General features: G+C 71.8%; 52 protein-coding genes (2 of these 52 cut by a window edge). 17 read left to right on the top strand and 35 right to left on the bottom strand.

Annotation, left to right across the window (positions count from 1 at the left end; all coding sequences use genetic code 11):
- Positions 1-156: the 5' portion of a ferredoxin gene (locus tag OG570_RS46610; protein WP_326947530.1), read on the bottom strand. Its footprint begins 36 nt before the window's first position; 156 of the gene's 192 nt are visible here — the first part of the coding sequence; the start codon lies at positions 154-156; its stop codon lies beyond the left edge, outside the window.
- A gap of 70 nt (positions 157-226) precedes the next feature.
- On the opposite strand from OG570_RS46610, the gene OG570_RS46615 reads away from it, so the two are divergent.
- Together OG570_RS46615 and OG570_RS46620 are read left to right on the top strand one after the other, a co-directional pair.
- Positions 227-1,390 (top strand): acyl-CoA dehydrogenase family protein, encoded by a 1,164-nt coding sequence (locus OG570_RS46615; protein WP_326954933.1) that lies wholly within the window; start codon positions 227-229, stop codon positions 1,388-1,390.
- 9 nt (positions 1,391-1,399) lie between these two features.
- Positions 1,400-2,437: an acyl-CoA dehydrogenase family protein gene (locus tag OG570_RS46620; protein ID WP_326954934.1), complete on the top strand. Its 1,038-nt coding sequence runs from the start codon at positions 1,400-1,402 to the stop codon at positions 2,435-2,437.
- A gap of 64 nt (positions 2,438-2,501) precedes the next feature.
- Here OG570_RS46620 and OG570_RS46625 read toward each other — a convergent pair whose 3' ends face one another.
- The 4 genes from OG570_RS46625 to OG570_RS46640 all read right to left on the bottom strand — a co-directional run bounded on the left by OG570_RS46625 (position 2,502) and on the right by OG570_RS46640 (position 8,869).
- A complete protein-coding gene (locus tag OG570_RS46625) occupies positions 2,502-3,635 on the bottom strand; it encodes a serine hydrolase domain-containing protein (protein ID WP_326960357.1) in 1,134 nt (377 codons plus the stop codon).
- Positions 3,632-6,313 (bottom strand): bifunctional acetate--CoA ligase family protein/GNAT family N-acetyltransferase, encoded by a 2,682-nt coding sequence (locus tag OG570_RS46630; protein ID WP_326954935.1) that lies wholly within the window; start codon positions 6,311-6,313, stop codon positions 3,632-3,634. Before OG570_RS46630 ends, OG570_RS46625 begins: the two co-directional genes overlap by 4 nt.
- A 6-nt stretch (positions 6,314-6,319) precedes the next feature.
- Positions 6,320-7,489, bottom strand: coding sequence for an acetoin utilization protein AcuC (locus tag OG570_RS46635; RefSeq protein ID WP_326954936.1), 1,170 nt, complete (start codon positions 7,487-7,489; stop codon positions 6,320-6,322).
- Between the two features lie 534 nt (positions 7,490-8,023).
- Entirely contained in the window at positions 8,024-8,869 is an 846-nt protein-coding gene (locus tag OG570_RS46640) for a sulfurtransferase (RefSeq protein WP_326954937.1), read from the bottom strand.
- Positions 8,870-8,979: 110 nt separating this feature from the next.
- Between OG570_RS46640 and OG570_RS46645 the strand changes: the two genes are divergently transcribed.
- The 3 genes from OG570_RS46645 (at position 8,980) to galE (ending at position 11,954) form a co-directional block, all read left to right on the top strand.
- Positions 8,980-9,696, top strand: coding sequence for a metal-dependent transcriptional regulator (locus OG570_RS46645; RefSeq protein ID WP_305879379.1), 717 nt, complete (start codon positions 8,980-8,982; stop codon positions 9,694-9,696).
- Positions 9,693-10,877, top strand: a complete 1,185-nt coding sequence (gene galK / locus OG570_RS46650; RefSeq protein ID WP_326954938.1) for a galactokinase — start codon at positions 9,693-9,695, stop codon at positions 10,875-10,877. Before OG570_RS46645 ends, galK begins: the two co-directional genes overlap by 4 nt.
- Before the next feature lie 90 nt (positions 10,878-10,967).
- Complete coding sequence (gene galE, locus OG570_RS46655) at positions 10,968-11,954, top strand: UDP-glucose 4-epimerase GalE (protein WP_326954939.1); 987 nt, start codon at positions 10,968-10,970, stop codon at positions 11,952-11,954.
- Between the two features lie 52 nt (positions 11,955-12,006).
- On the opposite strand, the gene OG570_RS46660 is transcribed toward galE, so the two are convergent.
- Both OG570_RS46660 and OG570_RS46665 read right to left on the bottom strand, forming a co-directional pair.
- On the bottom strand, positions 12,007-13,059 hold the full coding sequence (locus tag OG570_RS46660) for a DUF4192 domain-containing protein (RefSeq protein ID WP_326954940.1): 1,053 nt from the start codon (positions 13,057-13,059) through the stop codon (positions 12,007-12,009).
- Between the two features lie 158 nt (positions 13,060-13,217).
- Positions 13,218-14,072 carry a M23 family metallopeptidase gene (locus tag OG570_RS46665; protein WP_326954941.1) on the bottom strand — a complete coding sequence of 285 codons (855 nt, stop codon included), beginning with the start codon at positions 14,070-14,072 and terminating at the stop codon, positions 13,218-13,220.
- A gap of 94 nt (positions 14,073-14,166) precedes the next feature.
- Between OG570_RS46665 and OG570_RS46670 the strand changes: the two genes are divergently transcribed.
- Together OG570_RS46670 and OG570_RS46675 are read left to right on the top strand one after the other, a co-directional pair.
- Positions 14,167-15,288 carry a sensor histidine kinase gene (locus OG570_RS46670; protein ID WP_326947520.1) on the top strand — a complete coding sequence of 374 codons (1,122 nt, stop codon included), beginning with the start codon at positions 14,167-14,169 and terminating at the stop codon, positions 15,286-15,288.
- The gene (locus OG570_RS46675; RefSeq protein ID WP_326954942.1) at positions 15,285-15,926 is read left to right on the top strand and encodes a response regulator transcription factor; all 642 of its coding nucleotides are present in this window, start codon (positions 15,285-15,287) and stop codon (positions 15,924-15,926) included. Before OG570_RS46670 ends, OG570_RS46675 begins: the two co-directional genes overlap by 4 nt.
- 10 nt (positions 15,927-15,936) lie before the next feature.
- On the opposite strand, the gene OG570_RS46680 is transcribed toward OG570_RS46675, so the two are convergent.
- Complete coding sequence (locus OG570_RS46680) at positions 15,937-17,736, bottom strand: Xaa-Pro dipeptidyl-peptidase (protein WP_326954943.1); 1,800 nt, start codon at positions 17,734-17,736, stop codon at positions 15,937-15,939.
- 84 nt (positions 17,737-17,820) lie between these two features.
- On the opposite strand from OG570_RS46680, the gene OG570_RS46685 reads away from it, so the two are divergent.
- Complete coding sequence (locus OG570_RS46685) at positions 17,821-19,383, top strand: DUF4139 domain-containing protein (protein WP_326954944.1); 1,563 nt, start codon at positions 17,821-17,823, stop codon at positions 19,381-19,383.
- A 15-nt stretch (positions 19,384-19,398) separates the two neighbouring features.
- Here the strand turns inward: OG570_RS46685 and OG570_RS46690 are convergent, their stop codons facing one another.
- Positions 19,399-20,082, bottom strand: coding sequence for a hypothetical protein (locus tag OG570_RS46690; RefSeq protein ID WP_326954945.1), 684 nt, complete (start codon positions 20,080-20,082; stop codon positions 19,399-19,401).
- A 214-nt stretch (positions 20,083-20,296) separates the two neighbouring features.
- On the opposite strand from OG570_RS46690, the gene OG570_RS46695 reads away from it, so the two are divergent.
- On the top strand, positions 20,297-23,854 hold the full coding sequence (locus OG570_RS46695) for a toll/interleukin-1 receptor domain-containing protein (protein ID WP_326954946.1): 3,558 nt from the start codon (positions 20,297-20,299) through the stop codon (positions 23,852-23,854).
- 45 nt (positions 23,855-23,899) lie between these two features.
- On the opposite strand, the gene OG570_RS46700 is transcribed toward OG570_RS46695, so the two are convergent.
- From OG570_RS46700 to pdxR, 3 genes are all read right to left on the bottom strand, one after another.
- A complete protein-coding gene (locus tag OG570_RS46700; protein WP_247063162.1) occupies positions 23,900-24,331 on the bottom strand; it encodes a CBS domain-containing protein in 432 nt (143 codons plus the stop codon).
- 102 nt (positions 24,332-24,433) lie between these two features.
- Entirely contained in the window at positions 24,434-24,880 is a 447-nt protein-coding gene (locus tag OG570_RS46705) for a hypothetical protein (RefSeq protein ID WP_326954947.1), read from the bottom strand.
- On the bottom strand, positions 24,877-26,289 hold the full coding sequence (gene pdxR, locus OG570_RS46710; RefSeq protein WP_326954948.1) for a MocR-like pyridoxine biosynthesis transcription factor PdxR: 1,413 nt from the start codon (positions 26,287-26,289) through the stop codon (positions 24,877-24,879). Before pdxR ends, OG570_RS46705 begins: the two co-directional genes overlap by 4 nt.
- 83 nt (positions 26,290-26,372) lie before the next feature.
- On the opposite strand from pdxR, the gene OG570_RS46715 reads away from it, so the two are divergent.
- On the top strand, positions 26,373-26,945 hold the full coding sequence (locus OG570_RS46715) for a TIGR03086 family metal-binding protein (protein ID WP_326954949.1): 573 nt from the start codon (positions 26,373-26,375) through the stop codon (positions 26,943-26,945).
- On the opposite strand, the gene OG570_RS46720 is transcribed toward OG570_RS46715, so the two are convergent.
- A complete protein-coding gene (locus tag OG570_RS46720) occupies positions 26,938-27,951 on the bottom strand; it encodes a neutral zinc metallopeptidase (RefSeq protein ID WP_326954950.1) in 1,014 nt (337 codons plus the stop codon). The two genes, OG570_RS46715 and OG570_RS46720, sit on opposite strands and share 8 nt — an antisense overlap.
- 112 nt (positions 27,952-28,063) lie before the next feature.
- Here OG570_RS46720 and OG570_RS46725 point away from each other — a divergent pair, with 112 nt between their 5' ends.
- Positions 28,064-30,079, top strand: a complete 2,016-nt coding sequence (locus OG570_RS46725) for a prolyl oligopeptidase family serine peptidase (RefSeq protein WP_326954951.1) — start codon at positions 28,064-28,066, stop codon at positions 30,077-30,079.
- An 83-nt stretch (positions 30,080-30,162) separates the two neighbouring features.
- Here OG570_RS46725 and OG570_RS46730 read toward each other — a convergent pair whose 3' ends face one another.
- Together OG570_RS46730 and OG570_RS46735 are read right to left on the bottom strand one after the other, a co-directional pair.
- The gene (locus OG570_RS46730) at positions 30,163-30,483 is read right to left on the bottom strand and encodes a DMT family transporter (RefSeq protein ID WP_326954952.1); all 321 of its coding nucleotides are present in this window, start codon (positions 30,481-30,483) and stop codon (positions 30,163-30,165) included.
- Positions 30,483-31,094, bottom strand: a complete 612-nt coding sequence (locus OG570_RS46735; protein WP_326954953.1) for an FMN-dependent NADH-azoreductase — start codon at positions 31,092-31,094, stop codon at positions 30,483-30,485. Before OG570_RS46735 ends, OG570_RS46730 begins: the two co-directional genes overlap by 1 nt.
- 76 nt (positions 31,095-31,170) lie before the next feature.
- Between OG570_RS46735 and OG570_RS46740 the strand changes: the two genes are divergently transcribed.
- Positions 31,171-31,719: a TetR/AcrR family transcriptional regulator gene (locus tag OG570_RS46740; RefSeq protein ID WP_326954954.1), complete on the top strand. Its 549-nt coding sequence runs from the start codon at positions 31,171-31,173 to the stop codon at positions 31,717-31,719.
- On the opposite strand, the gene OG570_RS46745 is transcribed toward OG570_RS46740, so the two are convergent.
- Positions 31,716-32,453: a ferritin-like domain-containing protein gene (locus OG570_RS46745; protein ID WP_326954955.1), complete on the bottom strand. Its 738-nt coding sequence runs from the start codon at positions 32,451-32,453 to the stop codon at positions 31,716-31,718. The genes OG570_RS46740 and OG570_RS46745 overlap by 4 nt on opposite strands.
- Positions 32,454-32,543: 90 nt before the next feature.
- Here OG570_RS46745 and OG570_RS46750 point away from each other — a divergent pair, with 90 nt between their 5' ends.
- Entirely contained in the window at positions 32,544-32,933 is a 390-nt protein-coding gene (locus OG570_RS46750; protein ID WP_326954956.1) for a VOC family protein, read from the top strand.
- Here OG570_RS46750 and OG570_RS46755 read toward each other — a convergent pair.
- From OG570_RS46755 to OG570_RS46770, 4 genes are all read right to left on the bottom strand, one after another.
- Positions 32,930-33,451 (bottom strand): hypothetical protein, encoded by a 522-nt coding sequence (locus OG570_RS46755; RefSeq protein ID WP_326954957.1) that lies wholly within the window; start codon positions 33,449-33,451, stop codon positions 32,930-32,932. The two genes, OG570_RS46750 and OG570_RS46755, sit on opposite strands and share 4 nt — an antisense overlap.
- 40 nt (positions 33,452-33,491) lie before the next feature.
- Positions 33,492-36,299 (bottom strand): vitamin B12-dependent ribonucleotide reductase, encoded by a 2,808-nt coding sequence (locus OG570_RS46760; protein WP_326947502.1) that lies wholly within the window; start codon positions 36,297-36,299, stop codon positions 33,492-33,494.
- A 30-nt stretch (positions 36,300-36,329) separates the two neighbouring features.
- Positions 36,330-36,824: a transcriptional regulator NrdR gene (gene nrdR, locus OG570_RS46765; protein WP_247063145.1), complete on the bottom strand. Its 495-nt coding sequence runs from the start codon at positions 36,822-36,824 to the stop codon at positions 36,330-36,332.
- Positions 36,825-37,133: 309 nt separating this feature from the next.
- Positions 37,134-37,607 carry a LysM peptidoglycan-binding domain-containing protein gene (locus OG570_RS46770; RefSeq protein ID WP_326954958.1) on the bottom strand — a complete coding sequence of 158 codons (474 nt, stop codon included), beginning with the start codon at positions 37,605-37,607 and terminating at the stop codon, positions 37,134-37,136.
- A gap of 358 nt (positions 37,608-37,965) precedes the next feature.
- On the opposite strand from OG570_RS46770, the gene lexA reads away from it, so the two are divergent.
- Positions 37,966-38,625: a transcriptional repressor LexA gene (gene lexA / locus OG570_RS46775; protein WP_247063137.1), complete on the top strand. Its 660-nt coding sequence runs from the start codon at positions 37,966-37,968 to the stop codon at positions 38,623-38,625.
- Positions 38,626-38,865: 240 nt separating this feature from the next.
- Here the strand turns inward: lexA and OG570_RS46780 are convergent, their stop codons facing one another.
- The 3 genes from OG570_RS46780 to OG570_RS46790 form a co-directional block, all read right to left on the bottom strand.
- On the bottom strand, positions 38,866-39,885 hold the full coding sequence (locus tag OG570_RS46780) for a hypothetical protein (protein WP_442788237.1): 1,020 nt from the start codon (positions 39,883-39,885) through the stop codon (positions 38,866-38,868).
- A 65-nt stretch (positions 39,886-39,950) separates the two neighbouring features.
- Positions 39,951-41,396: a GTPase HflX gene (hflX, locus tag OG570_RS46785; protein WP_326947500.1), complete on the bottom strand. Its 1,446-nt coding sequence runs from the start codon at positions 41,394-41,396 to the stop codon at positions 39,951-39,953.
- A 43-nt stretch (positions 41,397-41,439) separates the two neighbouring features.
- Entirely contained in the window at positions 41,440-41,943 is a 504-nt protein-coding gene (locus tag OG570_RS46790) for an ArsR/SmtB family transcription factor (protein WP_326954960.1), read from the bottom strand.
- Positions 41,944-42,004: 61 nt separating this feature from the next.
- Between OG570_RS46790 and OG570_RS46795 the strand changes: the two genes are divergently transcribed.
- Positions 42,005-43,258 carry an MFS transporter gene (locus OG570_RS46795; RefSeq protein ID WP_326954961.1) on the top strand — a complete coding sequence of 418 codons (1,254 nt, stop codon included), beginning with the start codon at positions 42,005-42,007 and terminating at the stop codon, positions 43,256-43,258.
- Positions 43,259-43,267: 9 nt separating this feature from the next.
- Positions 43,268-45,790: a valine--tRNA ligase gene (gene valS / locus OG570_RS46800; protein WP_326954962.1), complete on the top strand. Its 2,523-nt coding sequence runs from the start codon at positions 43,268-43,270 to the stop codon at positions 45,788-45,790.
- A 277-nt stretch (positions 45,791-46,067) separates the two neighbouring features.
- On the opposite strand, the gene dapF is transcribed toward valS, so the two are convergent.
- Complete coding sequence (dapF, locus tag OG570_RS46805; RefSeq protein ID WP_326954963.1) at positions 46,068-46,898, bottom strand: diaminopimelate epimerase; 831 nt, start codon at positions 46,896-46,898, stop codon at positions 46,068-46,070.
- 9 nt (positions 46,899-46,907) lie between these two features.
- Entirely contained in the window at positions 46,908-47,807 is a 900-nt protein-coding gene (gene miaA / locus OG570_RS46810; RefSeq protein WP_326951460.1) for a tRNA (adenosine(37)-N6)-dimethylallyltransferase MiaA, read from the bottom strand.
- A gap of 246 nt (positions 47,808-48,053) precedes the next feature.
- Here miaA and OG570_RS46815 point away from each other — a divergent pair, with 246 nt between their 5' ends.
- Complete coding sequence (locus OG570_RS46815) at positions 48,054-49,367, top strand: DUF349 domain-containing protein (RefSeq protein ID WP_326954965.1); 1,314 nt, start codon at positions 48,054-48,056, stop codon at positions 49,365-49,367.
- A gap of 78 nt (positions 49,368-49,445) precedes the next feature.
- Here OG570_RS46815 and OG570_RS46820 read toward each other — a convergent pair whose 3' ends face one another.
- From OG570_RS46820 to OG570_RS46865, 10 genes are all read right to left on the bottom strand, one after another.
- The gene (locus tag OG570_RS46820; protein ID WP_326954966.1) at positions 49,446-49,919 is read right to left on the bottom strand and encodes an Rv2732c family membrane protein; all 474 of its coding nucleotides are present in this window, start codon (positions 49,917-49,919) and stop codon (positions 49,446-49,448) included.
- The gene (miaB, locus tag OG570_RS46825) at positions 49,916-51,409 is read right to left on the bottom strand and encodes a tRNA (N6-isopentenyl adenosine(37)-C2)-methylthiotransferase MiaB (protein ID WP_326954967.1); all 1,494 of its coding nucleotides are present in this window, start codon (positions 51,407-51,409) and stop codon (positions 49,916-49,918) included. Before miaB ends, OG570_RS46820 begins: the two co-directional genes overlap by 4 nt.
- Positions 51,410-51,469: 60 nt before the next feature.
- Positions 51,470-51,961: a hypothetical protein gene (locus OG570_RS46830; RefSeq protein ID WP_326954968.1), complete on the bottom strand. Its 492-nt coding sequence runs from the start codon at positions 51,959-51,961 to the stop codon at positions 51,470-51,472.
- Between the two features lie 67 nt (positions 51,962-52,028).
- A complete protein-coding gene (locus OG570_RS46835; protein WP_326954969.1) occupies positions 52,029-52,262 on the bottom strand; it encodes a hypothetical protein in 234 nt (77 codons plus the stop codon).
- Between the two features lie 148 nt (positions 52,263-52,410).
- Positions 52,411-53,376 carry an ornithine cyclodeaminase family protein gene (locus OG570_RS46840; protein WP_326954970.1) on the bottom strand — a complete coding sequence of 322 codons (966 nt, stop codon included), beginning with the start codon at positions 53,374-53,376 and terminating at the stop codon, positions 52,411-52,413.
- On the bottom strand, positions 53,373-54,083 hold the full coding sequence (locus OG570_RS46845) for a 2OG-Fe(II) oxygenase family protein (RefSeq protein ID WP_326954971.1): 711 nt from the start codon (positions 54,081-54,083) through the stop codon (positions 53,373-53,375). Before OG570_RS46845 ends, OG570_RS46840 begins: the two co-directional genes overlap by 4 nt.
- A 25-nt stretch (positions 54,084-54,108) precedes the next feature.
- Positions 54,109-54,789: a thioesterase II family protein gene (locus tag OG570_RS46850; protein WP_326954972.1), complete on the bottom strand. Its 681-nt coding sequence runs from the start codon at positions 54,787-54,789 to the stop codon at positions 54,109-54,111.
- A gap of 11 nt (positions 54,790-54,800) precedes the next feature.
- Entirely contained in the window at positions 54,801-56,153 is a 1,353-nt protein-coding gene (locus tag OG570_RS46855) for a class I adenylate-forming enzyme family protein (protein WP_326954973.1), read from the bottom strand.
- Positions 56,150-56,617 (bottom strand): hypothetical protein, encoded by a 468-nt coding sequence (locus OG570_RS46860; RefSeq protein WP_247063069.1) that lies wholly within the window; start codon positions 56,615-56,617, stop codon positions 56,150-56,152. The genes OG570_RS46855 and OG570_RS46860 overlap by 4 nt, the downstream gene beginning before the upstream one ends.
- Positions 56,610-57,061 carry the final stretch of a beta-ketoacyl-[acyl-carrier-protein] synthase family protein gene (locus OG570_RS46865; protein WP_326954974.1) on the bottom strand. The gene runs 706 nt beyond the window's last position, so only the last 452 of its 1,158 coding nucleotides appear in the window; its start codon lies off the right edge, out of view; the stop codon is at positions 56,610-56,612. Before OG570_RS46865 ends, OG570_RS46860 begins: the two co-directional genes overlap by 8 nt.

Genomic DNA, 57,061 nt, shown 5'->3' on the forward strand with positions numbered 1-57,061 from the left:
CCGCACCGCGCCGGCGACCCGTTCCGCCTGGTCGCCGGGCACCGGACCGGGCTGGATGACCAGTTCTTCGTCGTCGTCGAGGTCGAAGATGTCCGGTGCGAACCCCAAGCACACCGCGTTCGCCTCACAGAGCGAACGATCGACGCCGATCTCCATGCTTCCTCCGCCGCGTCAGTCCTGGTACAACTAGAACAGGTTCTACTATAACGCCGGATCGAGGTGACGGGTGCGGATCGACTACACGCCGGAGCAGCGCGCACTGGCCGCGGAGCTGCGGGAGTACTTCGCCGAGCTGATGACGCCGGAGCGTCGTGACGGCCTCCGCGCGGGCAGCGGCGAGTACGGCGACGGCCTGGTCTACAAGGACATCGTCCGGCAGCTGGGCAAGGACGGCTGGCTCGCGCTCGGCTGGCCGCCGGAGTACGACGGCCAGGGCCGGCCGATGCTCGACCAGCTCATCTTCACCGACGAGGCGGCGGTCGCCGGGGTGCCGGTCCCGTTCCTGACGGTGAACACCGTCGGGCCGACCATCATGCGCTACGGCACCGACGAGCAGAAGGCGTTCTACCTGCCGAAGATCGCCGCCGGCGAACTGCACTTCTCGATCGGCTACTCCGAACCGGAGGCCGGCACCGACCTCGCGTCGCTGCGGACGCGCGCGGTGCGCGACGGCGACGAGTACGTCGTCACCGGGCAGAAGATGTGGACGAGCCTGATCGAGCACGCCGACTACGTCTGGCTCGCCGTCCGGACCGACCCGGAGGCGAAGAAGCACCGGGGCCTGTCGATCCTGATCGTGCCGACGACGGCGCCCGGGTTCTCCTGGACCAAGGTGCACACGGTGGCGGGCGCGGGCACCAGCGCGACGTACTACGACGGCGTGCGCGTGCCGGTGTCGGCGCGCGTGGCCGAGGAGAACGCGGGCTGGCCGCTGATCACCAACCAGCTCAACCACGAGCGCGTCGCGCTGACGTCGTCGGCGCCGATCCGGAAGGCCCTGTCCGACGTCCTGGTGTGGGCGAAGGAGACCGGCGCCATCGACCAGGAGTGGGTGCGGCTGCACCTCGCGCGGGTGCACGCCGGCGCGGAGTACCTGAAGCTGCGGAACTGGCGGATCGCCTGGGCGGCCGCGGCGAGCGAGCTGGGGCCGGCCGAGGCGTCGGCGACCAAGGTGTACGGCACGGAGTTCGCGATCGAGGCGTACCGGCTGCTGATGGAGGTGCTCGGCGCGGCGGCCGTCGTCCGCGACGGCTCGCCGGGCGCGCTGCTGGCCGGGCGGATCGAACGGCAGCACCGCTCGGCGCTGATCCTCACCTTCGGCGGCGGCACCAACGAGATCCAGCGGGACATGATCGCCGCGACCGCCCTCGGCCTGCCCGTCACGCGCTAGGAGCGTCTCATGGACTTCACCCCTTCGGAGGCGTCGGCCGACCTCGCCGCGCTGACCCGGCGGATCCTGGCCGACAAGCTCACCCACGACCCGCACGGCACCGGCGGCTTCGACGCTCCACTGTGGACGGCGCTGGGCCAGGCCGGCGTGCTCGACGCGGCCCTGCCGTCGTCACTCGGCGGCGGCGGGTTCGGGCTGCTGGAGCAGTGCGCGGTGCTGACCGAGATCGGCCGCGCGGTGGCCGCGGTCCCCTACCTGACGTCGATCACGATGGCGGCGTCGGCGCTGGCGGAGTTCGGCACGCCGGAGCTGGTGGACCGCTGGGTGCTGCCGGTGCTGCGCGGCGAGCGCGTGCTCACGGTGGCGCTGCCGGACCCGGGCGCGCCGTACGGCTTCCGGGTGACCGGCGACCGGCTGACCGGCACCCAGTCCGCGGTGCCGTTCGGCGCGTTCGCCCACGGTTTCCTGGTGGCGGCGCCCGACGAGGTGTTCCTGGTCGACGCGGCGGCCCCGGGGGTCACCGTGCAACCGCAGCAGGCGGTCGACCACGCGGACGCGGCATTGCTGGAACTGTCCGAGGTGGCCGGGATTTCCCTCGGTCCGATCGGCGAGTGGCTGCGCCTGCGCGGCACGGCCGGGGTGTGCGCGCAGCAGCTCGGCGTCGTCGAACGGGCCCTGGAACTGACCGCGGCCTACGCGGCCGAGCGCAAGCAGTTCGACCACGTGATCGGCGGCTTCCAGGCGGTCCGCCAGCGTCTCGCGGACGCGTACGTGGACGTCGAGGCCGTGCGGCTGACGTCGCTGCAGGCGGCGTGGCGCCTCGCGTCGGACCTCCCGGCGACGGAAGCGGTGGCGACGGCCAAGTTCTGGGCCGCGGAGGCCGGCCACCGGGTGGCCCACACGACGGTCCACGTCCACGGCGGCGTCGGCATCGACGTCGAGCACGTGGTGCACCGGTACTTCGTGGCGGCGAAGCGCCTGGAGTTCCTGCTGGGCCCGGCGACCCCGCAGCTGCTCACCCTGGGCGACGAACTGGCGGCCCCGTAGTGCCGAAGTCCGTGAATGCCACATCGAGGGACATAGCGTCCGTGAATGTGGCATTCACGGACTGCTATTTCGCCGCGCAGGTCCAGAACTCCTGCATCAGCGCGGTGGGCGCCGGATCGGTCATCTGGAGCTGGGTCAGCAGGACCGTGACCGTGCCCGTCGCCGGGATCAGGTGGGCCGCCGTGCCCGCGCCGCCGATCCAGCCGTAGCGGCCCGGGGTGTGCCACGGCCGCGTCGGCGCCACGTCGACCGAACCGCCGAACCCCCAGCCCTGGCCCTGCAGGAACAGGCTCGCCGCCGCGCGCTGCGCAGCCGTCAGGTGGTCGCTCGTCAGCTGGCGCACCGATTCCGGCGCCAGCAGCCGCCGCCCCGCCACCGCGCCCCCGGCCAGCAGGCAGCGGGCGAACGCGAGCAGGTCGTCGGCCGTCGAAACCAGGCCGCCCCCGCCGGACGGGAACACCGGCTCGGCACTCCACCGGCCCTCCGGCGGGTCGGCCAGCACGAGCCCGGCCGCGCCCTGGCGGTAGGCGCTGGTGAACCGGCCCAGTGCCGGTGTCGGCACCGAGAACCCGGTGTCGGCCATGCCGAGCGGCCCGAACAACCGCTCCGCCAGGAACTCCGGCAGCGACCGGCCCGACACCCGCGCGATCAGCACGCCCTGCAGGTCCGACGGGGTGTCGTACAGCCACGCTTCACCGGGCTGACGCAGCAGCGGAACCTGACCCAGCGCCGCCAGCCACTCGTCCGGCGGCAGCGCGCGGGACGCCTCGGCCGGGTGGCCCAGCACCTGGAGCAGCAGGTCCACCGCGGGCAGCCCCATGTCAGCGGCAAGGCCGTACCCGCAGCGGAAGCTCAGCAGGTCCTCGACGGTGATCGGCCGGGCCGCCGGCACGACGTCGTCGACCGGCCCGGCCGGCGTCCGCACGACCACCGGAGACGCCAGTTCCGGCAGCCAGCGCGCGATCGGGTCGTCCAGCGCGAGCTCGCCGCCGTCGACGAGCAGCATGACCGCCGCGGCCACCAGCGGCTTGGTCAGGGACGCGATGCGGAACAGCGAGTCCCGGGCCATCGGCACGGTGCCCCCGGCGTCGGCCGAGCCGACCGCCGCCACCTCGACCTGGTCGCCCCGCGCGACGAGGGCGACCGCGCCGGGCATGCCCGCGGCGTGCCGGGTCAGCAGTTCGGTGAGCATGCTCAGTCCTGGGGGTTGATGGCGCGCAGGCGCCGCGGGCCGGTGTCGGGCCGGGACGGCGGCGGGCCCAGCACCAGGCGGGCGTTCGCGACGAACGCGCCGTCGGGCGAGGCCAGGATCGGGTCCAGCGTCAGCGACCGCACCTCGGGGTTGTCCTCGGCGAGCGCCGCCACGCGCAGCACCATGTCCTGCAACGCGGCGAGGTCGGCGGGCTCGTCACCGCGGTAGCCGGTGAGCAGCGGCGCCGTCCGCGGCTCGCGCAGCAGCGTGGCCGCGTCGACGTCGGTGACCGGCACCGCCCGGTAGGCGCGGTCCCCCAGCAGCGTGCTGACCAGGCCGGACAGCCCGAACGACACGAGCGAGCCGAACGACGGGTCGTCCTGCAGCCCGATCACGCACGACAGGCCCTTCGGCGCCATCTGCTGCACGTACACGTCGTCCTCGCCGGAGATCTCGCGCAGCACCGCGTAGGCCGTGCGCACCGAGTCCTCCGACGCCAGGTCGAGCCGCACCCCGGCGAGGTCGGGCCGGCCGCGCAGCCGCTCGTCGACGGCCTTGAGCGTCACCGGGTAGCCCAGCTCGGCCGCCGCCGCGACCGCGTCGTCCACAGTGGACACCACGCGGAACGGGACGACGTCGATGCCGTAACACCCCAGCAGCCGCACGACGTCGGGGTCCGTCAGGAGGATCGCCTTGCCGTCCTCCGCGGCCAGCAGCTCGCGCACGATCACCTGCGCCTGCTCGGTGTGGATCCCCGACGGCCGGACCAGTGTCCCTTGTGGACGTTGCCGCCAGGCCGCGTAGCGGACGACCTTCGCCAGCGCGTTGACCGCGCGTTCCGGGCTCGGGTACGACGGGATCGAACCGCGGCTGGCCACGCCGTCCTCGGAGAGCACGGCGAGCTCGTGCGGGACGCCCTCGGCGGCGAGGAACGTCGAGACGATCGGCTTGCGCTGCCCCAGTTCGACGACGGTCTCCCGCAGGGCGCGCGCGTACGCGGTGCCGGGGATCGCCACCGGCGGCGCGAAGACGACGACCAGCGCGTCGGTGTCCGGCGAGGTCAGCGCCTCCCCCACCGCCGCGGCGAACTCCTCCGGACCGGCCTGCGGGCCGACGTCCACCGGGTCCGACGCCAGCCGCAGCCCCTGCGCGCGGGCGGTGTCGGCGGCGAGCAGCCCGATCGCGCTGGAGTTGCCGACGATGGCGATCCGCGGCCCGGCGGGCAGCGGCTGGTGGGCGAACACGAGCGCGGTGTCGAACAGCTGCGCCAGCGACTCGACCCGCACGACGCCGGCCTGCTCGAACAGGGCCTGGACGCTGATCTCGTCGATCTCCGTGGACGTCGCGGCCAGCTGCGAGCGGACCGCGTGCCGCCCCGACTTCACCGCGACGATCGGCTTCGTCCGCCCCAGCCGCCGCGCCAGCCGCGCGAACTTGCGCGGGTTGCCGAAGGACTCCAGGTACAGCAGCACGAGATCGGTGTCCGGGTCGGTTTCCCAGTACTGCAGCAGGTCGTTGCCGGAGACGTCGGCGCGGTTGCCCGCCGAGACGAACGTCGACAGGCCGAGCCCGCGCGCCTCGGCGTCGGCCAGGATCGCCGTGCCCAGTGCGCCGGACTGGCAGAAGAAGCCGGTGCGGCCGCGGCCCGGCAGCCGCGGCGCGAGGGTGGCGTTGAGCCGGATGCCGGGCGCGGTGTTCAGCACGCCGAGCGCGTTCGGCCCGACGACGCGCATGCCGTGCGCCCGGGCCTCGCCGACCAGCCGCAGCTCGGCGTGCAGGCCGTGCGGGCCCGCCTCGCCGAACCCGCCGGACACGATCAGCAGCGTCTTCACGCCCTTGGCCAGGCAGGCGTCCAGCACGGACTCGACGGCCTCGGCCGGCACCGCGACGAGCGCCAGGTCGACGGAATCCGGGATGTCGAGCACCGACGGGTAGGCCCGCACGCCGCGCACCGAGCGGTGCTCCGGGTTGACCGGGTAGACGGTGCCGGTGAACGCGGCGGCGAGGAGGTTCACGAAGGCGACGTGCCCGACCTTGCCCGGGTCGGTGGACGCGCCGATCACCGCGACCGACGTCGGGTGCAGCAGGTTGTGCACGCTGCGCGCTTCGGCGGCCTGCTCCCGGGAGCGGGCGACGGCCAGCGACTCCTCGGTCGGGTCGATGTCGAACTCCAGGTGCAGCACGCCCTCCTCGATCTCGCGGCTGACCTGGTAACCGGCGTCGCGGAAGACGCGGACCATCGCGGCGTTCTCGGCGAGCACCTCGGCGACGAACCGGCGCAGCCCGCACTCCGACGCGGCCGCGGCGAGGTGTTCCAGCAGGATCGAGCCGAGGCCCCGGCCCTGGTGCACGTCGCTGACCACGAAGGCCACCTCGGCCGACGGCCCGCTGTCCAGCCGCTCGTAGCGGCCGACCGCGACGATGTCGTCGCCGAGGAACGCGGCGAAGGCGACCCGGTCGTGGTGGTCGACGGTGGAGAACCGCTTCAGGTCCTTCTCCGGGATCCGCGGGTAGGCGCCGAAGTAGCGGAAGTAGCGGGTGCGCTCGGAGAGCTTGCCGTGGAAGGAGACGAGCCCGTCGGCGTCGGTCGGGAGCACCGGTCGCAGGTGGACGGTGCCGCCGTCGGACAGCACGACGTCGGCCTCCCAGTCACGGGGGTAGTCGAAGGGATCCCGTCCGGCCATGGTCACTCAGTCCCTGGGGTCGTCGGGATCCAAGCCGTGCAAGGGGAAGACGGCGCGGCGCGTGTCCCGGACGGCGACGTCGACCGGGTCGTCCTCGCCGTCGCCCCACGGCTTGAACCCCGTGTCGCGATCGTCGGTCATGGCCAGCGGCAGCTCGGCGTTGGGCGCGGCCTTGGTGACGGTGGAAACCCACCCGGGCGGCAGCGGCGTCGCCGGGTCGACGTCCCGGTCGAGCACGGTGGCGATCAGGTGCGTCCACGACCGCGGGACCACGCGGATCAGCTGGTAGCCGCCCCCACCGACGGCGATCCACTTGCCGCCCGCGTAGGTGTCGGCGAGGTCGCGCAGGGTGGTGTAGATCGTGCGGTGCCCGTCGACGCTCAGCGAGAGATCCGCGAGCGGGTCCTCTTCGTGGGAGTCGACGCCGCACTGGGTGAACAGCAGTTGCGGCTCGAAGTCGGCCAGCAGGGAAGGGACGACGGCGTTGAACGCCCGCAGCCACCCGGGATCCCGGGTGCGCGGCGGCAGCGGCACGTTGACCGAGGTGCCGTCGGCCTTGCCGCGGCCGGTCTCGGCCGAGTAGCCGGTGCCGGGCCAGAGCGTGAACGGGTGCTGGTGCATCGAGATCGTCAGGACGCGGGGGTCGTCGTAGAACGCGGCCTGGACACCGTCGCCGTGGTGGACGTCGGTGTCGATGTAGGCGATCCGCTCGAAGCCGTGGTCGAGCAGCCACGAGATGGCGACCGCGCAGTCGTTGTAGACGCAGAACCCGGCCGCCTGGTCCCGCATCGCGTGGTGCAGCCCACCCGCGATGTTGACCGCCCGGGTCGCCTCACCCTCGGCGATCTTGCGCGCGGCCAGCAGCGTCGAGCCGACCACCAGCGCCGACGCGTCGTGCATGTCGCTGAACACGGGGTTGTCGGACGTCCCGAGCCCATGCCCGACATCCCACCCGACGAGCGGCGCCTCCCGCACAGCGGCCAGGTACTCGGGCGCGTGCACCCGCAGGAGCTCCTCGTCCCCGGCGGCGGACGGGACGAGCAGCTCGACCCCGTCGAGCACGCCCAGTTCGGTGGCCAGCCGGACGGTCAGCTCCAGCCGGACGGGGTTGAACGGGTGATCCCCACCAAGGTCATAACCCAGCAGGGAGGAGTCCCACACGACAGCCGGCGCCATACGCCCGACTGTAGTGCCGATCGGGGCGGTCTGCGGCCCTGAAGAGCCGAGCTGGTTCTCTCCCCCGCTGGTCCGCGGCGTCGCGGCCCCCGGCGGGGTTGGGCCGGTGCAGGTCGCGGGCTCGCCGCCACGCCTGGCGCGGCCGGTTCCCGCCGCCGGCCCCGACCTCACGAACCCCCGCCGCACGAACCCCGGTCGATCTACGGCCCGGCCGAGCCGTAGATCGAGGACACGAGCCGGTCGCGGTCGCAAAACCCGCTCGACCCGCGGCTGCCACAGATTCCAGACACGCGGAAGTTTCCGGCTCCGCCCGCCGGCCACCGCAGGTCGCGGACACTCGCAGGGCACAGCCGCGAAAGCCCACTTCGAGCGGCCGGCCGCTTCGGGTCGCGAACACGCGGAAGGACGCAGCCGCGAAAGCTCGGCCGGGCCGCTGCCGACGTGTGCAGGTAAAGCCGTGAAGGCCTCCTTACCGGCTCTTATGGCCGGTAAGGAGGCCTTCACGGCTTTAGAGGTGGGTCGCGGGGATCGGGGTCAGCCCGGGAGGTCGCCTGTTGCCGCGGGGCGGTTCGGGTTGCGGGACCAGTGGGACCACGAACCCGCGTACAGGCCCGCGCCCGGGTGGCCGGCGATCTCCAGGGCCAGCACGACCGAACTCGCCGTCACCCCCGAGCCGCAGTACGCGGCGACCGGTTCGCCGGGGCGCAGACCCAGGCCGGCGAAGCGGTCGGCCAGCTCCTCCGGCGTGCGCCAGCGGCCGTCGGCGGTCGTGTGGTCGCCGAACGGGGCGTTCACCGCGCCCGGGATGTGGCCCGCGCGCGGGTCGACCGGCTCCGTCTCGCCGCTGTAGCGCGCGGCGGCCCGGGCGTCGAGCAGCAGGCCGTCGCGGGCCAGCTCGGCCGCCTCGTCGGCGTCCAGAACCGGCATGCCGCCCGGCCGGACCTCGACATCACCCGGTTCCGGGTGCGCCGGCTCCGTGCTGACGGGGTGCCCGGCCGCGGTCCACGCCGCGTAACCGCCGTCGAGCACCGCGACCTCGTCGTGGCCCGCCCAGCGCAGCAGCCACCAGGCCCGCGCCGCCACCGAACCGTCGGCGTCGTCGTAGACCACCACCGGGCCGTCCGCCCGCACGCCGGCCGCGCGGAGGTCGCGCTGCAGGTCGGCGGGGTCGGGCAGCGGGTGCCGGCCGCCCTCGCCCGGCTCGCTCGCGAGCACGCGGTCGAGGTCGGTGAAGACCGCGCCGGGCAGGTGACCGTCCTGGTAGGACTCGGCCCCCGGCGGGCCGGCGAGCCGCCAGCGGACGTCGAGGACGACGGGCCGGTCGCCGGCCGGACCGGCCAGTGCGGCGGCGAGGTCGGTGGTGCTGATCAGCGAGCGCATACCCCCATCTTGCAGCGGTCCGCGGCCCGGATCCGCCCGGGCCGGACATTTCCACCGCCGGTGAGTTGTTATCCCCAGGCCCGCCGCCGCTGTCGGGGCCAACGACTACGATGAGCAACGCGGACGAAGGGGACAGCGTGAACGATCTCATCGACACCACCGAGATGTACTTGCGTACGATCTACGAGCTCGAAGAAGAGGGTGTCGTCCCGCTGCGCGCCCGGATCGCGGAGCGACTGCAGCAAAGCGGCCCGACCGTCAGCCAGACCGTCGCCCGGATGGAGCGCGACGGACTGGTCGTGGTCGCGGACGACCGGCACCTCCAGCTCACCGACCACGGCCGGGAACTGGCCATCGCCGTCATGCGCAAGCACCGCCTGGCCGAACGCCTCCTCGTCGACGTCATCGGGCTCGAGTGGGAGCACGTGCACAACGAGGCCTGCCGCTGGGAACACGTGATGAGCGAGGCCGTCGAGCGCAAGCTCGTCAAGCTCCTCGACCACCCGACCACCTCCCCCTACGGCAACCCGATCCCCGGTCTGGACAAGCTGGGCGACGGCGATCCCGCGCCGCCCGCGGAGGCCGACCTCGTCCGGCTCGACGAGTTCGCCCGCACCGGCGGCGGCCGGGTCGAGATCCGGCGCATCGCCGAGCACGTCCAGCTGGACGAGTCGCTGATGACCGAGCTCAAGTCCGTCGGGATCGTGCCGGGCGGCACGGTCGTCATCGGCAAGGCCAACGGCAGCACCATCGAGGTCACCGGCGGCGACAACACCGCGCAGGTCTCCACGTCCGCGTTGCACGCCGTCCTGGCGCAGGCCAGGTGAGCCCGGCCTCGGAGGCCGCGGCGGCGTTCCACACGGTGCACGGCTCCACGCCGGCCGGCGTGTGGTCGGCGCCCGGCCGGGTGAACCTGATCGGCGAGCACACCGACTACAACGACGGCTTCGTGCTGCCCTTCGCGTTGCCGCACCGCCTGGCCGCGGCGGCGTCGCCCCGGGAGGACGGCGTCCTGTCCGTGGCCACGCTCGGTGACGACGGGCAGCTCCAGCGTTCCGGCGAGCTCAAGATCGCCGCTCTGGAGCCCGGCAGGGTCGACGGGTGGGCCGCGTACCCGGCGGGGGTCGCCTGGGTGCTGCGCGACCAGGGCTTCACGGCCGGGGCGAACCTGGTCATCGCCGGCGACGTGCCGTCGGGGGCCGGGCTGTCCTCCTCCCACGCGCTCGAGTGCGCGGTGTCGCTGGCGTTGCTGGGCCTGGCCGGCCTGGAGCTCGACGGAACCGACGAGCGCGTCCCGGCCCGGCCCGAGGTGGCCCGGTGGGTGCAGCGCTCGGAGAACGACTTCGTCGGCGCGCCGACCGGCCTGCTCGACCAGACGGCGTCGCTGTGCTGCACCGAGTCCCACGTGCTGTTCCTCGACGTGCGGTCCGGCGAGCAGGAGCAGGTGCCGTTCGGGCTGGCCGAGTCCGGGCTGCAGGTGCTGATCATGGACACCCGCACCAAGCACTCCCACGCCGAAGGCGGGTACGGCGAGCGGCGGCGGGGCACCGAACGGGCGGCCGAGCTGCTCGGGGTGAAGGCCCTGCGCGACGTCACCGCCGAAGGCCTCGCCGACGCGCTCGACCGGCTCCCGGCGGACCTGGCGCCGCTGGTGCGGCACGTGGTCACCGAGAACCAGCGGGTGCTCGACGTCGTCGCGCTGCTGCGCGAGGGCAAGATCGCCGAGATCGGCCCGTACCTGGACGCCTCGCACGTCAGCATGCGCGACGACTACCGGATCTCCACGGCCGAGCTGGACCTCGCGGTCGACTCGGCCCGCGCGGCCGGCGCGCTCGGCTCGCGGATGACCGGCGGCGGCTTCGGCGGCTCGGCGATCGCGCTGGTCCGCGACGCCGACCTGGCCGGGGTCAAGGCGGGCGTGGACGCGGCGTTCGAGAAGGCCGGCTACCGGCGGCCGCGGATGTTCACCGCGGTCCCGTCTCGCGGCGCCGGGCGCGACGAGGTCTGAGCCCAGGCGGGGACAACCCCCGCCCGGGCCCGCACGTCGGTGTGGGGGAAGACTGTGGCGCACAGTCACCCTCGGCAGGAAGGCTTGGACGTGTCGGAGCAGAGCAACGCCCTGAAACTGGTCGTGACGGGCGGAGCGGGGTACGTCGGCAGTGTCTGCGCCGCCCGGCTCGTCGAGGCCGGGCACCAGGTCACCGTCGTCGACGACCTGTCCACCGGGCACGCCGACGCCGTCCACCCGGACGCGCGGTTCATCGAGGGCGACGCCGCCGAGGTGGCGGGCAGCCTGCTTGGCGAGGGCTTCGACGGCGTGCTGCACTTCGCGGCGAAGTCGCTGGTGGGCGAGTCGATGACCGATCCGACGAAGTACTGGGAAGGCAACGTCGTCACGTCGTTGCGGCTGCTCGAGGCCATGCACGAGCACGGCACGCCGCGCCTGGTGTTCTCCTCGACCGCGGCGACCTACGGCGAGCCGGAGTCGTCGCCGATCGCGGAGTCCGCGCCGACCCGCCCGACCAACACCTACGGCGCCACCAAGCTGGCCATCGACCACGCGATCACCACCTTCGCCGGCGCGCACGGCCTGGCCGCGGTGAGCCTGCGGTACTTCAACGTCGCCGGCGCGTACGGCGCCCTCGGCGAGCGCCACGCCACGGAAACCCATCTCATCCCTCTCGTTCTGCAGGTCGTCACGGGCGACCGTGAGCGCATCCAGATCTTCGGCGACGACTACCCGACGCCGGACCACACCGCCGTCCGCGACTACATCCACGTCGTGGACCTCGCGGACGCCCACCTGCTGGCGCTGAAGCACGCGACGGCGGGTGAGCACCGCATCTACAACCTGGGCAACGGCACCGGTTTCTCCGTGCTCGAGGTGATCGAGGCCTGCCGCGAGGTCACCGGCCACCCGGTGCCGGCCGCGGTGGCGCCGCGCCGCGCGGGCGACCCGTCGGTGCTCGTCGCGGCCAGCGACCGCGCCCGCGAGGACCTCGGCTGGAAGCCGGAGCGCACCGACCTGACGGGCATCGTCCGCGACGCGTGGACGTTCACCCAGTCGCGACGCGCCAAGGCCTGAGTCGATGACGCGGTGACCGGCCGGGATCCGCTTTGGCTCAAGGTGAGTCGCGTCAGGACGGTGGTTCCAGGCCGAAGCCGGTGGCGTCTTCCGGGTCCGTGGCCATGGCCAGGCCCAGGAGGACGTCCGGGGGCGTTCCGTGGTCCAGGACCCTCCGCAGCAGGTTGGCCAGCACGTGGTCCGGGGCCGCCTCCAGGGCGTTGTCCAGGGCCATGCCCGCGAGGGTTCCGTCGCCGCGCATGTAGGCCGTGTAGCCCAGCAGGGCCGCCGCCTCGGCTCGTTCGGGGGCCGGGAGTTCCTGGACCAGCGTGAGCCAGAGGCGCTCGGCCTCGCGGGCCGCCGGGGCGCGGGGTGGGACCGCCATCGTCAGGCAGACGTCGCGGATGTCGGCGAGCGTCAGGGCGCAGGCCAGCCGGATCGCTTCGGCGTCCGTGGGTGGGCCTTCGTCGCGACGCTGGCGGTCGAACGCCGCGCGGACTTCCGCGGCCGCGTCGGCGACGCGGGTCGCTTCGGGCCACGGCAGTTCGGACAGCCGGGACAGTTGTTCGGACCGGCGCGCCACCGCCTCCGGCGATCGCGGGGCGAGCAGCGCCAGCATTTCTTCGCGGCTGTCGAACACCACCGTGCCGCTCTCGGTGGCGGCCGCGGCCGCCACCGTCGAACGTGGGTCCGGGAGCTCGCCGACGCAGTCCTCGCCGGGGTAGCAGGACCACGGGGCGCCCGCCACGATGTCGGCGGCCCACAGCGCGTGCACCACCGGGAGGCCGTGCTCGGCGAAGGCGTCCGCCAGCTCGTCGACGAAGCCCGCGTGCGGCGGCGGGGCGCCGGGTCTTCGCTCACCGCCGATGATCGCCAGTGTCACGCCGATGTGCCGGGCGCCGGCGAACAGCGGTGCGAGCGCCTGGGCCTGGCGGGCGCGCTCGGCACCGGGCGGGAGGTCGGCACGCATCACCAGGCCGACCTCGTGGCCGTCCGGTGGGCGGTGGCCGAGCAGGACGACGGAGGCGCCGGGCCGGAAGCCGAGCAGGTACGGGAGCGCGGCCAGCAGCTGCGCGGGATCTCTGAGGCTGACCGGCGGCCGGCCGGTCGGAGTGGAGGTGGTCATGCCTCCACCGTGGGGCAGGACGGGGCCGGGTGGGGCGGTGGCGGCGAATCTGTGGATGGGCGGGACCGATGTGGACAACCGGGGGTCCGGGCCGGTCGGGGTGGCGGTTCCTGTCGGTGGGGCGGGCTAGAGTGCCCGGCCCCACCGACCGGGGCCGCTCAGCCGCAGTGTTCGAACGGGCTGGTGTAGGTGTTGCTGCCCACCGAACCGCCCCACTTCACGCAGGTGGCCGCGGCGGTCTTCTTCACCGGCCCGGCGTAGTAGGTGAAGCTGCCGGAGTCGGTGGTCCGCGCCGCCCCCTGGACCTCCAGGAACGCCGAGACCGGGCTGGCCGTGCCGAGCGACGTCGCCTTCAGCGTCGTCACGCAGTTCGCCTTGGTCGAGGAGTTGTACAGCAGGTACGTCGTGCCGGACGAGCCGGCGAGGGCCTGCTGGTCGACGACGGAGAAGCCGGAGCCGCAGACCTCTTCGGCGGAGTACGGGTTGCCGCCGCAGTTGTTCTTGCTGGTGAAGTTCGTGTGCCCGTAGTAGGGCACCGCGACGCCGTTCAGCTTGGCCTTCTGCACGACGCTGTCGAGCCGCTCTTCGAAGTGCAGGTGCGGCCCGGTGACTCCGCCGGTCGCGCCCGCCTTGCCGATCTCCTTGCCGCCGGCGACCGACTGCCCGACCGAGACCTCCTGGGCGGACAGGTGCGCGTAGCGCGTCCGCCAGCCGCCGCCGTGGTCGAGCTCGATCCACTTGCCGTAGCTGGTGTCGCCCTCGTTCGCCACCCGGGTCACGGTGCCCGACGCGGCCGCCAGCACCGGCATCCCGGTGATGCCCGACTTCTGGAAGTCGACCGAGTACTCCGGGCTGTGCCCGCTGAACGTCGCCGCGGTCACGGTGGTGCCGCACTTGAACGGCACCTGGAAGTTGGGCGCGGCCGACGCTGTCGCCTGGCCGGCGAGGGTGAGGCCGAGCGCGGGCAGCGCCGCGGCGGCGGCGAGCACGGCGAGCCGTCGCAACCTGGACATGGGTGAACCTCCTGACAGGGGGGAGCTTGACACCGCACAGCGAAGCCCGCGTCGGTACATTTTCCGTACAAGCACCCCGCGGAGGACAGCGACGATGACCACCCGATGGGCCCGGTTCCACCGGATCCCCCAGGTCCAGGACTGGCTGCGCTGGGGGTTCATCGTGGTGCCGATGTTCGCCGCGATGCCGCAGGCGGACCTGCTCTCGTGGATCCTCATCGGGATCACCCTGGCCCTGTCGATCCCCCTGCTCTGGCTCTACACCGACGGCCGCCCGTTCCTGCCCGCGGCGCTGATGGTCACCGTGGTCGCCACGTCCGGCGCGCTCTGGGTGACCGTGCCGAACAGCTTCGCCTCGATCACGATGTTCAGCACCACGTTCTTCATCGTGCTCCGGCAGCCGGTCGTCCCGATCGTGGTGTCCCTCCTGTTCGACCTCGGTGCGATCACGGTCTGGGCCGCGGTGCACGACGCCTGGCGCGGCGCCCTGCCGACCTACACGATCGTGGCCGTGATCATCCTGCTCGGGCTGAACCGGCGGACCCGGCTCGCCAAGATCGAGCAGACCGAACTGGCCCTGGCCCGTGCGCAGACAGCGACCGAGGAGCACGCGCGCGCCGCCGCGCTCGCCGAACGCGCCCGCATCGCCCGTGAGCTGCACGACGTCCTGGCGCACTCGCTGGCCGGGCTCTCGCTGAACCTGCAGGGCGCCCGCCTGATGCTGGTGCGCGACAACGCGAGCCCGGACGCCGTCGCGCAGATCGAACGCGCCCAGAAACTGGCGTCCGAAGGCCTCGCCGAGGCCCGGAAGGCGGTCGCCGCGCTGCGCGAGGACGCCGTCCCGGTCGAACGGACCATCGCGGACCTGCTGACCGCGTACCGGCTCGACAGCGGGGCTCGCGCGGACCTGCGCATCGACGGCGAACCGCGCGAACTGGACCCGGCGGTGGGCACCGCGCTGGTCCGCGCGGTCCAGGAGGCCCTGGCCAACACGCGCAAGCACGCGGCGAAGGCGGACGTCGACGTGCGCTTGGACTACTCCGGCGCCGAGGTGGCGCTGACCGTGGCCGACCGGCAGGGCAGGCGGCCGCCGGACGCGCCGGCGGCAGGTTACGGTTTGCGCGGGATGAGTGAACGGGTCGCGCTGCTCGACGGGCGGTTCGAGAGCGGGCCGGGGGAGGACGGATGGCGGATTCACCTGACGGTGCCGGCGTGAGCTTGCGCGTCGTGCTCGCCGACGACCAGGCGGTGGTGCGGGAAGGCCTGGTGACGCTGCTCGGGCTGCTGCCGGGCGTCGAGGTGGTCGGCGCGGCTGCCGACGGGCTCGCCGCGCTGGACCTGGTCGCCGAGCACAAACCGGACGTGCTGCTGGTGGACCTGCGGATGCCGCGCTGCGATGGCGTCGAGACCACCGAGCGCGTCCGCGCCGAGCACCCGGGCACCGAGGTCGTCGTGCTCACCACCTACGCCGACGACGAGTCGCTGCTGGCCGCGTTGCGCGCCGGGGCCCGCGGGTTCCTCACCAAGGACGCCGACGCCGAGGCGATCGCCCGCGCCCTGCGCTCGGCCGCCGACGGCCAGTCCACAGTGGACGGCGAGCTGCAGCGCCGGCTGGTCGAGGCGGCCACGCGCAGTGCACCCGCGCGGGTGAAGGAGATCGAAGGGCTGACCGCCCGCGAGATCGAGGTGCTGCGGCTGATCGCGGCGGGCCTGTCGAACACGGAGATCGCGCGGACGCTCGTGGTGAGCGAAGCGACCGTGAAGACCCACGTGAACCACCTGTTCACCAAGGCGGGGTTGCGCGACCGCGCCCAGGCCGTGGCGTTCGCCTACCGCGCGGGCATCGCCGACTGATCCCCCGGCTTCAGCCGAACGCGGCTCGCAGTGCCGGCTTGCCGCCCGTGACCGGGAGTGTCACCGTCGTCTTCGTCAGGTCCAGCGCCAGGCCCGCGCCCGGCTTGGGCCGCAGTGTGTAGTCGTGGTCGCTGGAGGCCAGCAGGAACTCCAGCCGGTGCCCGGTGGCCAGGATGTAGTCCTTCGGCATCAGCTCGACGCCGACGCGGTAGCCCTGCCCCGGCGTGATCGGCTCGGTGACGGCCGGGTCGGTGCGGTTCTGCGGATCGGTCCAGCCGCGGCTGATCACGTGGGACGTGCCGTCGGGGGCGCGGTCCAGCAGGATCGCCGAGACGTTCGCGGCGGGCCGGTCGAACGACAGCGCGAGGTCGGCCCGCGCCGTGCCGGAGAGGCGCACCGGCTGCTTCGCCGCGGAAGTCGCGTACAGCAGGCGGTTTCCGGACGACGTCGCGGCCGCCAGGTGCTCGATCGTCTTGCTCGCGTCGTCGGCTAGGGTCTCGACGGTCGCCTTGCCCGGCACCGGGGTGCGGGTGTCGATGGTGCCCTTCGACCGGCCGCCGGGCCACGGGTAGACACGCACGTCGGACGTCCCGGGCGCCGGCCAGTCGGCTTCGTCGGCCCACGACAGGTCTTCGCGCTGGATGGTCGCCTTCGGCTCGTTCTGGATGCCGTTGTCGACGCCGTAGAGGTAGTGCGACATCCACTTGTTGAGCGTCGCGAGCCAGACGTCGCGGCGCAGCGAGTACGGGTCGGCGTGGCCGGACTGGTGCAGCCATATCTTGTGCTCGACGCCGTGCGCCTTCAGCGCTTCGTACCACTCGGCGACCTGGTCGGTCTTGACGTTCCAGTCGTTGAGGCCGTGCACCGCGAGCACCGACGCGTGCACCTTGGCGACGTCGTTGCGGTAGTTGCGGACGTCCCAGAACGGCGTGTAGTCGCCGGTCACCCGGTCCTGGTCGCGGGTCAGCCCGTCGATGACGGAACGGCAGACCTGCCGGTCGGCGCGGGTGTAGACGTACTCGGCGAGCACGTCGGCGTCCTCACCCTGGTAACCGCCGGCGGCGACGACCGCGCCGTCGTTGCGGTAGTACTGGTACCAGCTGGAGATCGCGGCGATCGGCACGATCGTCTCGAGGCCTGCGACGCCGGTGCTCGCGACGGCGTTGGGCAGCGTCCCGTTGTAGGACACGCCCATCATGCCGGTCTTGCCGGTGCTCCAGTCGGCCTTCGCCGCGACGCCGGCGGCGTCCTTGGCGGGCGTGCGGCCGTTGAGCCAGTCGACGACCGAGCGGGCGCCGATGGTCTCGTTGACGTCGCCGGTCGTCGGGCAGCCGGTCGAGAGGCCGCTGCCGAGCGATTCGCCGTACACCACGGCGAAGCCGCGCGCGGTGAAGTAGTCCTGGTAGCGCCAGGTGATCGGGGCGGCCGGGCCGACGCCGTGCGCGGCGACGCGCGGGCCTTCGGCTTCGCGGGCGTACCCGGGCGCGGACAGCTCGACGTCGACGTCGTGGTTCGCGACGTCGTTGCCGCCCGCGTAGTACGGGCTGGCCTGGTAGACGACCGGGACTTTCAAACCCTGCAGCGTCGCGCGCGGGCGCACCACCTGGGCGTGCACGAGGTCGTCGGCGCCGTCGTGGTCGCTGTCGACCGGCGCGGTGACCCAGACGTCCTCGCGGATCACGTCGGCCGGGTCGAACACCGGCTGCGCCTGGCCGCCGGTGAACACCGGGGCGGGCGGTGCGGCGGCCTCGGCGGCGACCGCGGTCAACGGCAGCGCGAGCACGGCGGCGACCAGGATTGCGGCTTTCACTTAACCCCCCAAGCCGGGCGAAGCGGACGGTTCACCACACTTCCGTCCGGCCCGATCCGGCGTCAAGAGACTAACGTCGGAGGCATGCCGACCGTCGAAGCACCGATCGCCGCCGTGACCGTCTACCCGCAGCAGGCCAGGATCACCCGCCGGGGCAAGGCGCCCCTCGACGGCGGCTCGCGCCTGACGTTCGCCGGGCTGCCGCTGTCACTCGACCCGGGCTCGGTCCGCGTCACCGGCACCGGGCCGGCGCTGATCACCGGCGTCGACGTCCGCGCCGAGCGGCACGCTTCGCCGGCCGACGCCGCGCTGCGGGCCCTGACCGAGCAGCGGCGCGCGGACCAGGCCACGCTCGACGGCGTCATCGACGACGAAGCGGCCGAAGCGATGAAGGTGGATCTGCTGACGTCGCTCGCGAAGCGCAGCGGCGGAAGCTTCGCGAAGGCGTTGGCCGCCGGCACGGCCGAGCCGTCCCGCGTCGGCGAAGTGACCGACGCGCTGAGCGAGCGGCTCGCCGCGGCGTTGAAGTCACGGCGGCAGCTGTCCGACCGGATCACGAAGCTGCGCGACGACCTCGCCGCGCTCGACCGCCGGATCGGCGAGCACAGCGTCCAGTCCGAACAGGACAGTACGTCGGTGGTCGTGGAGCTGGAGATCTCGGACGCGGCGGGCTCGGCGGACCTGGAACTGTCCTATGTGGTCCCCGGCGCGAGCTGGGAACCGGGCTACGACATCCGCGTCCGCGGCGCCGAGGTCAACTTGACGTCGTACGGCTTGGTCAGCCAGTACACGGGCGAGGACTGGCCGGAGTGCGAGCTGGCGCTGTCGACCGCGCGGCCGGCGGTCTCGGTGGTCGTGCCGGAACTGCAGCCGTGGTACCTCGACCGCCGCGTCCCCCCGCCCCCGACCCCCGCGGCGGCGTACGGCGGCTCGGGCGGCGGCGTCCCGGAGGGCGCGCGGATGGCCCGCTTCGCGGCGTCGGCCCCGGCACCGGCGATGGCGCCGAAGTTCGCGGCGGTCGAGCAGGGCACGACGGCCGTCACCTACCGCCCGTCACGCCCGGTCGAGGTGCCCTCGGGCGCGCAGGGTCACCGCACGACGCTGGCCCAGCTGGACCTCACGGCGTCGCTCGGCTACGTCACGGCGCCGGTGCTGGCGCAGGAGGCGTACCTGCGGGCGGTCGTCGTCAACACGTCGGAGCACGCGCTGCGCCCGGGCCGGGCATCGGTGTTCCACGACGCGGAGTTCGTCGGGACGACCCAGCTGGAGCCCTGGGCGCCGGGCGAAGAGCTGGAGCTGGCCTTGGGCGTCGACGACCGGATCCGGGTGGAGCGCGAGCTGTCGCGCCGCACGGCGTCGAAGGCGACGCTGTCGGGCCAGAAGCGCCGCGAGGCGGAGTACCGGATTTCGGTGGCCAACCACGGTCCGCGCCCGGCGGAGGTGACGGTGCTGGACCAGGCCCCGGTGTCGCGGGACGACACGATCACGGTCCGGGACATCAAGACGTCGCCGGAGCCGGTGGAGAGGTCGGAGCTGGGCGAGTTCACGTGGAAGCTGACGGTGGAGCCGGGGGCGACGCAGGTGGTGACGCTGTCGTACCGGGTGGACGTGGCGAAGGGCGTGGAACTGTCGGGCTGGCGGGAGTGATCGCGTCTTGCGCTGCTAGCGCGGGAATCGGTGAACCGACCAGTTCCCAGTACGCTGGATGTACTCGATCAGCTTGCGCTCTGCATAGCGTCGCGCCACTACCGCTTTCCCTGGCTCGAAACCGAGCTCTCTGGCCACGACCGGCAGCGCGAGACCTTCGAAGTGTGTCCGGGCGATGAGTTCCGCTTCGGCGCGAGTCAGGAAGTGGTGAGCCACGGCGTCGGCAAGCACAAGATCGACGTGTCCGGCCGGTGACGATAGAGGCACCGCTCTGACTGCGGGCACGGCTCCATAGCCGGAACCACGTCCGATCGGAGAATGGGTCGCCCTGGCCCGCGTCACGCGCTTGAGGTGGGCGAGCAGCCGAGGCATGTCGGGATCGACGCCGCGCAGCGCCTCTAGGAAGCCGAGGAAGAGGTCACCAAGTACGTCTTCGGAATCTGCTCCGGTCTCGTCGACGAACTGCCGAGCCATGAAAGAAAGCTCCGGAGCCACCATGGCCACGGCAACCGGCAACCAGAGCTGGGGCTTCGACTGAGCCAACCGGACGACGTCGGCCCAGATTGCCGCCTTCGCCTCCGGGGGTGTCGTTGTCAACCGAGCCAGTTCGACGAGTTCGGACATCGACAGGGGCCGGTCCGGCAACTCCTCGGCGAGCGACCAGCCCTCGACGCGTACGTCCGACGTGGAAATGGCCACAAGACATCGACGCTGGATTTCACGTAGAGCCTGAGATGAGGATTTCAACCTCATAGCGAACTCCTCCGAGGCCGGTGGACATACTCTGGCCAGGCTGCCGCGAGTGACCGGACTGCGGCAGGCGTTTCCCGTTGCCTACTCGCTCGTAAAGTAGCGGATGCATGGCCGTTTCCTGGACCATGAGCCGATCGATTGACTTCTGGAAGGAAACTGGATGAGCGTGTTCCGAGGATCCGTCTTCGTGAACTATCGAGTCGGCGACGAAGCGGCGTTCGCGGCTGCGCTGGCAGAGCAACTGAAGGACAGGTTCGGGCGGTCCGAGGTCTTCCACGTTTCTCAGGAAGCTGCAGCCGGAAGCCCGTTCGCCCAGGAAATCGAAGACGCGATCGCCCAGTGCGCGGTCTTGATCGTGGTCATCGGGGAACGCTGGCTCAGCCGGGCCAATCGCCGGAAGCTACGTCAGCCAGGCGACTGGGTTCGCCGGGAAATCCGGCTCGCGCTCAACGCGGGAAAACGTGTCGTCCCACTCCTCGTCGACGCCTCCGTGCCTCGGCGCAGCTGCCTCCCCGCCGATATCCGCGGACTACTAGACCACCAGTACCGCCCGGTATTCCGGCGTAGCTCACCCCAGGATCTCGATCGCGTCGTGAAGGAGCTGATCGGCACTGTTCCCGAACTAGGCACCATTGTTCTTCCGGGCACCGAGGACCTCACTGCGTACTGGGAGGTGTGGTCCCGGCACACCGACCCGGTTCTTCCGGCCGGCGTTCTGCTGGCTGGAAGAACCGTTGAGGCCGACACTGTCCGAAAACTGGCGATCGGCCCCGCCGTCGCCTCGGTGATCCAAGGCGAGTCGGAAGACCTTGCCTTGGCTTTCATTGCCGCTGTCTTCGCCGACGGCAAACCGGACGGTCTGCGGACGATCCTCGTGCACAACGCGGAGGCCTGGGCCCGATGCGTCGCCATTGACATACCTTGCATCCTGGTTCCACGCCAGGAGGACCCCGACATCGACGCGGCGCTCGCTCGAGGTCACCGTGTTCTGCTACCGACCGGACATGGTCGTCTACCGGGCTCGGACCCGGTGCGGCTATCCCCTCTCCGACAGGATGAAGTGCGCGCGGCGTTCGAAGCAGCGGGGACGACGTCCGCGTTCGCGCAGTCCTGTGCCTCGGTGATCAGCCGTTCGGTGTCCGAGTTCCGGAGCAGGTACTCGAACCACCGGCTCGCTTCGGAGGCGAGTCCGCTGCCTGACACGGACCGCGATGTTCTGTCCAACGCTGTGAATCAAGGCCCGCTAAGACATCTCGGGATCGACCAGGACAGCGCCGCCGCTGACGCGAAGGTCAAGGCGGATCCCGCCTGGGCTGCCGCCGAGTACGGCAAAGTGGCCGACGCCCTGACCGCCGCTGGCTTCGGCGTCCATGCCCATGACGTGCGGTCGAAGCAGGCCCAGGCCCTGTTTCAGGCCGGTCTCCTCGACGCGAGCGCAGCAGTTCGCATCGACCTCATGTGGAAGTCGATGAACGAAGCCGGGGACACGACCGAGAGCTTCTCGATCTTCGAGGAAGCAAAGACGAAACACACTGACGGCTGCAAGTACGGTCGAGCCCTTGCCGCTGTCCGCGCCGCGGAAGGCGTGCTCACCGGGCTCGCAGGCGTCGGTGACCACTTCGCAGCTCCTTTCGACACGTTGCAGCACGGAGATCCGCACTTGCTCGACGCGGCTGTTTTCCTGGCGGAACACGCGATCGCAGAAGACGAGACCGAGGTGGTCGAGCAGCGTCTCGAACGGCTGGCTGCCTTGGCCCTTCTGCTTCCTCTTCGAGGATCACGTGAGGAAGGCTTGGTGGCACGGCTGGGCATGTGCGTCGCCGACGTGACCGGAGAATGGGCCGAACTGTACAACCGGGCAGACCAGTTCGGCCCGGAGCATCGAGCGTGGATCCTCGCCCGGCAAGCGCGCTCTCTGTCGTTCACCGACGACTTCGCCGGAGCAATCCGCGCCTACCAGAACGCGATCACCCGAGCGCTCACCGAGAAGATGAACGACGAAGCGGCCGACTGGCTCTATGCAGTACGAGAGCTGCGTGTGCGCGGTGGCACGCTTCTGACGACCGACGCGGAACACTCCTTTGCGCGGCACTTGCGGAACGGCACCTGGTCACGCCGTCTGCCCGGCAGCCCTACTCTCGAAGAACGAGCACTGCGAAGCGTCCAGGAGGGGACGGGCGGCCGGCGAGCGGTCAGGCTTCTTACGCAATGGCGTTGGAAGGCCACGGTCCGAGCCGACCTCGTCGGCGAAAACGAGACATCCTTAACTCTCGGCTCGGTGCTTCAGAAGAACGACGAACCTCTCGCCGCGCTGCGGGAACTGGTCCGCGCAGAGGCCGGAGGGTCAGCTTCCCGGGCTGCCGCAGACCTAGCAGACGCGACGTTGAACTGGCCTGCCGACGTAGTGGGAAAGACCGCCGGGCAGCTCGCGGCCGCGCTCGAGATCGCCACGATGGCGGGCGACCTTCTCGGTGATGAAGACGCGGCTGGTTGGCTCGCGGTCGCGCTCGACCTGGTCGAAGGAGGAGGGCCACGCCGTACATTCTTCAGTCGCCTGGACGTGCGCGGGACGAAGGTGCTCGTGGCGCTTTGCCCGCGGCTGACGGAGTCTCAAGCGCGGCGCGTCTTGACCGCGACAGAACCCTGGCTGCCTCGCGACGATAAGACGGGTCGGCAGACCGACTCCGATCACGCCCGGCTGTTGATCGGTATCGCCGAACGGCATCCGGAGCTGGCCGACTTGGCTGTGCAGCAGTTGCTCGGAGGCGCCGTCTTCAACGAAGATTTCGGTGGAAAGGCACTGTGTTTCGGGCTGCCGGTACTAGAGCAGCATCGGGTTCGAGTCGAGGCCGTCCTGCGAGCTCCAGGCGAGGCGGGAAACCGCTGGGCCCAATCCATCCTGGCCAGGATCGGCGCGGCCTCCGAGAAGATCCGCGAGCAGGTGGCTGCGGCGGCGCGGGCGACGATCGATCGTGAGCGTCCGCAGCCAGGTGTCCTGTCGATTTGGGGCTATAACACGTGGTTGGTGGCTACTTCGGATCTGCTCAGCAACGAACTCAGGGCCGAACTCATGTCGGCGTTGGTACGCCGGGCGCTCGACGCCGACGAAGGAACCGCCAATCGGCGGGACACGCTGGAGGAACTCGCCGGCATCGCATCGGACTTGTCGCCCGAAGAACGCAAGCGCGCGTTCGACGCGGTGCTTCCGCTCATGGGTGACGACCAGCCGGTGAGCGGGCACGATCTCTTGATGGCGGGGATGCGGCACCCCCTGAGTTCCATGCGGGTCGACATGGGTCCGAACATCATCGCCGACGCAGCCGTGCACGCGTGCGCGTGTCTGGCCACCGCGGAAGAAGAACGAATAGTGGTCCGGCGGCAAGCGATCCGGCTGCTCGCTCGGCCGGATGAGATCGAAGTCAGAAAAATCGTGCGGACGCTGCTGGTCGTAGGGTCGTCTGCGGACGACTTGCCGCCCGATCTCTTGGCTACCCATGCGGACGAAAACGTCCGGGCGTTGGCCGCTGTGCTGTGGGCTCAAGCGCCGGCCGAGTCGGAGCCTGGGTTGTCACTCGCTCGTGATCCCGCACGGGTCGTACGGGCCAACTTGGCCGCTGCCCTTACCGACCTGCCGGAACACGGACAGATCAGGGAAATCCTTGCCGCGGATCCTCGCCTCAGCATTCGCGAGCAGATCGGCAACGCACAACTGCCATGACCAGCGTCCGTGGCCGACGAGCCCATTGTCGGCCACGGACCACCGTCAGCCCTGGGAGATGTAGGCCTCCAGCTGCTCCTGGCTCTTCTCCAGCTCTTCCATCCGGTTCTTCACCACGTCGCCGATGGAGATGATTCCGGCCAGGCGGCCGTTGTCCAGGACCGGGACGTGGCGGATGCGGCGCTCGGTCATCAGGATCGACAGCTGGTCCACCGAGTCGTCCGGGCCGCAGCTGGCGACCAACGTCGTCATGATGTCGGCTACCGGGCCGTCCAGGAGGGTGGGGCCGTGGTCGTTGAGGCGGCGGACGACGTCGCGTTCGGAGACGATGCCGGCGATCGACCCGTCCGGTGCTACGACCACCATCGCACCGACGTTCTTGTCCGCCAGTCCGGCCAGCAGCGTGGTCACCGTGGTTTCCGGAGTGACCGTGGCCACGGCCGTCCCCTTCTTGCGCAGCAGATCCGCAATCCGCATGGCGATCCTTCCCGTCGGTGAACTGGGTCACAACAGGTTAGGGCCCGGCAGCACTGCGCGAAAGTCCGGCAAACGGGGCGTATCCGTGGTATTCGAACCGATTCAGCCGAGACGTTCGGCCAAGCCGTCCAGTGCGAGGCGGATTCCGGCGGCGTAGTCGTCGTCGCAGAGGGCGTCCAGGCGGGTTCGCGCCAGGTCCAGCTGCTCGCGGGCGGCCGCCAGGTCACCCAGCTTGCGGTAGTCCTCACCCAGGTTGAGGTGCAGCGACGGGTAGAACCCGCGCACGGCCAGCGACGAGTGGTACTCCTGCGCCCGCGAGTCGGTCAGCGAGTCCGCCGCGGCCAGCGCGCGCAGGTCCCACTCGAGCTCCTCGGCCGGGTCGTCGCAGACGTCGGCCATGTGGTGGGCGAGCGCGACGCGGTGCAGCGGGTCGCCGTCCGGGCCGACCGACGCCCACAACTGCGTGAAGGTCGCGTACGCGCCCGCGCGGTCGCCGCCCATGTGCTGCCGCAGACCGGCGTCGATCGCCACCATCACGTCGTCGGTCATGCCGTTCCTCCATCGGCGAGTGAGCGCAGCCGGGCCAGTCCCGGCTCGATCCGCTCGGCCGCGACCGCACCGTAACCGAACACGAGCCCGTGCCGCCGCTCGCCCACACCGAAGTCGCCCAGCGAATACAGCCGGACGCCGTGGTGCCGGGCGCGCCGGACCCACGAGCGCGTGTCGAAGACGGAGGCCGCGCTCAGGTGCAGGCCCGCGGTCGACGGCAGCGGCGTGAGGAGGTCGGCGAAGTCCCGGACCAGCAGCCTCGACAGCAGCTCGTGCCGGTCGCGGTAGACCTTGCGCATCCGGCGGACGTGCCGGGCGAAGCCGCCTTCGGCCATGAACGCCGCCAGCGCGGCCTGCTCGACGTTGGGCGCGTGCCAGTCCGTCAGGTACCGGGCCTTCACGAGCGCGGGCACCAGTGCCGGCGGCGCGATGAGGAACCCGAGGCGTAACGCCGGCGAAAGCACCTTCGAGAACGAGCCGACGTACACCACGCGGCCACGGGAATCCAAGCTGTGCAACGGTTCCAGCGGCCGTCCGGTGTAGCGGAACTCGGTGTCGTAGTCGTCCTCGACGAGCACGGCGTCGTTGCGCTCGGCCCAGTCGAGCAGCTCGAGCCGGCGGTCCAGTGACATCGACAGGCCCAGCGGGTACTGGTGCGACGGCGTCACGTAGACCAGCCGCGTCCCGGCCGGGATGGCGGCCACGACGATGCCGGAATCGTCCACCGGCACCGGTGCGACGCGCACGCCGCGCGACTCGAGCACCAGCCGCGGCGGCGGGTACCCGGGGTCCTCGACGGCCGCCAGGTCGCCGAGCCGCAGCAGCACCCGCGCGACCAGGTCCGTCGTCTGCTGCGCGCCCGCGGTGACGACGACCTGCTCGGCGCTCGCCCGCACGTCCCGCGACACCCCGGCGTGCCGGGCGATCTCGGCGCGCAGTCCGGCGTGGCCCTGCGGGTCGCCGTAGGTCATCAGGTCCGCCTGGCCGGCGCGCAGCCGCTGCGTGACGAGCCGGCGCCAGGTGTCGAACGGGAACCGCGTCAGGTCCGGGACGCCCGGGCGGAAGTCGAACTCCGGCGCCGGGGCGAACGGCGCGGGCGGCGACGGCACGGCGTCCCACTCCGGCAGCGGCCGCACGCCGGAGACGTGGGACGGCTCGGGGCGCGCCGCCGGGGCCGCCGTGACGAACGTGCCCGCGCCGACCCGCCCGGCCAGGAACCCCTCGGCGGTGAGCCGGTCGTAGGCCGCGCTGACCGTCGTGCGGGAGACGGCGAGCCGCTGGGCCAGCTCGCGCGTCGGCGGCAGGGCTTCGCCGGGCCGGATCCGGCCGTCGAGGATCGCCGCGCGCAGCTGCCGGTAGATCGCGTCGCGGTGGCCGCGGGTCCCGGTCAGGTCGATGTGGACGTCCACCGGGCCGATCCTAGATCGGCCCACAAAGGTTGGGACGGATTTGGCACTGTCCGTGGTCCGCTTCCGCTCCTAGCGTCGGGCCCATGGACTTCCGCGAACTCGACCGCCGCACCCTGCTCGTCCTCGACAAGATCGTCGCCGCGGCCACGCCCGCCGACCTCGCCCGGCCGACCCCGTGCGCGGGCTGGACGCTGGCCGACCTGCTCCGCCACCAGGTCGGCGAGAACCACGCCTTCGCGACGGCGGCGCGCGACGGCTCGGCGCCGGACTGGGACGCCGGCGACCTCGGCGACGACCCGTACGCCGCGTACCGGGCGTCCGTCGACGACTACCTCGACGCCGTCGCCGACGACGACGTGCTGACCCGCGAGCTCGCCGTCAACACCTTCGGCACGTTCCCCGGCCCGATCGCCACACTGATGCACCTGGTCGACACCGTCGCGCACGGCTGGGACCTCGCCCGCGCGCTCGGCCTCCCCTACGAGCCGGACGCCGACGCCGTGTCGGCCGCGTTGCGGATGGCCGAGCGCATCCCCGACGAAGGCCGCGAGAAGAACGGCTCGTTCGCGCACAGCGTCAACGTGCCGGCGGACGCGAGCGACCTGGACCGGTTCCTGGCGCTGCTGGGCCGCGACCCCGCTTGGCGCGTCAGCTGACCTCGGTGACCGGCGCGCCCCACGTGTCGCACGACTTCGTGGTCTTGCCGTCGTACCCGGCCTTCGCCCAGGACAGCTGGTGCGCGCGCGAGCCGTGGGTGTCGCTGTCGTCTGCGCGGCCGTAGTCGGCGACGGCGGCGTTGGCCAGCGATCGGCTGATCGAGCCCGTGCCGGCGACCGCGGCGAGGAACAGCGAGCCGAAGCAGTTCGCCTGCAGCTCGATCCGGCGGACGACCTCCTTGTCGGCCGGGCTGTCCTCGTCCGGTGAGGTCATCTTGTCGGCCGCGGCGGACAGGATGCCGCTCTCACGCTGCACGTGGTGGCCGTACTCGTGGGCGATCGTCGCGATGTGGCGGGCCTTGTTGAGCCCGGCGTCCGACAGCATCCAGTCGGTCGGGGCGTAGATCGTGGTGTCGCCGCCGCAGTAGTACGCGACGGCTTCGTTCTCCGACGGCGCCGCGCCGCACGCGCTGTGCTCGGGCAGCACCACCGACACCTTCGCGGTCAGCGTCGGCTCGTTGGCCTTCGCCAGTGCGGGGCGCCACGACTGTTCGAGGCAGCCGGCCAGCGCGTCGTAGTACGCCTTGAGCTGCTCGGCGGCCCGGCCGAGGGCGGGCAGCGCGCATTGCGCCGGCCCGGGCGTGATGCCGGCGGCGAGCAGCGGGTTGGTGGACAGCTCCGGCACGGACTTCGGTGGCTTGCCGTCGGACGTGCCGCCGTACGCGCGGCCGGTGTCGACGCCCTCGGCGACGAGCGCGTGGCCGTCGACGCGGTGCGGGAAAGTGGCGGCGACCAGCGAGAAAGCGAGAACGATCACCAGGACCCCGCCGACGGCGCCCCACAGCCGGCTGCGCGGCGGCGCGATCGGGACGGGGGGTGCGGTCGCCCAGCCGGGTGACGCCCAGGGGTTGGGTTCCGGCGCCCACGCCGGTTCCGGAGGCCGCGCCGCCGGTGCCGGTGACGGCGGTGGCGGCCCGGGCGGACCGGCCCTTTCGGCCTCGTTCACGTTCTCCCCCTGCTCGGTGCGCCCAGCATATCGACCGCCGAAGAGGCCGGGATCACGAATCGAAAACGCCGTCCGGTGGCCAGCGGGCCCGTGATCGGGCGAGACTGTCGGCATGAGTGTCGAGGATCCCCACCTGTGGCTGGAAGACGTGACCGGCGAGGAAGCGCTGGACTGGGTGCGCGCCCGCAACGGCGAAACACTGGCCGAGCTGACCGAGGCCGCCCGGTTCGCCGAGCTGCGCGACGAGCTGCGCGAGGTGCTCGACGCCGACGACCGGATCCCGTACGTGCGCCGCCGCGGTGAGCTCCTCTACAACTTCTGGCAGGACGCGAGCCACCCCCGCGGCCTGTGGCGGCGGACGACGCTGGAGTCCTACCGGCGAGCCGAACCGGAGTGGGAGCTGCTGCTCGACGTCGACGCGCTGGCCGAGGCCGAGGGCGAGAACTGGGTCTGGCAGGGTGCGACCGTGCTGCGGCCTGGTTACCGCCGCGGCCTGGTCGAGCTGTCGCGCGGCGGCGCCGACGCCACGGTCGTGCGCGAGTTCGACCTCGACGCGCACGAGTTCGTCGAGGGCGGCTTCACGCTGCCGGAGGCCAAGACGCGCATCGGCTGGATCGACGAGGACCGCGTCTACGTCGGCACCGACTTCGGCCCGGACTCGCTGACCAGCTCCGGCTACCCGCGGCTGAGCAAGGAGTGGCGCCGCGGCACGCCGATCGAGGCCGCGACGACGGTCTACGAGGGCAAGGCCGATGACGTCTCGATCGGCGCGTCCCACGACCCGACCGAGGGCTTCGAGCGCGACTTCGTCAGCCGCGCCATCGACTTCTACCGCTCGGAGCTGTTCCTGCGGACGCCCGACGGCCTGGTCAAGATCGACGTCCCGGACGACGCGAGCGCGTCCCTGCACCGCGAATGGCTGCTGGTCCGGCCGCGGACGGCGTGGACCGTCGGCGGCACCGAGCACCCGGCAGGCTCCCTGATCGCGATCCTGTTCGACGCCTTCATGGGCGGCGAGCGGACCTTCACGACGCTCTTCACGCCGGACGCGCACACCTCGCTCGACTACTGGGCCTGGACGCGCAACCACCTGCTGCTCGGCCTGCTGCGCGACGTCCGGTCCGAGCTGCGCACGCTCACGCCGGGCCCGGACGGCTGGGCGGAGGAGCCGCTTTCGGGTGGCCCGGAGTTCGGCAGCGCGGACATCTTCGACACCGATCCCGACGTCAGCGACGAATACCTGATCAATTCCAGCGGTTTCCTCCAGCCGTCGACGCTGAGCTACGGCCATGTCGGCGAAGAAGTCGAGGTGCTGAAGCAGGCTCCGGCGTTCTTCGACGCTTCGGAGATGAGCGTCGCGCAGTACTTCGCGACGTCCGAAGACGCCACGAAGATCCCCTACTTCGTCGTCCGGCCCTCCGGTGCCGAAGGCGGCCCGACGCTGCTGACCGGCTACGGCGGCTTCGAGGTCTCGCTGACGCCGTCCTACAGCGGGATGATCGGCCGCGGCTGGCTCGCGCGCGGCGGCACGTACGTCGTCGCGAACATCCGCGGCGGCGGCGAGTACGGGCCGAGCTGGCACACGCAGGCGATCAAAGCCGAGCGGCACCGGGTGTACGAGGACTTCGCCGCCGTCGCCGCGGACCTCGCCGAGCGCGGCATCACGACGCCGGAGCGGCTCGGCATCCAGGGCGGCAGCAACGGCGGCCTGCTGATGGGCGTCATGCTGACGCGTTACCCGGAGCGGTTCGGCGCGATCGTCAGCCAGGTGCCGCTGCTGGACATGCGCCGCTACCACCTGCTGCTGGCCGGCGCGTCGTGGATGGCCGAGTACGGCGACCCGGACGAGGCGGCGGAGTGGGAGTTCATCTCGAAGTACTCGCCGTACCAGAACGTCCACAGTGGAGTGTCCTATCCGCCGTCGCTGTTCGTGACGTCCACGCGCGACGACCGCGTGCACCCCGCCCACGCCCGCAAGATGGTGGCGCGGATGCGTGAGCAGGGGCACGACGTCCGCTACCACGAGAACATCGAAGGCGGCCACGGCGCCGCGGCGGACAACGAGCAGCTGGCGTTCAAGTGGGCGCTGGTCTTCGAGTTCCTGTGGGAGCAGCTCACGAAGTACTGAGCCGTTGGTTACTAATCCGACCACAGTCACGGCCGGATGGCTTTCGAGGCAACGGTTGCCTGCCGCTCGGGAGCCGGCCTACTTTAGGTCGGATTAGTAACGCGCGCGAGCACGACGCCGCCGACGATCAGGGCCAGCGCGGCCACCCGGCCGAGGCTCAGCGGGTCCTTGGTCACGACGACGCCGAGCACGATCGCGCCGACGGCGCCGATCCCGGTGAACACCGCGTAGGCGGTGTCCACCGGGACGGTGTCCATCGCGCACGAAAGCAGGTAGACGGCGGCGGCGCAGAGCACGAGGCACAGCAGCGTCGGCCACGGCTTCGTGAAGTTCTCCGTCGGCTTGATGCTCTGCGACCAGGCGATTTCGACGAGCCCGGCGCAGACCAGCGTCACCCAGCCCATCAGATGCCCTCCAGAGCCTGGCCATGGGACGCCACCCGGTCGGCTTCGCGCGCGGCGAGGTGCGGGTCGACCAGGGCGTTGGTCAGTTCGGCGTGCACGAAGCGGACGTCGTCGACGTCGTAGTGCCCGGCGATGAAGTCCCGCAGGTAGGCCTCGTGGTGGTCGAACGGCGCGCGCGGCGTGCCCGGCGCGTACGTCCCGCCGCGCGCCCCGGCGACGACGAACGCCTTGCCCCGCAACGACATCCGCGGGAACGTCACCTGGTCGATCCACGTCTTGAGCGCGGCCGGGATCGAGAAGTTGTACATCGGCGCGCCGATGAGGACGACGTCGGCTTCGAGCAGCTCGGCCAGCAGCGGCTCGACGACCGCCCAGGCGCACTTCTGCTCCGGCGTCTCGACGACGTCGGCGTAGTGCGCGGGGTCGGTGATCCCCGCGGTCAGGAGCGCGTCGCAGATCTCGGTCCAGGCCTCGCCGATCACCGGTACCGGGTCGGCGGCGAGGTCGCGGTGGGTGCGCGTGCCGGCCCAGGTTGCGGCGTAGCGCGCGGTCAGCTCGCGCGAGAACGACGTGCGGCGGGCGCTGGAGTCGAGGTGCAGCAGGTGGGTCACGGTTCCTCCTCAAGTGGACGCGGTGTCCACTTGAGCTAACTGGACGCTCCGTCCGGATATTCCCTAGGCTGGTGCCATGCCCGAACGCGCCGACGCCGCCCGCAACCGCGCGAAGGTCTTGGCGGCCGCGGAGGAGCTGTTCGCCGCCCACGGCCCGGCGAACGTCACGATGGAGGACATCGCCCGCACGGCCGGCGTCGGCCGGGGCACGCTCTACCGCCGTTACCCGGACCGCGCGGCGATCGCGGTGGCCCTGCTGGACGAGCACGAACGCCGGCTGCAGGAGTCACTGCTGCGCGGCGCTCCCCCGCTGGGCCCGGGCGCACCCCCGGCCGAGCGGCTGGCGGCGTTCTACGCGGCGATGGTCGACCTGCTGACCCGCCACGCGCACCTGGTACTGGGCACGGAGGTGGGCCATTCCCGCTTCAAGACGGGCGCGTACGGCTTCTGGCACACGCACGTCCGCGTCCTGGCGGTCGCCGCGGGCGCCCCGGACCCCGGCGTCCTGGCCGACGTCCTCCTCGCGCCGCTGGCACCGGAGCTGTTCCTGCACCAGACCGGCCAAGGCGTGCCGCCGGAGCGGATCACGGCGTCACTGCAGGCCCTCGCGGCCCGGGCGTTCTAAAAGAGCCCACGCGGCCTGGCCCGCTTCGGGACGTGACGCGGCTTCGGTTCTTCACCGCGAATCCGCGCGAGAGCGGCTTCGAAAGCGACGAGCACGTCGGCGACGAAGACGAGCCGCCCGACGCCGAGCCGGCGCAGCGCACGCCCGTGATCGGCGGCGACGGTGATCGTCACGCCCAGCAGGAGCAGCCGCCAGGCGCCGAAGACCAGGGCGCGGGCCGGCCGGCCGAGCGTCGCGAAGCCGATCCGGAGCCGGTGGCAGTGGAAGGGCACGTGCCGCTCCTCGTCGGCGAGGATCAGGCCCGCGACCCGCGTGACGAGCGGGTCGGCGGTGCCGTCGCGCAGGGCGCGGTAGTACCGCAGCGCGACGACCTCGGCGATGAGCAGCACCATCAGTTCGAGCCGCAGCCCGAGCGCCCGCCGCAGTCGCACAAAAACGGCGTCGGACCAGTGGCTCGCGATGGTCGGCACCCCGGCGGCCCGCAGCAGTTTCTCGAGCATCCGCGCGTGGTTCTGCTCCTCGGCCACGAACAACCTGACCGCGGCCGCGTAGTCGTCGTCCCCGGCTTTCGCGATGAGGTTGGCGCCGTCGCCGGCTTCGCCGACCTGGAACCGCTGAATGCTCCGCGCGACGTCGGGATGCAGTTGCGCACCCCGGCCCCAGGGCGGATCGTCCCGCAGCCGCCGGCGTTCGGCCTCGGTTTCGAAGTCCCGGAGCCAGTGTGCGTAGGTCATCGCGCCGATGATGCCGGACACTCGTGGACACCGTGGGCGGCTTCGGTGGGGATCCGGTGTGGATGTCACGCTCGGCCTATCATCGGCAGGATGCCGAGCACCCCGCGGTTCGAAGCCCGCATTCCGACGCAAGACTTGGCCCGCGCGCGGCGGTGGTACGCCGAGAAGCTCGGCCTCGAACCGGCCGAGGAGCGGCCCGGCGGCCTGCGATACGAGAGCGAGTCCGGCGTCTTCTGCCTCTACACCTCGGCCGGGCGGTCCGACGGCTCGTTCACGCAGCTGGGTTTCTACGTCGACGACGTCGACGCGGCGGTCGCCGACCTGCGCGGCCGGGGGGTCGTGTTCGAGGAGTACGACGGCTGCGTCGACGGGATCATGGACATCGACGGCAACTACCCGAGCAAGGGCCGGGGCGAGCGGGCCGCGTGGTTCCGCGACAGCGAGGGCAACATGCTCGGCATCGCGGAGATCGTGCCCTAGCCCGGCACGCCGAGCACCACGGCCGGGGTCCAGAAGAACACCTTCGGGTCCCCGAGCCCCGACGCCGTCAGCCAGCGGGCGGCTTCTCGGGCGTCCGTCTCCGCCTCGATCAAGCCGTTGGCGGCCGGGCGGATGCCGGTCGCCGTGTGGACGTCGTCGACCAGGCCGCCCAGGCAGGCCCAGGAATGCCAGGTTCCGTCGTCGAACCCGATCGGCTCGAAGCCGAGGATCTGCCTGCTCGGCACCGGGAGCCGGTGGCACAGGCGGTCCGGCAGGCCCCCGCTCCCCCGCACCCAGCCCGCCGCGGCCAGGTCGGCCAGCAGGGGCTGGACGTGCTCCACGGGGACGCCGACGGTGAGCACCGTTTCACCGCGGGCCGCCGCGGCCGCGAAGTCGCCGAACCAGTCGTCCCCGCCCGGCTCGGCCGGGACGAGGTCGACGAGGCAGTCGCTCACCGACAGCCGGTCCGCTCCGGCAGCGACCGCGGCGTGGCCCGCGAACACGTAGTCGTCGATCACGACTCCAGTGTCCCGGGCCACGCAACGGGAAAACGGCAGATCAGCTGCAACCGGAGGTCGCGCCGCAGCCTTCGCAGGCGTAGCACGAGCCTGCCGGGCGCATCTTCGTTCCGCACGTCATGCACAGCGGGGCGTCCGCGGCCTTGCCGAGGCGGAGCTCCATCAGCTCCGTCGTGGTCTGGGCTTCGCGGTGCGGGTGCGCGCTTTCCTCGGTGTGCGGCTCCGGCGAGGAGTCCACTGTGGACTGCAGGGCGCCGAGGTCCACGTTGCCGCCGTAGCCGGCTTCGACCTCGGCCGAACGCTCGTCCGCGGACAGGATGCCCAGCTGCGACCGCTTGTCGGCCGGCAGGTAGTCCAGCGCCAGCCTCCGGAACAGGTAGTCCAGCACGCTGGTGGCGATCCGGATGTCCGGGTCGTCGGTCATGCCGGCCGGCTCGAAGCGCAGGTTGCAGAACTTCGAGACGTAGAACTCCAGTGGGATGCCGTACTGCAGGCCCACCGAGATCGACATCGAGAACGCGTCCATCACGCCGGCCAGCGTCGAACCCTGCTTGCCGAGCTTGACGAAGATCTCACCGAGGCCGTCGTCCGGGTACGAACCCGCCGTCAGGTAGCCCTCCGCGCCGCCGACGGTGAACGACACCGTCTGGCTCGGGCGCTTCTTCGGCAGGCGCTTGCGCACCGGCCGGTACTCGACGACCTTCTCCGGCTCCGCCGCGACCTTGTCCTTCTTCGCCGTCGACAGCGGCTGACCGACCTTGCAGTTGTCGCGGTAGATGGCCAGCGCCTTGAGCCCGAGCTTCCAGCCCTGGAAGTAGATCTCCTCGACCTCTTCCACCGTCGCCGTCTCCGGCATGTTGACGGTCTTCGAGATCGCGCCGGACAGGAACGGCTGCACCGCGGCCATCATCCGGACGTGCCCGATCGGCGCGATCGAGCGCTCGCCGACCGCGCAGTCGAACACCTCGTAGTGCTCCGGCCGCAGCCCCGGCGCGTCGACGACGTGGCCGTTCTGCGCCACGAACTCGACGATCGCCTCGACCTGCTCGGCCTGGTAGCCGAGCGCCTCCAGCGCGCGCGGCACGGTCTGGTTGACGATCTGCATCGAGCCGCCGCCGACGAGCTTCTTGAACTTCACCAGCGAGAAGTCCGGCTCGATCCCGGTGGTGTCGCAGTCCATCATGAAGCCGATGGTGCCGGTGGGCGCGAGCACCGAGGCCTGCGCGTTGCGCCAGCCGTGCTTGGTGCCGATGTCGATGCCGCGCTTCCACTCCTCGGTCGCCAGCGCGCGGACCGCGCCGTCGTTCGCGTGGTAGGTGCGGACGAGCTCGTTCGCCGCGGCGTGCTTGCGCATGACGCGCTGGTGCGCCTCGGCGTTGCGGGCGTACCCCTCGTACGCGCCGACGGCCTGGGCCAGCTCCGCCGAGCGCCGGTAGGAGACGCCGGTCATCAGCGACGTGATCGCGGCGGCGAGCGCGCGGCCGCCGTCGGAGTCGTACGCGTGGCCCAGCGCCATCAGCAGCGCGCCGAGGTTGGCGTAGCCGATGCCGAGCTGGCGGAACTTCCGCGTGGTGTCGGCGATCGGCTCGGTCGGGAAGTCCGCGAAGCAGATCGAGACGTCCATCGCGGTGATCACGAACTCCACCGCGCGGGCGAACAGCGGCGCGTCGAACGTGCCCTCAGGCGTGACGAACTTGAGCAGGTTCAGCGAAGCCAGGTTGCAGCTGGAGTTGTCGAGGTGCATGTACTCGCTGCACGGGTTGGACGCGGTGATGCGGCCGGACTCCGGGCAGGTGTGCCAGTCGTTGATCGTGCCGTCGTACTGGATGCCGGGGTCGGCGCACTCCCACGCGGCCTGCGCCACGGTCCGGAACAGCTTCTTCGCGTCCGTGCGGGCGATCTCCTCGCCGGTGAGCCGGGCGCGCAGCGCGAAGTCCGTGTTGTTCTCGACCGCCTGCATGAACTCGTCGGACACGCGGACCGAGTTGTTCGCGTTCTGGTACTGCACCGAGGAGATGTCCGCGCCGGAGAGGTCCATGTCGAACCCGGCGTCGCGCAGGACCTTGATCTTCTCCTCTTCGCGCGCCTTGGTCTGGATGAACTCCTCGATGTCCGGGTGGTCGACGTCGAGCACGACCATCTTCGCCGCGCGCCGGGTGGCACCGCCGGACTTGATGGTGCCCGCGGAGGCGTCGGCGCCGCGCATGAACGAGACCGGGCCCGAGGCGGTGCCGCCGGAAGTGAGCAGTTCCTTCGAGGAGCGGATGCGCGAGAGGTTCAGCCCGGCGCCGGAGCCGCCCTTGAAGATCAGGCCCTCTTCGCGGTACCAGTTGAGGATCGACTCCATCGTGTCGTCGACGGCGAGGATGAAACACGCCGAGACCTGCTGCTTCGATGCCGTGCCGACGTTGAACCAGACCGGGGAGTTGAAGCTGAAGACCTGGTGCAGCAGCATCCAGGTGAGCTCGTGCTCGAAGATCTCGAGGTCGCGCGGCGTGGCGAAGTAACCGTGGTCGCGCGCGCCCTTGACGTAGCTGCGCACGACGCGGTCGATGAGCTGCTTGAGGCTGCGCTCGCGCTGCGGGCTGCCGACGGCGCCGCGGAAGTACTTGCTGGTGACGATGTTCGTGGCGTTGACCGACCAGGACTCGGGGAACTCCACGCCGCGCTGCTCGAAGTTGACCGAGCCGTCACGCCAGTTGGTCATGACGACGTCCCGTTGTTCCCAGGTGACCTGGTCGTACGGGTGCTCGCCCTCGGTGGTGAAGACGCGCTTCACGCTCAGCCCGGCGGCCTTGCTCTTCTTGCCGGTGGCCGCCCCGGCCCCGGTCCCCACGGTCTCGGTCATGGTCGAACCCTCACTCCCGCAGCGGGACGGTCAATCGCCGTCGTCGCGCTGATCGCTCTCCTTCGGCGCAGCAGCATCCGCGATGGCCTCACGCAGGTCGGCGATCTCCTTCTCGAAGTCCTCGACCGAGGAGAACGAGCGGTAGACGCTGGCGAACCGGAGGTAGGCGACCCCGTCGAGCTCACGCAGCGGGCCCAGGATGGCCAGGCCGACCTCGTGACTCGGGATCTCGGCCAGCCCGGCGGAGCGGATCGACTCCTCCACGCGCTGCGCGAGCTGCTGCAGCGCGTCGTCGTCGACCGGCCTGCCCTGGCAGGCGCGCCGGACCCCGCTGACCACCTTGTCCCGGTTGAACTGCTCGGTGACCCCGGAACGCTTCACGACGGCGAGCACCATCGTCTCCGACGTCGTGAACCGCCTCCCGCAGGACGCGCACGAGCGCCGCCTGCGGATCGCCTGGCCTTCATCCACCTCTCGGGAGTCGACGACCCGAGAGTCCGCATGCCGGCAGAACGGGCACCTCATCCGCCGATCACCTTCCCCTCCGCGCCGGCCGCCCCGGTCGACGTCCAGGCCGCCACGCGCGGCCGTGCTGCGACCCCCGGGCACCCCTGCACCCTGGTGATCGACTTGTGGACATCCGGTGGGTAAGAGCCGGTCAACTGTGGACAACTGCTGTCCAGTCTACCCCAACCTGTGGACCAACTACAGCGGTGTAACTACTACATATAGCGGCAGAGAGTAGGACTCGGGAGGTGCGTGCGCAAGCGGCGCGACCGGGCGGGAACCCGCCCGGGTGAGAGTGGTTGACGGCCACGACAACCCGGCGCCGAATCAGGGAGCGGGCACGGCCGCCGGGTCGGCGACCGGGACCGTGAGCGCCAGCCCGGGCACCAGAACGGGCTGGTCCAGGCGATTGAGCTCTTCGATCCGGGCGACAACCGCGCCAGAGTCGCTGTCCGGCGCGAATCGGGCCGCCAGCGCGGACAGCGTGTCGCCCTGCTCGACCGACACCGTGGCGGTGGACTCGGGCACCGGAGCACTCGCGCCACCGCCGCCCAGAAGACCCAATCCGGTGACCACGAGGCAGCTCGCGCCGGCGAGCGCGACGAGCCACGGCCACCGCACCGGCACCCGCCGCGGCGCCGCGCAGGGCGCGCCGGCGGGACGACGGCCCGCCACGACCCGCGCGCGTGTCGGCGGGCGTTGCACCTCACCGCGCCGTCCGCGCAGCACGCGCACAGGACGGGGTTGCGCCGGAGCCGGGGTCGCCGGGCGAGCCGGACCGCGTTCGGCCAGAATGGACATCCGAACCTCCTCTGAACCCTGGTGTCCGCCTGATCCCGGAACCGGCTGCGATTCGTGGATCAAGGTCGAACAGACGTTCTATCGAACGTCAGTGCGAAGGTCTACCACCTACCACCGACAAAATCGAGCGGACACGGCGTGTCGATCGAACAGATGTTTGAAATCGTCGTGCCCGGGGGCTAACGTCGGTGACCAGGGCATCTGCCGGGCAGATGCCGCCGGCGAGGCTGCCCGCACCCAGCGGACGGCGGCCGGCGCGCATACGTGCAGCGAACGTCTGGGAGGCGACGCAGTGGCGAAGGAGAACAAGGCGGGCAGGACCAGTGGGTCCCCCGGGGGCACCGGAAAGGTGGCCTCCATGCCCGAGGTGTACGACGTGGACGACGCCCTCACCGTCCGCCAGCAGCAGGTCCTCGACGTGATCCGCTCGTGGGTGAGCCGGTTCGGCTACCCGCCGAGCGTCCGCGAGATCGGCGAAGCGGTGGGCCTGACGTCGACGTCGTCGGTCTCGCACCAGCTGCGGGCGTTGCAGCGCAAGGGGTACCTGCGCCGGGACGCGAACCGGCCGCGCGCGGTCGGCGTGCTCTCCGCGACCGACGACAACCCCATGGGCATCGAGATGGACCAGCAGCCGGTCATGCCGAAGGCGGCGTACGTGCCGCTGGTCGGCCGGATCGCCGCCGGTGGCCCGGTGCTGGCCGAGCAGTCCATCGAAGACGTCTTCCCGCTGCCGCGGGAGATCGTCGGCGAGGGTGAGCTGTTCCTGCTCAAGGTCACCGGCGACTCGATGATCGACGCGGCCATCACCGACGGCGACTGGGTCGTGGTCCGGCAGCAGCCGGACGCGGACAACGGCGAGATCGTCGCCGCGATGATTGACGGCGAGGCCACGGTCAAGACGTTCAAGCGCAAGGGCGGCCACATCTGGCTCATGCCGCACAACGAGGCGTACGAGCCGATCCCCGGCGACGACGCCACGGTGCTCGGCAAGGTTGTCGCGGTGCTCAGGCGGTTGTGACGAGGGGCGTGAAACGCGGGCGGAGTCTGCTCGCGGAGAGCGCTCGCCAAGCGTTTCCCGCCCGTGTCTTCTGGGGGTGCAACCCCAGACCCCGCCCGGGGGCGAGCCCCCGGACCCCCACCTCGGTCGCCCTGGTCTGTCGGCCAGGGTTTCGCACCGCCGAGGCTGGGATTGAGTTTCACCGGATCGAGTGGTCTTGGCCGTGGGGAGCCAAGCCCGTGAGACTCGGCCCGTAAAGAACTAGCGGCGGCTTCGGCGGCGTAGCTTGCCGAACCCGAACCAGCCGATCCCGACCACCGCGAGCGTGATCCCCGCGGCGGGCAGGATGGGGAGCCCGGCCCCGTCCCCCGCCGAACCGGGCGTCGCGCCGGTGCCGGTCGAGGCTTTGCCCGCCGCCGGTGCGCCGGACTGCGCGGCCAGAGCGGCCGCGCCCCGCACCGCGCGGAGGGGCTGGCCGACCCCTTCGCTGCCCGAGAGCAGCGTGCCGTCGGGATCGAACGCGATCGCCTCGCCCTGCTTCTCCCCCGGCAACGGGATCCGGACCGGGGTGCGCTGCAGCGCGGCGAGGACATCGCCGTCGGGTGCGGCGTAGAGGTAGGCGTCGGTGTAGGTGCGCAGCGCGACGACGGTGCCGTCGGCCGTGGACGCGCCGCCGGTGACCAGCACCGAGCCGATGGACCCGACCGGGCCACCCTGCGTGTCGGTGGTCTCGATCTTCACCGAGCCGACCTTCTCCAGGTTGGTCGGCCCGGGGCTGGCCAGCGGGCCGGACGGCCGGTAGACCTTCGCGTCGCCGAGGACGTCCTTGGTGATCAGGTACGGCGTCCCCGCCTTGTCCATGATCAGCGCTTCGGTGTCGTGCTGGCCGTCGGGGTAGGTGAGCCGGTGCAGCGTGAGCCTGCCCTGCGGGCTCAGCTCGAGCAGCGCGACGGTCAGCCGGCCCTTCAGGTTGTCGCCGGTGTCGGACAGCCAGAGCCGCCCGTCGGGCGTGCGCGCTAGGTCCTCGACGTCGAACGGGTCCGTCTTGTCGGTGAGGACCTTCTGCACCTTGCAGTCCCGGCCGAGCACGAACACCTGGACCTTGGTGCCGCCGTCGTTGATCGCGTAGAGGTGGTCGCCGTCGGACACGAGCCCGGACAGCTCACCGAGGCGCGAGTCCTTCACCGTGCACAACGGCTGAGGCGTCTCCGCCGCCGACGCGGGCACCGGTCCGCTCAGTAGAGCCAAGAACCCCGCCGCAACCGCGACCGCCACGCGCAACCCAGCCACCTCCGAAAACATTCCAGTGTGCGATCACCACGACCGCACACTGGAATGTAGACGTCTCAGGCCCTGGTCGAGTTGGTCTCGTACTCGCGCAAAGCCGCGGCGAAATCCGGGCGGACCCGCACCAGCAGGCGCGTGCCCTCCTCGACGTGCTCCTCTTCCAGCACTTCGCCGTCCGAGTGCGCCCGCGAGACCAGCTCGCCGTGCGCGTAAGGCACCAGCACCTCGACGGTGACCTCCGGCCGCGGCAGGCGTTCGGCGATCACGTCGACGAGCGCTTCGATGCCCGCCCCGGTCCGCGCCGAGACCTGCACCGAGCCGGACAGGGCGTGCCGCAGCCGGGCGAGGGTGACCTCGTCGGACGCGTCGGTCTTGTTGATCACCAGCAGCTCCGGCGGGAGCGGCTCCTTGCGCTTGCGCGTGATCTCGCCGAGCACCTCGCGCACGGCGCTGACCTGCTCCTCGGGTGCCGGGTCGGACCCGTCCACCACGTGCACCAGCAGGTCCGCGTCCGCGGCCTCTTCCAGCGTCGAGCGGAACGCGTCCACCAGCTGGTGCGGCAGGTGCCGCACGAACCCGACGGTGTCGGTCAGCGTGTAGGTGCGCCCGTCCGCCGTCTGCGTGCGCCGCGTGGTCGGGTCGAGGGTGGCGAACAGCGAGTCCTCCACCAGCACCCCGGCGCCGGTCAGCGCGTTGAGCAGGCTCGACTTGCCGGCGTTCGTGTAGCCGACGATCGCCACGCTGGGCACCTCGTTGGCCACCCGGCGGCCGCGCTTGGTCTCGCGGATGGTGTCCATGGCGGCGATCTCCCGGCGCAGCTTCGCCACGCGCTTGTTGATCCGCCGCCGGTCGGTCTCGAGCTTGGTCTCACCGGGACCACGCAGGCCCACGCCGCCGTTCGCGCCGCCGGCTCGCCCACCGGCCTGCCGGGACAGCGACGCACCCCACCCGCGAAGCCGCGGGATCAGGTACTGCAGCTGGGCCAGCTCGACTTGGGCCTTGCCCTCCTTGGACCGGGCGTGCTGGGCGAAGATGTCGAGGATCAGCGCGGTCCGGTCGATGACCTTGACCTTCACCTTCTCCTCGAGCTGCCGCAGCTGGCCCGGCGAGAGCTCGCCGTCGCAGATCACGGTGTCGGCGCCGGTGGACCCGACGATGTCGCGCACTTCCCGCACCTTGCCCGAGCCGATGTAGGTGGCCGGGTCCGGCTTGGTCCGCCGCTGGATGAGACCTTCGAGGACTTCCGAACCCGCGGTCTCGGCCAGGCGCGCCAGCTCGGCCAGCGACGCCTCGGACTGCAGGGCGGTGCCCTCGGTCCACACGCCGACCAGCACGACCCGCTCGAGCCGCAGTTGCCGGTACTCGACTTCGGTGACGTCGTCGAGCTCGGTGGAGAGCCCCGCGACCCGGCGCAGTGACGCCCGGTCCTCGAGCTCCATCTCGCCCGTGGACAGCTCGGCGTCGTACGGGTCCTCGTGGTCTTCGGTGTGTGTCAGATCTGTCATCGTGCCTCCATGGTCCCACGTTTCGACGCGGGAACCGAACTCTTCAGCTGCTCGGATAGGTGGCGAGGTAGATCGCGGTGCGTTCCGCGCCGGGACGGCGCGGTCGTGCGCGAAACTCCTCGAGGAGGGCGTTCAGCCGGTTGTCCAGCTCTTCGCGCTCGTCGGGGGCCACCTGGACGACCAGGCGTGACTGGTGCACGCCCTCGAACCCGGTTTCGGCGATCTCGGCCAGGTAGGCCTCGAGCACCGCCTCTTCAACGCCCCGATCACCGCATGAGTCGAGTGTCCACGAAAGTCCGGTGGAGAGGTAGGGAATTTCCTTGGCGCCCCGGGTGCCGCGCCGTGGCGGCTGCGCCGCCAGGAAGCCGGTTTCCACGAGCTTGCGCACGTGGTGCAGGGTTGTCGCCGGGTCACGGCCGAGCCGTTCGGCGAGCTCCTTGTTCGTCAGGGCGTCCGAGAAGGTCAACCGGATGATGCGCAGCCGTATTCCGGACGCCAGCGCGGCGGCCTCGGCTTCGGTCGCGGTACGTCGTTTCGAAGGCTGCACCCGCACAGCCTAGAACGGCAGTGATTGACACTTTCCAATCACTCACGGCACACTCGGGCCCATGTCCAGGGGGTCACTCTTCTTCCACGCCGATTTCCGGCGGCTGTGGGCCGGCGACACGGCCAGCCAGTTCGGCACGTTCGTCGGCAACACGGCCATCCCGCTGCTCGCGGCCGTGACGCTGGCCGCGACGCCGTTCGAGATGGGCCTGCTCACCGCGGCCGAGACACTCGCGTTCCTGCTGATCGGGCTGCCCGCCGGCGTGTGGGTCGACCAGCTGCGGCGCCGCCGGGTCATGCTCACGGCCGACTTCACGCGGTTCGCCCTGCTGCTCAGCGTGCCGCTCGCCTGGTGGGCCGGGGTGCTGACGCTCGCGCAGCTGCTGGTCGTCGTGCTGCTCGTGGGCGTCGCGACGCTGTTCTTCGACATCGCCTACCAGTCGTACCTGCCTTCGCTCGTCGGCCGGGAACACCTCCTGGAGGGCAACGCCAAGCTGCAGGCCGTCCAGTCGGTCGCGCAGATCGCCGGGCCGAGCGGCGCGGGCGTGCTGGTCCAGCTGGTCAGCGCCGCGAACACCGTGCTGATCACCGGCTTCGGCTACCTGACGTCGGCGCTGTGCCTGCTGCGCATCCGCGCGAGCGAACCCGAGCCGGAACCCCGCGGCCACACCCGGCTGCTCCCGCAGATCGCCGAAGGGCTGCGGTTCGTGTTCTCCGACAAGCCGTTGCGGGCGATGGTCGCGACCACGGCGACGGCGAACTTCTTCCACGGCGCGTTCAGCGCCGTGCAGGTGCTGTTCCTGACGCGGACCGTCGGGCTGGCGCCGGCCGCGGTCGGCGTGCTCCTGGCGGTCGGCGGCGCCGGCGGGATCCTCGGCGCGGTCTGCTCGGGCGCGGTGACCCGGCGGATCGGCCAGGCGCGGGCGATCTGGCTGGTCCCGCTGTTCACCATGCCGGCCAACCTCGTGTTCCCCTTCGCCGGGCCGGACTGGCGGCTCGGGCTCGCCGGGCTCGGCGCGGCGATCGGCGGGTTCGGGATCATCATCTACAACGTCGCGCAGGTGTCCTACCGGCAGGCGATCTGCCCGGACCGGCTGCTCGGCCGGATGAACGCGAGCGTGCGGTTCGTCGTCTGGGGCGTGATCCCGCTGGGCGGGCTGCTGGGCGGCGCGCTCGGCGAGGGACTCGGGCTGCGCGGCGCGACGTGGGTGGGCGTGGCCGGCGAAGTGGCCGCGGTGCTGTGGGTGGTCTTCTCACCGCTGCGGCACATGCGCGATCTGCCGACCACGGCGAAAACGGGTTCCGGCGCCGCCTAGAGTTGCTTCATGAACACTCCTATCGAGCGCCCACAGGTTCCGGACAAGGTCGGTGTCGACGGTCTGGAGGCCAAGTGGGTACCCGTATGGGAGTCCACGGGGACCTACCGGTTCGACCGCACCAAAACCCGTGACGAGATCTACTCGATCGACACCCCGCCGCCGACGGTCAGCGGGTCGTTGCACATCGGGCACGTCTTCTCCTACACCCACACCGACGTCCTCGCGCGGTTCAAGCGGATGCGCGGGTTCGAGGTCTTCTACCCGATGGGCTGGGACGACAACGGCCTGCCGACCGAACGCCGGGTGCAGAACCACTTCGGCGTCCGCTGCGACCCGTCGCTGCCCTACGACCCGGACTTCGAGGCGCCGGAGAAGCCGGGCAAAGACACCGTCTCGATCTCGCGGCGGAACTTCGTCGAGCTGTGCGAATCCCTGACGGTGACCGACGAAAAGGTCTTCGAAGGGCTGTGGCGGCAGCTCGGGCTGTCCGTCGACTGGACGATGACCTACCAGACGATCGGGCACGACTCGCGGCTGATCTCGCAGCGCGCGTTCCTGCGCAACCTCGCCCGCGGCGAGGCCTACCAGGCCGAAGCGCCGACGCTGTGGGACGTCACGTTCCGCACCGCCGTCGCCCAGGCCGAGCTGGAGGACCGCGAACGCCCCGGCGCGTTCCACGACCTCGCGTTCACCGCGCCCGACGGGTCCGACGTCGTCATCGCGACGACCCGGCCCGAGCTGCTGCCCGCGTGCGTCGCGCTGGTGGCGCACCCGGACGACGAACGCTTCAAGCCGCTCTTCGGGACCACCGTGCGGACGCCGGTGTTCGGCGTCGAGGTGCCCGTGGTGGCGCACCACCTGGCCGACCCGGAGAAGGGCCGCGGCATCGCGATGGTGTGCACCTTCGGCGACACCACGGACGTCACGTGGTGGCGCGAACTGCGCCTCGCGACGCGCGTGGTGCTCGGCCGTGACGGCCGGTTCCTGCCCGACGCGCCGCACGGCGTGCCCGCGGAGGCCTATGCGCCGCTGGTGGGCAAGACCGTCCACACGGGACGCGAGATCCTGGTCCGCCTGCTGCGCGAAGCCGGGGCCCTGCGCGGCGAACCGCGGCCGATCACGCACTCGGTGAAGTTCTACGAGAAGGGCGACAAGCCGCTGGAGATCGTCGCCAGCCGGCAGTGGTACCTCCGCAACGGCGGCAGCGACCCGGCGTTCCGCGAGAAGATGCTGGCCCGGGGCGAGGAACTGACCTGGGTGCCGAAGCACATGAAGGTCCGCTACTCGTCGTGGGTGACGAACCTCGCCGGCGACTGGCTGGTCAGCCGCCAGCGGTTCTTCGGCGTGCCGATCCCGTTGTGGTACCGGCTCGACGCGAGTGGTGAGCCGGACTACGACGCGCGTCTCCTGCCCGACGAGAGCGCGTTGCCGGTGGACCCGAGCAGCGACGTCCCGCCCGGCTTCACCGAGGACCGGCGGGGCGTGCCGGGCGGGTTCGTCGCCGAGGCCGACGTGATGGACACGTGGGCGACGTCGTCGCTGACCCCGCAGATCGTCGGCCGCTGGAGCCTCGACGACGACCTGTTCGAGCGGGTCTTCCCGATGGACCTGCGGCCGCAGGCGCACGAGATCATCCGCACCTGGCTGTTCTCGACGGCGGTGCGCGCGGAGCTGGAGCACGGCGTGCTGCCGTGGCGGGCGGCGTCGATCGCCGGCTGGGTGCTCGACCCGGACCGCAAGAAGATGTCGAAGTCCAAGGGCAACGTCACGACGCCGGTGGACCTGCTGGAGCGGTTCGGCTCGGACGCGGTGCGCTACTGGGCGGCGAGCGCGCGCCCCGGCGTCGACACGGCGGTGGACGAAGGCCAGATGAAGGTCGGCCGGCGCCTGGCGACGAAGCTGCTCAACGCCAGCCGGTTCGTGCTCGGCCTCGGCGTGCCGTCCCCGTCCGCGGCGGTCACCGAACCGCTCGACCGGGCCCTGCTGGCTTCGCTGGCTGTCGTCGTCGAGCAGGCGACGGCGGCGTTGGAGACGCTGGACTACGCGCGGGCGCTGCAGGTGACCGAGACGTTCTTCTGGACGTTCTGCGACGACTACGTCGAGCTGGTGAAGGGCCGCGCGTACGGCGACAGCGGCGCCGCGGGAGCTGCGTCGGCCCAGGCGGCGCTGGTCACGGCGTTGTCGGCGGTGCTGCGGCTGCTGGCGCCGTTCCTGCCGTTCGCGGCCGAGGAGGTCTGGTCGTGGTGGCAGCCGGGCTCGGTGCACCGGGCGCCGTGGCCGGTCGCTGCGGCTGTCGACGGTGATCCCGCCTTGCTGACGCTGGCGGGCGAGGTGATCGCGGCGGTGCGCCGGGCGAAGACGGACGCGAAGGTCTCGATGCGCACCGCGGTGGAAACGCTGACGGTGACCGGGCCGGCGGAGGTGCTGGAGCGGTTCGCGCGCATCGAGCCGGACATCCGGCTGGCGGGCGCGATCGCCGACGTCACGACGCGCGACGGTGAGCTGGCGCTGGACGTGACCGTCGGCTGACGCCGGGGGCCGCCGTCAGGAACCGGCGGCGGCCCACTGGTTCGCGTATCCGCCTCTTGGCTCAACTCGCGAGAAGGCGCGTTGCGAGCCACCACCGGGATACCCCGCCGGCGCTTGTTGATGCCGCCTGGGCCGGATGCCGCGGTCCACAGCGTTGCCCGGACACCTACCCTCACACGAATACGACGAAGTCCTGATTGCGGACCCGAGGTCGTTCACGTCCGGGCGTTTGTCACGGATGCCTGTTTCCGCCTCCCGGCGCGGCAGATCGCCGCCGTCAGGAACCGGCGGCGGCCCACCAGGCTTCGTCGATCTCGCCGCGGGCCACGATCTCCGCCGGGCCCGACAGCGTCGACGCGCCGCGGGACACCGTCACGTCCACCCGGCCGCCCGGAATGTCCACTGTGGACGCTCCGGTGTCGGTGCCCGCCAGGTGGAAGGCCGCGGCCACCGCGGCGACCGTGCCTGTGCCGCAGGCGCGCGTCTCCCCCACCCCGCGCTCGTGGACGCGCATCCGCAGCGCGCCCTCGCCGAGGCGGTTGACGAACTCGAGGTTCACGCCGTTCGGGAAGACGTCGTGGTCGAAGTCGGGCTGGTCGCGCAGGTCCAGGTCCCGGACGTCGGTGTCGTCGAGCACCGTGACCAGGTGCGGGTTGCCGACGTCGACGGCCACGCCGGAGAACGGCCGGCCCGCGACCACGGTGACCGACGTGCCGGTGATCGTCGCCGGTCCCATCCCGACGGTCACCGTGCGATCCGGGTGCACCACCACCGGGCGGTCGCCGGCGCGGGTGCCGACGACGAACTCGCCCTCGGTCACGAGCCCGGCATCCACGAGGTAGCGGGCGAAGACGCGCACGCCGTTGCCGCACATCTCCGCGATCGAGCCGTCCGCGTTGCGGTAGTCCATGAACCACTCGCCCTCGGAGGCGATTTCGAGCGCGTCGGCCCGGACGATGCGGAGCACGCCGTCGGCCCCGAGGCCGCGGTGGCGGTCGCACAGCGCGGCGATCCGGGCCTCGGTCAGCTCGAGGCAGCCCGCCGCGTCGGGGAGCAGCACGAAGTCGTTCTGCGTGCCGTGCCCCTTGAGGAACTCGATTCCGCCCATGGGGCAAGGTTACCGGGCCAGGGTATCCAAGACGCGTGCGGCCAGCCCGGCTTCGGCGCCGTCGAACCAGTGGATCCGCTGGTCGCGCCGGAACCAGGAGCGTTGCTTCCGGACGAAGCGCCGGGTGGCCTGCGCCGTCGCCGCGGCGGCGGCCGCGAAGTCGCCCTCGCCGTCCAGCTCGGTGATCACCTGCTGGTAGCCGAGCGCGCGCGACGCCGTCTTCCCGTCGCGCAGGCCGCGCGCCAGCAGCTCGCGGACCTCGTCGACGAGGCCGGCCTCGAACATCAGGCGGACGCGCTCGTTCACGCGCTCGTCGAGCTCCTCGGGCGCGCGGTCGACACCGATCACGACCGTGCCGTAGCGGGCCGGCCCCGGCTTCGGCAGGTTCGCGGAGAACGGCTCCCCGGTGATCTCGATGACTTCCAGCGCGCGCACGATCCGGCGGGTGTTGGTCGGCAGGATCGCGGCCGCGGCGACCGGATCGCGTTCACCCAACCGGGTGTAGAGGGTCGGCGTGCCCAGTTCGGCCGCCTCCGCGTCGAGCCGCGCGCGCACGGCCGGGTCGGTGCCCGGGAAGCGCAGGTCGTCGAGCACCGCCTGGACGTAGAGCCCGGAGCCGCCGGTCAGCACCGGCACCCGGCCCGCGGCCAGGAGCCGTTCGACCGCGGCGCGGGCGTCGCGCTGGTAGGCCGCGACGGACGCCGTCTCGGTCACGTCCAGCACGTCGAGCAGGTGGTGCGGAACACCACGACGTTCCTGCTCAGTGGCTTTCGCGGTGCCGATGTCCATGCCGCGGTAGAGCTGCAGGGCATCGGCGTTGACGACCTCCCCGCCGAGCTTCAGCGCCAGCTCCACGGCCAGCGCCGTCTTGCCGGTGGCCGTCGGCCCGACCACCGCGACCGGGCGGATCGGGGGCGGGGCGGCGGGGCTGGTCACGGCGGCTGACGATACCGGCGTCCCGACACGGAGCGTCCACCGGAAGTAGGATCACGAGCTTCGAGTAGCTCATCCGGTACCACGGTGCGCGCTGAGCTGCTTGAATGCCGCGTGGAGGCCGTAGCATCCGAGCACGGCCCGTGACGACCGCATTACCCGGCCCCGCCGCACCGGCGGGGCGCCCGCGCCAGCGGGCGTACAGGCGATAAGGAGCCTGCGATGGCCCAGGAGAACACTTCCACCGGTACCCCGGCCCCGCACCCGGTGCCGCACGCGCTGCACACCGGGCACGCCGCACCGCCCGTGCCGCCCGCCGAGCCCACCCCGTCCACCTGGGGCCGGGTCGACGAAGAGGGCACGGTCTACGTCATCACGGCCGAGGGCGAACGCGCCGTCGGCGTCTGGCAGGCAGGCAGCCCCGACGAGGGCCTGGTGCACTTCGCCCGCCGCTTCGACGACGTGCGGACCGAGGTCGAGCTGCTGGAGACGCGCCTGGCGTCGGGCGCCGGCGACCCGAAGCACGCGCTGTCGAGCGCCACGCAGCTGCGCGACGGGCTGGCCGAGTCCGCCCTGGTCGGTGACCTGGCCGCACTGGGCGCGCGCCTGGAGTACGTCATCGGGCACGCCGAGAAGGCCCTGGCCAGCGCGAAGCAGGAGCGTGAGGAAGCCCGCGCCGCGGCCGTCACCCGCAAGCAGGAGCTGGCGGAGGAAGCCGAGAAGATCGCCGCCGACTCCACCCAGTGGAAGGCGGCCGGCGACCGGCTGCGCACGATCCTGGACGAGTGGAAGACGGTCAAGGGCGTCGACCGCAAGACCGACGACGAGCTGTGGAAGCGGTTCTCCAAGGCCCGTGAGGGCTTCAACCGGCGTCGGGGCTCCCACTTCGCCGAGCTGGACAAGCAGCGCGCGTCGGCCAAGACGCGCAAGGAAGAGCTCATCGCCGAGGCCGAGGCCATCAGCGAGTCCGACGACTGGGGCGACACCGCGGGCCGCTACAAGGACCTGATGACCGAGTGGAAGGCCGCCGGCCGGGCTCCGAAGGACAGCGACGAGGCCCTGTGGCAGCGCTTCCGCGCGGCGCAGGACAAGTTCTTCGCCCGCCGGTCCACGGTGTTCTCCGAGCGCGACGCCGAGTTCTCGACGAACGCGTCCCGCAAGGAGGAACTGCTGGTCGAGGCCGAGAAGATCGACGCCGGCTCGAACCTCGAAGCGGCGAAGAACGCACTGCGCAAGATCCAGGAGCAGTGGGACGAGATCGGGAAGGTCCCGCGCGAGCGCATCCGCGAGCTGGACGGCCGGCTGAAGGCGGTCCAGGACTCGGTGAAGTCGGCCGAGGACTCCCGCTGGCGCCGCACGGACCCGGAGGCGCAGGCCCGGGCCGCGCAGTTCCGCGAGCGCGTCGAGCAGTTCGAGAGCCAGGCCGAGAAGGCGCGCGCGGCGGGCGACGAGCGTCGCGCCAAGAAGGCCGACGACCAGGCCGCACAGTGGCGCGAGTGGCTGCAGGCCGCGGAGGCGGCCATCGCCGACCGCTGAGTCGTCCCCGGAAGTGCCGTGAAGGCCTCCTTACCGGCTCTTATGGCCGGAAAGGAGGCCTTCACGGCTTTCGGGTGTTTACGAGCGGGAGAAGGCCGTGCGCATCCACTGGACGGCGAGGCAGATCATCGCGATCCAGGCGATGATCAGGCCGGCGCCGGGTCCGCCACCGGCGGCTCCGGGGGCGTGGGACGACTGCTGGGACCAGATGGCCAGGAGGCCGTCGACCGAGGCGAACCAGCCGCCGGCGGCGCAGACCCAGGCCAGCCACCAGCGGCGCGTCACCAGCGCGAGCGCGGACGCGACGACGCCGACGGCGGTCGACGTCGCGGCGAACAGCTGCGGGATGCCGCCGCCCTCGCCGGCCAGCACCTGCCAGCCGGCGTGGTCGCCGACCCAGGGCAGCAGCAGGCAGCCGAGCAGCACGAACGTGAACACCGCGATGGTGAACCCGCGCCGGCCGAGCTCGACGGTGCGGGACGCCTGCTGCCCGACCTCGTCGATCTCGGCGGCCAGCTCGTCCAGCTCGCCGGACTTCTGCGATTCGGTCACAACGCACACCCGCTCACCGGTTCGGGCCGGACCGCCGGGGCACCGAAGCCCGGCAGGCCCAGCGTGACGCCGTTGGTCTTGGGCCGCAGCCCCGCCTCGGCGTTGTCGCCCGCACGCGTCCGCCGGTGCGAGACCAGGTCCCCGTCGGCGACCATGTGGTGCGGCGCGCCGTAGGTGACGACCGTCTCGACGATGTCGCCGGGCCGCACGCCGCGATCGACCGCCGGTCCGGTCGGCGCGAAGTGCACCAGCCGGCCGTCACGGCCGCGGCCGCTCATCCGGTGCGTCTCGGCGTCCTTGCGGCCCTCGCCGTCGGCGACGAGCAGCTCGACGCGGCGGCCGACGATCTTCTTGTTCTCGTCCCAGGAGATCTTGTTCTGCAGCTCGACCAGACGCTCGTAGCGTTCCTGGACGACCTCCTTGGGCAGCTGGCCGTCCATCGTCGCGGCCGGCGTGCCGGGGCGCTTCGAGTACTGGAAGGTGAACGCGCTGGAGAAGCGGGCCTGCGCGACGACGTCCAGGGTCGCCTGGAAGTCCTCCTCGGTCTCGCCGGGGAAGCCGACGATGATGTCGGTGGTGATCGCCGCGTCGGGCATCGCCGCGCGGACCTCGTCGAGGATCTTCAGGTAGCGCGCGGAGCGGTAGGACCGCTTCATCTCGCGCAGCACCCGGTCGGACCCGGACTGCAGCGGCATGTGCAGCTGGTGGCAGACGTTCGGCGTCTCGGCCATCGCGTCGATGACGTCGGAGGTGAACGCGGCCGGGTGCGGCGAGGTGAACCGGACGCGCTCCAGGCCGTCGATGGCGCCGGTCGCGCGCAGCAGCTTGCCGAACGCCAGCCGGTCGCCGAACTCGACGCCGTAGGAGTTCACGTTCTGGCCGAGCAGCGTGACTTCGAGCACGCCCTCGGCGACGAGCGCCTCGACCTCGGCGAGGATCTCGCCGGGCCGCCGGTCGCGTTCCTTCCCGCGCAGGGCGGGCACGATGCAGAAGGTGCAGGTGTTGTTGCAGCCGACCGAAACGGACACCCAGCTCGCGTAGGACGATTCGCGGCGCGCGGGCAGCGTCGACGGGAAGGTCTCGAGGGATTCGAGGATCTCGACCTGGGCCTCGGCGTTGTGCCGCGCCCGCTCCAGCAGCACCGGCAGCGACCCGATGTTGTGCGTCCCGAACACGACGTCCACCCAGGGAGCCCGCTTGACGATCTCCCCGCGGTCCTTCTGCGCCAGGCACCCGCCGACGGCGATCTGCAGGTCCGGGTTGGCGGTCTTGTCGGGCCGCAGGTGCCCGAGGGTGCCGTAGAGCTTGTTGTCCGCGTTCTCCCGGACGGCACAGGTGTTGAACACGATGAGGTCGGGCTTGGCCCCGCTGTCGACGGGCACGTAGCCGGCCTCTTCGAGCTGCCCGGCGAGGCGCTCGGAGTCGTGGACGTTCATCTGGCAGCCGAAGGTGCGGATCTGGTACGCCCTGGGTGCCTGTGTCTCGGTCATCGCTGACCAGGGTAACCCCGGGTTCGGGTGGGGTGGCCGCCCGGGCTTCCCGCCCCGGCCCTACGAGCCGAGCAGGCCGATCACCGCGGCCGACTTCGGTTCGTCGAGGAAGCGCAGGCCCATGAAGTTGTCGCCGGGCGTGAAGCCGGGCAGTGCCCAGATCGCCTCGTACGGCAGCTCGACGGACCGGTAGCGGCGCAGGCTGTAGACGTTGCTCCACAAGCACTTGCCGGGGCCGGGGCGCCAGAGCCGCCGCGCGAAGGCGGGGTTCCGGAAACCGTGCCCCACCTCGGCGGTGGCGCGCACGTGCTTGCCGCCGGTGAACAGCACGACGTCGCCGGTGGTGACGGTGTCCATCCGGCGGTCGTACTTGTCCTTCGCGCCCCAGAACCGGGCGTGCCCGCCTGGGTGCAGTGCGTTCAGGCGGGCGAGGTCGGCCGGGTCCAGCAGCTCGGCGTACTCGCCGATGGAGACGGACCGCTCCAGGGTTTCCGCCCCGTACCGGCGGGCTTCCGGGGTGCCGTAGGACGGCTGGATGAACACCTGGGCCACGCCGGGCACGGTACCCGGGGACCCGCCCGGTTCGCGCAACACCACCCGCCGGCCCTTCGGCCACCGGTCAGATCCGGTGGTCGGGGTGACACCATCCGGTGAGCCGGTCCATCAGGTCCAGCACGTGGTCTTCAGCCGGGTCGTCGTAGTCCCGCGCGCGGCCCGCCGTGGTCCGGATCTCCAGGCGCGCCGCGCCGCAGGCGCGGAGGACGGCCTCGCGGACGGCGCCGGCCGCGAGCGCCGACGTGGCGATGCCGACCAGCTGCGGATGGGGATCGCCGTCGGCGTGGGCCGCTGCCACCAGGGCAAGGGTCATTGCGCGGTCGGCTCCCGAGGCCGACTTCCGCAGTGGTTCCGCCAAGGGGTCTTCGTCGTGCATCGTCCGAGTGTGGCTCATGCGCACGCCGTAGTGCGCGGCCTTTTCGCGGCCGTGGCGCTGCGCCGGACGGTCAGTACTCGACGCGGGTGCCTGCTCCCGTCTCCTTCGCGCGGGCGTACACGAACCTCGCCGCCGCGAGGTCTTGGATGGCCAGGCCCACCGACTCGAACACCGTGATCTGCTCCTCCGACTCGCGGCCCGGTGCCCGGTCCAGCAGGACGTCGCCCAGGGGTGTCAGATCCACCGTTGCTCCCTCGCGGGCCGCGAATACGTAGTCGCCCGCTTCGTGCGTTGCCGACTCCAGGGAATCCACGAAGACCCGGGACGACGCCATCGTCGCGGTGTCCAGTTCGCGCGTGTGGGGGACGCAGGAGCCGATCGCGTTCACGTGGGTGCCTGGGCTCAACCACGAGTGCCGTAATAACGGTGAGACCGCGTTCGTCGCCGTGATCACGACGTCCGCCGTGCGGACGGCGTCTTCCGGGGAGGAGGCGACGACCACCGGTAGGTCCAGTTCCGCCGACAGGGCAGCGCATACGGCTCGCGCGTCCGAGCGGGTCACCACCTGGACCCGGCGCAGGGGACGCACTGCCGCCAGGGTGCGGATGTGGGCCGCTCCCTGGACGCCGATGCCGAAGATCGTCACGTCTGTCGCGTCCGAGCGGGCCAGGGTCTCCGTGGCCACCGCCGTTGTCGCCGGGGTGCGCAGTTCCGTCAGGACCGAGGCGTTCAGCAGGGCGAGAGCCTCTCCTGTCTCGCCGCTGAACAGCACCATCGCGCCCTGGTGGGCGTCCAGGCCGCGGGCTGTGTTGCCCTCGAACAGGCAGACGATCTTGACGCCGTAGCCGTCCGTGCCGGTGTACGCCGGCATCATCGCCAGGAGGCCCGCCGCGCCCTCCGGGGCTACTACCGGCCGCAGTGGCTGGTGCGCGTCGCCGCGGGAGAGGGCCTTGAGGGCCTCGCGCATCGGCGCGAGGCCCTCCTTCGGCGGGAACGACGCGCGGACGTCGGCCCCGGAGAGCACCAGCAGGGTCATCGGGTGCCGGCGCCGAACAGCTGCTCGTCCAAGCCCTCCGGGCGGACGGCTTCGGGGATCGAGCGGGTGTAGTAGTTCATCGTGACCACCGCGCGCAGGGTGTCGTCGGTCCGCAGCGGCTGGACGTAGTGCGGGTGGAAGCGCGCGTCGAAGAAGAACAGCTGGCCGCGGCGCGGGTAGATGACGGCCGCGTCCGCGTCCACTTCGGACACGTCGCGGGCGTGGCGGTTGCGGGAGACGACCAGGCCGCCGCCGGTCTCCTCGGTGCAGTCGGTCAGGTACAGCAGGCCTTCCACCGGGTTGCTGTCCACGTGGCACGGGTAGCGCATGGTGATGCCGCGCTGCACGTTGAGGCTCAGCGCGCGGTTGGCCGTGCTCGTCAGTTCGAGGGGCTCGTCGGCGAGGCGCTCCCCCAGCTGCCGGAACCAGCCCGTGTACAGCTCGTTCACCCACGGCGCCTGCTCGGCGAGCACCGCGCCGTCGACGGACTCCAGCGGGATGACGGCGTCGGCGGTCTCGCGCGCGGTCGTCATCGTCGGGCGGAAGCTGCGGCGGGCCGCCTGCCGGCGCGCGACGTCGAGCAGCTCGTCGATCCAGCCGGCGGGCAACGCGCTGCCGACGTCGTAGATGTGCCAGTGGAACGGCAGGTCACGCGGCGGGGTCCAGCCTGCGAACAGGCCGGCGGTGTGGTCGATCGTGGCCGACATGGGTTTCTCCTTCGGTCAATCGTCCTCAGTGGACGCTCACATGCGCCCGCAGCAGCGCGGCCACCTCGGCCGGCCGCTGGAACGGGAAGTGGTGGCCGCCGGGGAAGGCGGCCGTGCGGAACCGCGCAGCGGTGTAGCGGGCCCAGCCGCCCACCGCGGCCGCCGGGGCGGACAGGTCGTCGGCGCCGTGCCAGGCCAGCAGGTCGACCGGCAGCGGCTCGCCCGGCTCCGGCCGGTACTCCGCCACCAGGCGCAGGTCCGCGCGCAGGGTCGGCACGAACAGCCCGCGCATCGGCGAGTCCCGCGCGCCGGGCTCGACGAACCCGGCGGCGGCGAGCGCGTCGAGGAACTCGTCGTCGTCCGCGATCGCGACGAGCCGGGCGAACTCGCTTGCCGAACTCAGGTGCGGCGGCCGGGCGCCGGCGACGACGACGAACTCGGGACGCGGCCAGGCTTCCGTGGCACAGGCCAGACGGGCCATCTCGTAGGCGATCAGGCCGCCCATGCTGTGCCCGGCCAGCGCGTAACGGCCGTCACGCGGGATGCGCTCGGCGAGCCGGGCGGCCGTCTCGACGAGGGTCGACACCGGGGTGTCGCGGCCGCGCAGGTTGAGCGGGCGGACCGTGACGTCCGGGGCGAGCGCCTCGACCCACGGGCGGAAGGCCCGGGCCGAGCCGCCGGCGCCCGGCACGCAGAGCAGTTCCACGGGTCCCTCCCCTACTTGTGCAGGCTGCCGGCCGTGACCGGGTGCACGGTCAGCTCGCCGGGGCGCTCGTTGGGCGTCAGCAACGGGTACAGCGTCCGCCGTACGTCCTTTTCGGACAGTGCGCGGGTCTCGTCGACGTAGAGCGCGAGAGCCAGCGCGCCGGCGTGCTCGTCCGCGGGCGGCGTGACGATCGCACGCAGGACGCCGTCCAGCGACTCCGCCGCCTTGCGGACCGAGGACAGCGAGACCTTGTCGCCGCGCACGATCGCGAAGTCGGAGATCCGCCCGGTCAGCCACAGGTAGCCGTCGTCGTCGAGGCGGCCGACGTCGCCGGTGGCGATGGTGTCCGCCGCGACGAGCTTGCCGCGCGACACCCCGCCTTCGACGCCGACCTTGGCCCGGTACACCGTGTCGGCCGTGACCAGCACCTCCTGCTCGGCCGGGCCGCGGCCCGCGTCGCGCAGGCCCAGCCGGACGCCGTCGATCGGCGTCCCGGCCGAGGCGTACCGGGCCGGCGGCTCGCGGTGCGCGGCCAGCGTCGACACCCGCGGCCCGGCCTCGGTGAGCCCGTAGGTCAGGTACAGCTCCAGGTCCGGGTTCGCGGCCAGGAGCCGGCCGGTGCGGGCCGGGTCGAGCGCGTGGCCGCCGACGCCGAGCGCGCGCAGGCCGCGGGGCAGCCGGCCGCCGTCGGCCTGCAGGTCGGCGACGAGCAGCGGGGTCAGCGCGGACACGGTGACGTCGTGGGCCGCCACGACGTCGCGGTAGCCGGCCGGGGTGAACGGCGGGCCGGTGACGACCAGCGACGCGCCCGTGACGAGCCCGGCCAGCACCTGCGCGACGAGCGCGTAGGAGTAGTGCATCGGCAGCGTGACCAGCATCCGGTCGGCCGGTCCGAGCCCGATGCTGCGGGCGTGGCGCGCGGCGTTGCGCCGCAGCGCCGTGATGTCGTGCAGGCAGCCGGTGGCCATCCCGGACGTGCCGGAGGTCAGCAGGATCGCCTGTCCCGGCCGGTGGGTGCGGACCGGCCCGGCGTCCAGGCGGGTGACGGTCACCTGGTCGGTCTCGGTGCCTGGGCGGACCAGCGCCGTGGCGCCGAGCCGCCGGGCGGTCGCGCGCAGCCGGGACGCCGGGGTCGACGCCGCGAGCAGCGTCGGCACCAGGCCCGCGAGGACCAGCGCGAAGAACACCCGGATCAGCCGGGTGCCGTTGGGCAGCGCGACCAGCACGACGGAGCCGGGGGCGAACCCGGCCGCGGTGAACCGGTCCGCGAGCTCGCCCACCCCGGCGCAGGCGCCGGTGGCGCCCGGCCAGGTCGTGCGGGCGAGCAGGTCTTCGACCTCGCGCGCCGTGACGCCGGTGTTCACGCCGCCTCCAGGAGTTCGCAGGTGCCGCGGTGGGTGCCCGACCGGTCGACCTCGTGCGTCACGAGCAGCACCGCGGGCGCCGCGCCGGTCAGCCACCGGCCGGCGAGCACCCGCGCGACGGGCACGCCGTCGACCGGCGGCATCGTGAGCAGCAGGCTCGGCCCGTGCAGCCCGAACTGCAGGCAGCTCAGGCCGATGAGGGTGCCGGGGCTGGCCGCGACGAACCGCAGCGGCGAGACCACTTGCTTGACGACTTCGGCGGCGACGCGGCGCAGCGTGTCGCCGGTGGCGTACTCGCTGACGCCGAGGACGCCGACGGGCTCGTGCTCGCCGGGCCAGTCCCGCAGGACCTGGCCCACGAGGTCGCACACCAGCCAGGCGGCCGGGTCGGCGTAGCGGACCCGCGCCCCCGGTGGCCGGGGCGCGTCCGGGGCGCGGGTCCCGGTGGCGATCGGCTCAGGCATCGGCGTCGTCCCCCCGTTCGAACAGCACGCAGGTGTTGAACCCGCCGAACCCGAGGGTCAGGCTGATCCCGAAGTCGCCCTCGACAGCGTGCGGGACGTCCCGGGCGACCGGCAGCCGCAGCTCCGGCATCGGCCGGGTCAGGCCGAGGACGGGCGGCACAGTCCGGTCGCGCAGGGCCAGCAGCAGCGTGATGGCCTCGACGACGCCGGTCGCGCCCAGCGAGTGCCCCAGCGCGCCCTTCGTCGCGAACACCACCGGTGGCCGCGGCAGGTCGCCGAACAGCCCGGACAGGCAGGTGGCCTCGGCCTCGTCGTTCAGGACCGTCGCGGTGCCGTGGGCGTTGACCACGGCGACGTCGGCCAGGCTCAGCCCGGCGGCTTCGACGGACCGGCGGACGGCTCGCGCGGCGGCCTCGCCGTCGGGTTTCGGCGCGGTCATGCCGG

This window comes from Amycolatopsis sp. NBC_01286 (assembly GCF_035982555.1).
Lineage (GTDB): Bacteria > Actinomycetota > Actinomycetes > Mycobacteriales > Pseudonocardiaceae > Amycolatopsis.

Bases quoted from the DNA above. Each gene is read 5' to 3' on its own strand.
- OG570_RS46620 (WP_326954934.1), top strand. From the start codon at position 1,400: ATGGACTTCACCCCTTCGGAGGCGTCGGCCGACCTCGCCGCGCTGACC.
- OG570_RS46630 (WP_326954935.1), bottom strand. From the start codon at position 6,313: ATGGCCGGACGGGATCCCTTCGACTACCCCCGTGACTGGGAGGCCGAC.
- OG570_RS46635 (WP_326954936.1), bottom strand. From the start codon at position 7,489: ATGGCGCCGGCTGTCGTGTGGGACTCCTCCCTGCTGGGTTATGACCTT.
- OG570_RS46640 (WP_326954937.1), bottom strand. From the start codon at position 8,869: ATGCGCTCGCTGATCAGCACCACCGACCTCGCCGCCGCACTGGCCGGT.
- OG570_RS46645 (WP_305879379.1), top strand. From the start codon at position 8,980: ATGAGCAACGCGGACGAAGGGGACAGCGTGAACGATCTCATCGACACC.
- OG570_RS46660 (WP_326954940.1), bottom strand. From the start codon at position 13,059: ATGACCACCTCCACTCCGACCGGCCGGCCGCCGGTCAGCCTCAGAGAT.
- OG570_RS46665 (WP_326954941.1), bottom strand. From the start codon at position 14,072: ATGTCCAGGTTGCGACGGCTCGCCGTGCTCGCCGCCGCCGCGGCGCTG.
- OG570_RS46670 (WP_326947520.1), top strand. From the start codon at position 14,167: ATGACCACCCGATGGGCCCGGTTCCACCGGATCCCCCAGGTCCAGGAC.
- OG570_RS46685 (WP_326954944.1), top strand. From the start codon at position 17,821: ATGCCGACCGTCGAAGCACCGATCGCCGCCGTGACCGTCTACCCGCAG.
- OG570_RS46695 (WP_326954946.1), top strand. From the start codon at position 20,297: ATGAGCGTGTTCCGAGGATCCGTCTTCGTGAACTATCGAGTCGGCGAC.
- OG570_RS46700 (WP_247063162.1), bottom strand. From the start codon at position 24,331: ATGCGGATTGCGGATCTGCTGCGCAAGAAGGGGACGGCCGTGGCCACG.
- OG570_RS46705 (WP_326954947.1), bottom strand. From the start codon at position 24,880: ATGACCGACGACGTGATGGTGGCGATCGACGCCGGTCTGCGGCAGCAC.
- OG570_RS46715 (WP_326954949.1), top strand. From the start codon at position 26,373: ATGGACTTCCGCGAACTCGACCGCCGCACCCTGCTCGTCCTCGACAAG.
- OG570_RS46725 (WP_326954951.1), top strand. From the start codon at position 28,064: ATGAGTGTCGAGGATCCCCACCTGTGGCTGGAAGACGTGACCGGCGAG.
- OG570_RS46730 (WP_326954952.1), bottom strand. From the start codon at position 30,483: ATGGGCTGGGTGACGCTGGTCTGCGCCGGGCTCGTCGAAATCGCCTGG.
- OG570_RS46740 (WP_326954954.1), top strand. From the start codon at position 31,171: ATGCCCGAACGCGCCGACGCCGCCCGCAACCGCGCGAAGGTCTTGGCG.
- OG570_RS46745 (WP_326954955.1), bottom strand. From the start codon at position 32,453: ATGACCTACGCACACTGGCTCCGGGACTTCGAAACCGAGGCCGAACGC.
- OG570_RS46750 (WP_326954956.1), top strand. From the start codon at position 32,544: ATGCCGAGCACCCCGCGGTTCGAAGCCCGCATTCCGACGCAAGACTTG.
- OG570_RS46760 (WP_326947502.1), bottom strand. From the start codon at position 36,299: ATGACCGAGACCGTGGGGACCGGGGCCGGGGCGGCCACCGGCAAGAAG.
- nrdR (WP_247063145.1), bottom strand. From the start codon at position 36,824: ATGAGGTGCCCGTTCTGCCGGCATGCGGACTCTCGGGTCGTCGACTCC.
- OG570_RS46770 (WP_326954958.1), bottom strand. From the start codon at position 37,607: ATGTCCATTCTGGCCGAACGCGGTCCGGCTCGCCCGGCGACCCCGGCT.
- lexA (WP_247063137.1), top strand. From the start codon at position 37,966: ATGCCCGAGGTGTACGACGTGGACGACGCCCTCACCGTCCGCCAGCAG.
- hflX (WP_326947500.1), bottom strand. From the start codon at position 41,396: ATGACAGATCTGACACACACCGAAGACCACGAGGACCCGTACGACGCC.
- OG570_RS46795 (WP_326954961.1), top strand. From the start codon at position 42,005: ATGTCCAGGGGGTCACTCTTCTTCCACGCCGATTTCCGGCGGCTGTGG.
- valS (WP_326954962.1), top strand. From the start codon at position 43,268: ATGAACACTCCTATCGAGCGCCCACAGGTTCCGGACAAGGTCGGTGTC.
- dapF (WP_326954963.1), bottom strand. From the start codon at position 46,898: ATGGGCGGAATCGAGTTCCTCAAGGGGCACGGCACGCAGAACGACTTC.
- OG570_RS46815 (WP_326954965.1), top strand. From the start codon at position 48,054: ATGGCCCAGGAGAACACTTCCACCGGTACCCCGGCCCCGCACCCGGTG.
- miaB (WP_326954967.1), bottom strand. From the start codon at position 51,409: ATGACCGAGACACAGGCACCCAGGGCGTACCAGATCCGCACCTTCGGC.
- OG570_RS46840 (WP_326954970.1), bottom strand. From the start codon at position 53,376: ATGACCCTGCTGGTGCTCTCCGGGGCCGACGTCCGCGCGTCGTTCCCG.
- OG570_RS46845 (WP_326954971.1), bottom strand. From the start codon at position 54,083: ATGTCGGCCACGATCGACCACACCGCCGGCCTGTTCGCAGGCTGGACC.
- OG570_RS46860 (WP_247063069.1), bottom strand. From the start codon at position 56,617: ATGCCTGAGCCGATCGCCACCGGGACCCGCGCCCCGGACGCGCCCCGG.